41 protein-coding genes (1 of these 41 cut by a window edge) are annotated in these 50304 nt (G+C 65.6%); 22 read left to right on the forward strand and 19 right to left on the reverse strand.

The window, feature by feature from the left end; translation table 11 throughout:
• Positions 1–225, reverse strand: the 5' end (the start) of a protein-coding gene (locus ACIBG0_RS08850; RefSeq protein ID WP_397030688.1) for a crotonase/enoyl-CoA hydratase family protein. Its footprint begins 594 nt before the window's first position; 225 of the gene's 819 nt are visible here — the first part of the coding sequence; its start codon is at positions 223–225; the stop codon falls past the left edge of the window.
• Positions 222–1754, reverse strand: a complete 1533-nt coding sequence (locus ACIBG0_RS08855) for an acetyl-CoA acetyltransferase (protein ID WP_397030690.1) — start codon at positions 1752–1754, stop codon at positions 222–224. Before ACIBG0_RS08855 ends, ACIBG0_RS08850 begins: the two co-directional genes overlap by 4 nt.
• A gap of 111 nt (positions 1755–1865) precedes the next feature.
• Here ACIBG0_RS08855 and ACIBG0_RS08860 point away from each other — a divergent pair, with 111 nt between their 5' ends.
• The 4 genes from ACIBG0_RS08860 to ACIBG0_RS08875 all read left to right on the forward strand — a co-directional run bounded on the left by ACIBG0_RS08860 (position 1866) and on the right by ACIBG0_RS08875 (position 6197).
• The gene (locus ACIBG0_RS08860; RefSeq protein ID WP_397030692.1) at positions 1866–2615 is read left to right on the forward strand and encodes a crotonase/enoyl-CoA hydratase family protein; all 750 of its coding nucleotides are present in this window, start codon (positions 1866–1868) and stop codon (positions 2613–2615) included.
• A 177-nt stretch (positions 2616–2792) separates the two neighbouring features.
• The gene (locus tag ACIBG0_RS08865) at positions 2793–3902 is read left to right on the forward strand and encodes a DUF4185 domain-containing protein (protein WP_397031197.1); all 1110 of its coding nucleotides are present in this window, start codon (positions 2793–2795) and stop codon (positions 3900–3902) included.
• A gap of 122 nt (positions 3903–4024) precedes the next feature.
• Positions 4025–5272, forward strand: coding sequence for an erythromycin esterase family protein (locus tag ACIBG0_RS08870; RefSeq protein WP_397030694.1), 1248 nt, complete (start codon positions 4025–4027; stop codon positions 5270–5272).
• A 205-nt stretch (positions 5273–5477) separates the two neighbouring features.
• A complete protein-coding gene (locus tag ACIBG0_RS08875) occupies positions 5478–6197 on the forward strand; it encodes a class I SAM-dependent methyltransferase (RefSeq protein ID WP_397030696.1) in 720 nt (239 codons plus the stop codon).
• Between the two features lie 285 nt (positions 6198–6482).
• On the opposite strand, the gene ACIBG0_RS08880 is transcribed toward ACIBG0_RS08875, so the two are convergent.
• Entirely contained in the window at positions 6483–7148 is a 666-nt protein-coding gene (locus ACIBG0_RS08880) for an alpha/beta fold hydrolase (RefSeq protein ID WP_397030698.1), read from the reverse strand.
• A 175-nt stretch (positions 7149–7323) separates the two neighbouring features.
• Positions 7324–7920 (reverse strand): alpha/beta family hydrolase, encoded by a 597-nt coding sequence (locus ACIBG0_RS08885; RefSeq protein WP_397030700.1) that lies wholly within the window; start codon positions 7918–7920, stop codon positions 7324–7326.
• A 340-nt stretch (positions 7921–8260) separates the two neighbouring features.
• Between ACIBG0_RS08885 and ACIBG0_RS08890 the strand changes: the two genes are divergently transcribed.
• A complete protein-coding gene (locus tag ACIBG0_RS08890) occupies positions 8261–10096 on the forward strand; it encodes an acyl-CoA dehydrogenase (protein WP_397030701.1) in 1836 nt (611 codons plus the stop codon).
• Between the two features lie 50 nt (positions 10097–10146).
• Here ACIBG0_RS08890 and ACIBG0_RS08895 read toward each other — a convergent pair whose 3' ends face one another.
• Entirely contained in the window at positions 10147–11271 is a 1125-nt protein-coding gene (locus ACIBG0_RS08895) for a GGDEF domain-containing protein (RefSeq protein WP_397030702.1), read from the reverse strand.
• Positions 11272–11502: 231 nt separating this feature from the next.
• Between ACIBG0_RS08895 and ACIBG0_RS08900 the strand changes: the two genes are divergently transcribed.
• Positions 11503–12606, forward strand: a complete 1104-nt coding sequence (locus ACIBG0_RS08900; protein WP_397030703.1) for a DUF4185 domain-containing protein — start codon at positions 11503–11505, stop codon at positions 12604–12606.
• A 7-nt stretch (positions 12607–12613) separates the two neighbouring features.
• Here the strand turns inward: ACIBG0_RS08900 and ACIBG0_RS08905 are convergent, their stop codons facing one another.
• Positions 12614–14395, reverse strand: a complete 1782-nt coding sequence (locus ACIBG0_RS08905) for a VanW family protein (protein ID WP_397030705.1) — start codon at positions 14393–14395, stop codon at positions 12614–12616.
• A gap of 583 nt (positions 14396–14978) precedes the next feature.
• Here ACIBG0_RS08905 and gnd point away from each other — a divergent pair.
• Both gnd and prcB read left to right on the forward strand, forming a co-directional pair.
• Complete coding sequence (gene gnd / locus ACIBG0_RS08910; protein WP_397030707.1) at positions 14979–16010, forward strand: phosphogluconate dehydrogenase (NAD(+)-dependent, decarboxylating); 1032 nt, start codon at positions 14979–14981, stop codon at positions 16008–16010.
• A gap of 97 nt (positions 16011–16107) precedes the next feature.
• Entirely contained in the window at positions 16108–16908 is an 801-nt protein-coding gene (gene prcB / locus ACIBG0_RS08915) for a proteasome subunit beta (protein WP_397030709.1), read from the forward strand.
• Positions 16909–17132: 224 nt separating this feature from the next.
• Here the strand turns inward: prcB and ACIBG0_RS08920 are convergent, their stop codons facing one another.
• On the reverse strand, positions 17133–18449 hold the full coding sequence (locus tag ACIBG0_RS08920) for an acetyl-CoA C-acetyltransferase (RefSeq protein WP_397030710.1): 1317 nt from the start codon (positions 18447–18449) through the stop codon (positions 17133–17135).
• 237 nt (positions 18450–18686) lie between these two features.
• Between ACIBG0_RS08920 and ACIBG0_RS08925 the strand changes: the two genes are divergently transcribed.
• Positions 18687–20045, forward strand: coding sequence for a 3-oxoacyl-ACP reductase (locus tag ACIBG0_RS08925; protein ID WP_397030712.1), 1359 nt, complete (start codon positions 18687–18689; stop codon positions 20043–20045).
• On the forward strand, positions 20045–20911 hold the full coding sequence (locus ACIBG0_RS08930) for a MaoC/PaaZ C-terminal domain-containing protein (RefSeq protein WP_397030713.1): 867 nt from the start codon (positions 20045–20047) through the stop codon (positions 20909–20911). Before ACIBG0_RS08925 ends, ACIBG0_RS08930 begins: the two co-directional genes overlap by 1 nt.
• 127 nt (positions 20912–21038) lie before the next feature.
• Here the strand turns inward: ACIBG0_RS08930 and ACIBG0_RS08935 are convergent, their stop codons facing one another.
• From ACIBG0_RS08935 to ACIBG0_RS08950, 4 genes are all read right to left on the reverse strand, one after another.
• Complete coding sequence (locus tag ACIBG0_RS08935; protein ID WP_397031199.1) at positions 21039–22421, reverse strand: DUF5685 family protein; 1383 nt, start codon at positions 22419–22421, stop codon at positions 21039–21041.
• Positions 22422–23144: 723 nt separating this feature from the next.
• Positions 23145–23744 carry a TetR/AcrR family transcriptional regulator gene (locus ACIBG0_RS08940; protein ID WP_397030714.1) on the reverse strand — a complete coding sequence of 200 codons (600 nt, stop codon included), beginning with the start codon at positions 23742–23744 and terminating at the stop codon, positions 23145–23147.
• Positions 23745–23995: 251 nt separating this feature from the next.
• On the reverse strand, positions 23996–25156 hold the full coding sequence (locus tag ACIBG0_RS08945; RefSeq protein ID WP_397030716.1) for a glycoside hydrolase family 3 N-terminal domain-containing protein: 1161 nt from the start codon (positions 25154–25156) through the stop codon (positions 23996–23998).
• 39 nt (positions 25157–25195) lie between these two features.
• Positions 25196–26524 (reverse strand): ADP-ribosylglycohydrolase family protein, encoded by a 1329-nt coding sequence (locus ACIBG0_RS08950; protein ID WP_397030718.1) that lies wholly within the window; start codon positions 26522–26524, stop codon positions 25196–25198.
• 144 nt (positions 26525–26668) lie between these two features.
• Here ACIBG0_RS08950 and ACIBG0_RS08955 point away from each other — a divergent pair, with 144 nt between their 5' ends.
• The 4 genes from ACIBG0_RS08955 to ACIBG0_RS08970 all read left to right on the forward strand — a co-directional run bounded on the left by ACIBG0_RS08955 (position 26669) and on the right by ACIBG0_RS08970 (position 33058).
• Positions 26669–27148: a universal stress protein gene (locus tag ACIBG0_RS08955; RefSeq protein WP_397030720.1), complete on the forward strand. Its 480-nt coding sequence runs from the start codon at positions 26669–26671 to the stop codon at positions 27146–27148.
• Between the two features lie 57 nt (positions 27149–27205).
• The gene (locus ACIBG0_RS08960) at positions 27206–28297 is read left to right on the forward strand and encodes an isochorismate synthase MenF (protein ID WP_397030722.1); all 1092 of its coding nucleotides are present in this window, start codon (positions 27206–27208) and stop codon (positions 28295–28297) included.
• A 115-nt stretch (positions 28298–28412) separates the two neighbouring features.
• Entirely contained in the window at positions 28413–28580 is a 168-nt protein-coding gene (locus ACIBG0_RS08965; protein WP_364356109.1) for a DUF2613 domain-containing protein, read from the forward strand.
• Positions 28581–28702: 122 nt separating this feature from the next.
• Positions 28703–33058, forward strand: coding sequence for an alpha-(1->3)-arabinofuranosyltransferase family protein (locus ACIBG0_RS08970; protein ID WP_397031201.1), 4356 nt, complete (start codon positions 28703–28705; stop codon positions 33056–33058).
• A 3-nt stretch (positions 33059–33061) separates the two neighbouring features.
• Here the strand turns inward: ACIBG0_RS08970 and ACIBG0_RS08975 are convergent, their stop codons facing one another.
• The gene (locus tag ACIBG0_RS08975) at positions 33062–34240 is read right to left on the reverse strand and encodes an acyltransferase family protein (RefSeq protein ID WP_397030724.1); all 1179 of its coding nucleotides are present in this window, start codon (positions 34238–34240) and stop codon (positions 33062–33064) included.
• A gap of 238 nt (positions 34241–34478) precedes the next feature.
• On the opposite strand from ACIBG0_RS08975, the gene ACIBG0_RS08980 reads away from it, so the two are divergent.
• Positions 34479–35585 (forward strand): DUF3068 domain-containing protein, encoded by a 1107-nt coding sequence (locus ACIBG0_RS08980; RefSeq protein ID WP_397030726.1) that lies wholly within the window; start codon positions 34479–34481, stop codon positions 35583–35585.
• Positions 35586–35649: 64 nt separating this feature from the next.
• Here ACIBG0_RS08980 and ACIBG0_RS08985 read toward each other — a convergent pair whose 3' ends face one another.
• Together ACIBG0_RS08985 and ACIBG0_RS08990 are read right to left on the reverse strand one after the other, a co-directional pair.
• Complete coding sequence (locus tag ACIBG0_RS08985) at positions 35650–36015, reverse strand: VOC family protein (RefSeq protein ID WP_397030728.1); 366 nt, start codon at positions 36013–36015, stop codon at positions 35650–35652.
• 74 nt (positions 36016–36089) lie between these two features.
• Entirely contained in the window at positions 36090–37559 is a 1470-nt protein-coding gene (locus tag ACIBG0_RS08990) for a polysaccharide biosynthesis protein (protein ID WP_397031202.1), read from the reverse strand.
• Between the two features lie 165 nt (positions 37560–37724).
• Between ACIBG0_RS08990 and ACIBG0_RS08995 the strand changes: the two genes are divergently transcribed.
• The 3 genes from ACIBG0_RS08995 to ACIBG0_RS09005 all read left to right on the forward strand — a co-directional run bounded on the left by ACIBG0_RS08995 (position 37725) and on the right by ACIBG0_RS09005 (position 41049).
• Positions 37725–38456, forward strand: coding sequence for an alpha/beta fold hydrolase (locus ACIBG0_RS08995; RefSeq protein ID WP_397030730.1), 732 nt, complete (start codon positions 37725–37727; stop codon positions 38454–38456).
• Positions 38457–38541: 85 nt separating this feature from the next.
• Positions 38542–39009: a MarR family winged helix-turn-helix transcriptional regulator gene (locus ACIBG0_RS09000; RefSeq protein ID WP_397030732.1), complete on the forward strand. Its 468-nt coding sequence runs from the start codon at positions 38542–38544 to the stop codon at positions 39007–39009.
• Between the two features lie 93 nt (positions 39010–39102).
• On the forward strand, positions 39103–41049 hold the full coding sequence (locus tag ACIBG0_RS09005; RefSeq protein ID WP_397031204.1) for a hypothetical protein: 1947 nt from the start codon (positions 39103–39105) through the stop codon (positions 41047–41049).
• A gap of 331 nt (positions 41050–41380) precedes the next feature.
• Here ACIBG0_RS09005 and ACIBG0_RS09010 read toward each other — a convergent pair whose 3' ends face one another.
• Complete coding sequence (locus tag ACIBG0_RS09010; RefSeq protein ID WP_397031205.1) at positions 41381–42547, reverse strand: glycosyltransferase family 4 protein; 1167 nt, start codon at positions 42545–42547, stop codon at positions 41381–41383.
• Between the two features lie 215 nt (positions 42548–42762).
• On the opposite strand from ACIBG0_RS09010, the gene ACIBG0_RS09015 reads away from it, so the two are divergent.
• Entirely contained in the window at positions 42763–43512 is a 750-nt protein-coding gene (locus tag ACIBG0_RS09015; RefSeq protein ID WP_397031207.1) for a class I SAM-dependent methyltransferase, read from the forward strand.
• Positions 43513–43514: 2 nt separating this feature from the next.
• Here ACIBG0_RS09015 and ACIBG0_RS09020 read toward each other — a convergent pair whose 3' ends face one another.
• Positions 43515–43814, reverse strand: a complete 300-nt coding sequence (locus tag ACIBG0_RS09020) for a hypothetical protein (protein WP_397030733.1) — start codon at positions 43812–43814, stop codon at positions 43515–43517.
• 207 nt (positions 43815–44021) lie between these two features.
• On the opposite strand from ACIBG0_RS09020, the gene ACIBG0_RS09025 reads away from it, so the two are divergent.
• Complete coding sequence (locus tag ACIBG0_RS09025; RefSeq protein ID WP_397030735.1) at positions 44022–45464, forward strand: aldehyde dehydrogenase; 1443 nt, start codon at positions 44022–44024, stop codon at positions 45462–45464.
• Here ACIBG0_RS09025 and ACIBG0_RS09030 read toward each other — a convergent pair whose 3' ends face one another.
• The 3 genes from ACIBG0_RS09030 to ACIBG0_RS09040 all read right to left on the reverse strand — a co-directional run bounded on the left by ACIBG0_RS09030 (position 45465) and on the right by ACIBG0_RS09040 (position 47543).
• Positions 45465–45674: a hypothetical protein gene (locus tag ACIBG0_RS09030; RefSeq protein ID WP_397030737.1), complete on the reverse strand. Its 210-nt coding sequence runs from the start codon at positions 45672–45674 to the stop codon at positions 45465–45467. It abuts the gene before it with no gap.
• Positions 45675–45962: 288 nt separating this feature from the next.
• Positions 45963–46913 (reverse strand): GlxA family transcriptional regulator, encoded by a 951-nt coding sequence (locus tag ACIBG0_RS09035; RefSeq protein ID WP_397030739.1) that lies wholly within the window; start codon positions 46911–46913, stop codon positions 45963–45965.
• A gap of 219 nt (positions 46914–47132) precedes the next feature.
• On the reverse strand, positions 47133–47543 hold the full coding sequence (locus tag ACIBG0_RS09040; RefSeq protein ID WP_397030741.1) for a winged helix-turn-helix transcriptional regulator: 411 nt from the start codon (positions 47541–47543) through the stop codon (positions 47133–47135).
• 62 nt (positions 47544–47605) lie between these two features.
• On the opposite strand from ACIBG0_RS09040, the gene ACIBG0_RS09045 reads away from it, so the two are divergent.
• Both ACIBG0_RS09045 and ACIBG0_RS09050 read left to right on the forward strand, forming a co-directional pair.
• On the forward strand, positions 47606–48445 hold the full coding sequence (locus ACIBG0_RS09045; protein WP_397030743.1) for an SDR family oxidoreductase: 840 nt from the start codon (positions 47606–47608) through the stop codon (positions 48443–48445).
• A 760-nt stretch (positions 48446–49205) separates the two neighbouring features.
• Positions 49206–49940, forward strand: coding sequence for a phosphohydrolase (locus tag ACIBG0_RS09050; protein ID WP_397031209.1), 735 nt, complete (start codon positions 49206–49208; stop codon positions 49938–49940).
• Positions 49941–50304 lie beyond the last annotated feature (364 nt).

Genomic DNA, 50304 nt, shown 5'->3' on the forward strand with positions numbered 1-50304 from the left:
ACCCGCGCCGGTGAGCACGAGCACGCGCGCGTCAGCATCGGCCTCGAACTCGTCGATCGCCGCCTCGATGGCCTGCGCGGTGGCCAAATTGATGGCATTGCGGGCTTCCGGGCGATTGACGGTCAATAGCGTTATCGCATCGCGCTTTTCGACCAGGACCAAGTCATGCCGATCCGTCTCCCGGTCGCCACCACTCACGGACTCGCTGTGCGACGCTGCGTTCATTTGACAGTCCTCTCGGTGAGCAAAGTGAGCTTATCGGCGGCGATCACATCGGCCTGCGCGCCGATCGGGTCGCCGTCGGTGAACGCCGCGACGGTTTCTGAATCGGACGCCCGAACCAGTATGCGGGCACCGGTCGGAGTCAACGCGCTGATCACCACGGCCTCGGGTTCGTCGGCGTGTTCGGGCGCGGTGCCCTTGCGATAGGCGATCGTGTAGGCCTCGACGATGGCCGGCCCCGTGTAGCCGGGTGCCGTATCACGCCGTGCCACAGGCACTTCCGGGGCGGCGGCATGGAAGAGCCGCGCGGGTGGGCGCGCGGAGTAGACGCCGAGGGCGTGCTTGGTGATGTACCAGCCGAGTGCGCTCGCCAGGCCGTAGGCCGACGGATCATCGCGCAGCCGACCGGCCAGCGTCGCGATCGAATGAGTCGCGTAGTTGTTGCCCGGCCCGCCCGCGAAGGTGAGTCCGCCGGTGACCGACAGTGGCCGTGCCGGATCGTCGATCGGCAGCTCGAGCGCCTCGGCCGCGACCTGCACCGCGACCGGGAAGCACGAATACAGGTCGATATGCGCGACATCGTCGATGCCGATACCCGCGCCGGACAATGCCGCCCGACCAGCCGCCGCGATGGCCGGTGACCTGGACATATCCGCACGTTCGGAGACGAACCACCCGTCGGTGGCGCTGGCCCCGCCATGCGGAAAGACCCAGTGGTCCCTCGGCACGCCCGCCGCATCGGCCGCCGCCGCACTGCACAGGATCAGTCCCGCCCCCTGATCCACGGACAGGTTCGCGACGAGCAGCTTCGGATAAGGCGAGGAGACCATGCGATTCGCGCGCGTCGGCGTCACCAGATCTTCGATCGACTGTTCAGCGGGCTGCCATGCATACGGGTTCCGGGCCGCCACCGCCGAGAGCCGCGACCACAGTCCCCCGATCCGCTCACGATGCGCGGCCTCGCTCAGGCCCAGTCGTGCGCGCAGCGCGGTCTCCATCAACGCATAGAAATAGATCGGCCCCCACAGTCCCGCCGCCGTCTCCATTTCGGTGTTGGGGCCACGTTCGGTGCCGATGAGCTCGGTCGGTCGCACATCCTCGTCCTGCTCGGGCCAATCGAGTGCGCCGCCGGTGCGGGTGGCCGCATTCCAGGATGCGACCGACTCGGCACCGGTGATCAGCGCGATCTCGCAGCGCCCGTCGACGATGGCCTGCGCGACGGTATTGACCAGGCGCTGCGGCGCATCACCGCCGAATCGCGCGGATTGCCACGTTCGCTTCGGCGCGGCGCCCAGTCCTGCCGCGACCAACGCGCCGAGATCCGGATAGGGCCTGCTGACCGAGGCCGCGGCCGCGATCAGATCCGCCGAGCGCAATAGCCGATCCCCGGTACCGCTGTCGGCGCCCGCGCGGCGCAGCGATTCGGTGGCGAGTTCGACCGGTCCGGGCAGCCCGGGCTCGCCGGTGCGGTGCACAATCTGGCCGACGCCGACAAGTACCGGTGTGCGCGGATCCAATCCGGGTGGCAGCATGGTTCCTCCGCTCTTTACCGTCAGTGTTGACGGTAACTTGCGTTCGATTAGAACAAAGCACATGCACAAAGGGCAATGGCCCTCGAACTGACTCGCGGGTAATATCCGGGAATGGCCTCGAATATCGCGCTACGGTTTGTTGACGACCGCGCTTACGTCACCCTGGACCGGCCGGACAAGCACAATGGCCTGACCATCGAGATGCTGCGCGATCTCGTCACGACCGCGCATACCGTCGCCGAGCACAAGCAGGTCCGCGCGGTCATCCTGGCCGGCAACGGCCCGAGTTTCAGCAGCGGCCTCGACCTCGCGGGAGCCAGCCGCGATCCGCTCGCCGTCATCCGCGGCTTCATCCCGCTGCCCTGGCGCGGCACCAATACCTTTCAGGAGGCCTGCTGGGCCTGGCGTCGACTCTCGGTGCCGGTGATCGCAGCGGTACACGGCCACTGCTACGGCGGCGGGCTACAGCTCGCACTGGCCGCCGACGTCCGCTTCGCCAGCCCCGACGCGGAATTCTCGGTAATGGAAGCCAAGTACGGTCTGGTCCCGGATATGACCGGCGCGGCGACGCTGTCCCGGCTGATCGGCGTCGACAAGGCACTGCAGCTGACCATGACCGCCGATATCGTGGACGCCGCATACGCCGAGCGCATCGGCCTGGTCACCGAGGTGACCCCGGACCCGGTCGCGGCGGCGGAAAAGCTCGCCGATCGCATCGCGATCCGCTCTCCGCAGGCCGTCGCGGGAGCCAAACAACTCTTCGATCGCTCCTGGCATGCCTCGGCTCGGCGCACCTTCGCCATCGAGCGGGCCACCCAACTGCCATTGATTGTGCGGCAGGCCATATCCCGTAGCCGCTGATAACAATTCAGGTAGCGCAACGCTTACAAGTTTCCAGACGAATCACACAAGCCACCAATTTCCCGGTTTCGCTGTTAGCATCTTGAACGATTCGCCAGCCAGCCGAAATGTGACACGACACACGGTGTGGGGGCCTGCGTATCGTGCCACTTCGGCCATAACCGGAGGGCTTTGAGATTGCACAAAACCGCGTCCGCCTTGCTCTCGGCACTGGCAGGAGCTTCGGCATTGCTCCTCATAGCGACTACCCCAGCCACGGCAAACCCCAATGCGATCAACCCGATCCCGGTGCTGAACGGCACCAATGGATTACCGAATCTGGTCGGCCGAACCAGGGCGGTATTCCAGGTCACCGGGATGGCGAGCCCGAACAATACCCAGGCCTATAACGTGCTCGGCACCGATCTGGGCATCATGTGGGATAACGGCGACGGCGAGATGCTGACCGCATTCGGTGATACCGCCGGACTCGGCTTCCCGAATCTGCTCGCGGGCAGCACCTGGGCGTGGCGCAGCAATATTCTCGTACGCAGCCACACCCACGATCCGTCCAACGGCATCTACTTCGACAGCGTCGTGCGCGATATCTTCGGCCAGGCCCGCGATCTGATTCCGAGCCCGAAGATTCCATTCATCGAGATCAGCCGGATCCCCACCGCTGGCATTTCGGTCGGCGGCGCGCAGTACATGAGTCTGATGTCGGTGCAGAGCTGGGACGATGTCGGCCGGTGGACCACGAATTTCTCCGGACTCGCCGTCTCCGGCGATAACGGTGAGACCTGGGCCGAGCTACCCGAGACCCGGCGGCCGAATGAAGGCGGTAATGCCAACTTCCAGATGAACGCGTTCGTCAAGGACGGCGGTTACGTCTACGAATACGGCACCCAGTCCGGGCGCAACCGGGCGGCGTATGTCGCGCGGGTCAGGGAAGCCGATATCGCGAATCTAGGCGAGTACGAGTACTGGGACGGCGAGCACTGGAGCAAGAAGGGCGACGTCAATGCCGCGGCGCCGATCATGGGTGGCGTCGGCGAGATGTCGGTGATGTACAACGCGTATCTGGGGCAGTTCATCTCGCTCACCACCGATCCCTTCAACTCGGTGGTCATGCGGCGGGCCAGCTCACCCGTGGGTCCATGGAGCGATCCCGAGGTGCTGATCGACACCCGCGAGCTCCCGGCCGCGTACGCTCCGTCGATCTTTCCGTACCAAACCGGACGCGACCTGTACTTCGTCACCACGGTGCACACCCAGTACAACGTGGTCTTAATGCGCACTACCCTCTAGTCCCTTCCGCAACGGCACGTGGCCACGGTCATGTGCCGTTGCCAGTTTTCCGCCGACTTGACCTCAATGGGGCTTCAGGTATGAGGCTGGGTACGTTGCGTCGTCGAGCTTCGGGAGAGACCATGGGCAGCACCCTCGCATCCAGCGAATCGAATAGCGGCACTTCGGGTTTGCGCGAATGGTTGCGCGCGCGTGCACAGCCGATTTTCGATACGCATTCGAATAGCATCGGATCCGATATCGCGGCGTTAGCCGAGCGGCTGGGATCGGCCACCGTGGTCGGGTTGGGTGAGTCGACCCGATTCTCTCGACAGACCTTCGGACTGCGTGAGCGGGTATTCCGGGTGCTTGTCGAACAATACGGTTTCCGCACGCTCGCGGTGCAGGACAGTGCGCGTTCGGGTGAGCGACTCGATGCCTATGTGCGGACCGGCGTGGGTGATCCCGAATCGGCGCTCGCGGATGCGTGGCGGCCGACCCGAACCGCCGAAATGGCGGCGGCACTGGCGTGGATTCGCGAATTCAATCGGAAACACCCGAACGATCCCGTGCGAATTCTCGGCGTCGAGCCGCCGCGGGCGGAATCGTCGGATTACGACGTGGTGCTGGATTACGTTCGACAGTATGCACCGGATCGTTTGGCCGCCATCGAATCCCATCTCGTCCCGATACGCACCGCGCATCAGATCGATGAACATGTGCAGCGCCATCAAGGAATTCACCCCGGCCGCCCCTTCATCGAGGATGCACGCGATGCCTTGGCATTATTCGAAAAGCTCCCGGTGACAACAGAATCCGAGAATGCACTGGCGCATCTGCGGCTCATCGTCGATTTCCACGAGAAGAGCGTCGCCGGACAGGGTGGTTTCGCACGCGACGAGCGCCCCGCCGCACAGCGGGTCATCGAATGGCAGCGCGATACCGGCGCGAAAATCGCGTACTGGGACGGCATAGCCCACACCGCGGCCCTACCTCTCGGTGACGGCCCGGCGGAGAACTCCGAATTCCGCGGTACTGGTAGCTATTTGCGCGAACATTTCGGTGCGCGGTACGTCTCGGTGGCCATCGGATTCCATCACGGCGATCTCGGTATGGCGATGGCACCGGAACCGCTGTCGGACCTGGTCGACGCGACGCTCGGCATGGTGGACCTGCCCGCCTTCTATATCGACTTGCACAGCGACGCACCGAAATCGGCGCAACAGTGGCTGCACGAACCGGCAAAACTCCGCACGATCAGCGGCATCTACGATCCAGCCAAGGACGCGACCGCCCACACCACCGTGCGATCCCTCGTGGACGCTTACGACGTACTCGTCCACATCCGCGAGACCTCACCGGTGCACTGGTTGCCCCAAGCGAGTTCTTAGCGCCCGGCCGACCACCCACGATCATCCCGGCGGACACAGCGGATGGTTTCGCGACCGTCGCGGAGCACGGCGGTCGCGAGCACCCGGCCCTTGCGCGGTGCACGGCCATCGCGTAATGCACGGCAGCGCGTCCGCGGCGCACGGCCGTCGCAGGAGTACGGGCGCACGGCGCAAAGGCGCGGTATGGGCAAATACACTCGCGCGTATGGACGCGACCGAATGGGATATGCGGTATGCGCAGAGTGAGCTGGTCTGGGGTGCACCGCCGAATAGCACCGTCGTGGAGCATGTCTACGGGCTGGAGCGGGTCACGCCGTTAGTGCCGGATACTCCCGACGGCGAGCCGCCCGCACTGCCGCGTGCCCTCGATCTCGCCTGCGGTGAAGGTCGCAATGCGCTGTGGTTGGCCACGCACGGCTGGCAGGTGCACGCCGTCGACTATTCACAGGTGGGCATCGATAAGGGCCGTACCATCGCGAGTCGGCTTTCCCGCTCGGTCCGCCATCGGATCAATTGGCAGTGTGCCGATGTCACCGATCTGGATGCCGCGGGCATCACCGGCCCGTACGAACTCGTGCTGATGGTCTTCCTGCACCTGCCCGCCGAACAACGTCGCCCGCTGGTGCGCCGACTCGCCGATCTGCTCGTCCCCGAGGGCACCCTACTGATCCTGGGCCACGACACCACCAATCTCACCGAGGGCTTCGGTGGCCCGAAGGACCCCTCGGTTCTGTTCACCCCCGACGACATCATCGCCGACCTCGGCCCCGACCCCCACCGCATCCGCGTCCGCGTAGCCGACCGCATCTACCGCCCCACCGAGGAACGCGACGCCATCGACGCCCTGGTCATCGCCACCAAACCGCCGGCAGACCCGCCTGCCGTCGAGTCCGAAACCCCTATCGAGCAGCCACGCGAAACCTGACGACGCCCCGATAATTCGGCTCACCGACCTTTGGTCATCCGCAGGCCGCGGCCACCCCGCCAACCTGACCGGGATCGGCTCCGCGCAGCGAGAACCGATCTCAGCAACCTATTGCCCTCGGTTATGGCGATTGCCCTCGGTTATGGCGATCGCCGCGGCGGCGGTGCACAGAACCGCGGTCCAGGCGAGGGTCGAGGTGTGGTCGGCAAGCCAGGAGCCTGCGGGGCGAGCCCGAGCGCCGAGCTGTGCCGAGGGCGAGCCGCACCGCCTGCCGATCAGCCGTATTCACCGGTCCGCGAGCAGAATCGCCACCAACTCATCAGGGGCATCACGCATGAGGTTGTGCTTGCTGTCGACTGCATGCGTGCGCCACTGTGGATCATCGCGAAGCCGCTCATAGAAGCTGGTGAACGGAGATTCACCGTCCCAGCTAGCCGCGTATACGTATTCCCGGCGCCGGAATCGGGTGAGGTCGCCGGTGAGCTGAACCGACTGCAGCAGCGAGGCCAGCGGGTGTCCGGTGGCGCGCGGATCGAAGAAAGGCAGCGGCGGCACCGCATAACCGGTCTTCGCCACGTCCAGGTACCACTGCCGCTCCTGTTCGGAGACCAGCCGCCACATGGAGTCATCGTGGCGCGGCACCACGGCATCGAGGTAGACCAGCGAATCGATCCGCTCGGGTACCCGGTCGGCCGCCCCGGTGATCACCATCCCGCCATAGCTGTGACCGACCAGCACCGCGTCCTCGATATCCTCGGCCACCAATAGCCGCACCACATCCTGGACATGCGTCTCGAGGTTCACCGATGCGGTCAGCAGATGGCTGCGCTCGGCGAGTCCGGTGAGGGTCAGCGGGTAGACCCGATGACCAGGCCGGCGCAACTGGTCGGTGATCGATTCGTAGCACCAGCCACCGTGGCACATGCCTGGGATAAGAACGTAGGTTGCCAATTCACACTCCGGTTCCCTTCGCCGGGTCGATCGGTGGGCACGTGCGGCACCGGCATATCGACTCGAGCCTCTTCCAGCGAAGTCGACGCGCAATCAGAAGTCCAACAGATCGTTCTTCTCATAGCGAGAAGTTCTCGTTATATAGCGAGGTAACGAACGCGCGACCAGGAAGAGGCTATGCACTCCACCGCGCCAGCCAAGGTGTGACCGTCTCGGCGATGATGTCGAACCCGGAGCGGAAAGAGTGGGCCTGACCTGGGATAATCCGAACTTCGGCGGCATCGGCCGAATCGGGCACACCGAACGGGTCATTGGCACCGTTGATCACGACGACCTCGATCTCGCCCGGAGCCAACAGTTCCTCGCGACGCGTCTTCTCCGGCTTACCCGGAGGATGCAGCGGGAACGACAGCGCGAGCACACCGCGCGCATCGGCGGCAATGGCGGTGCGGCAGGCCACTCGCGCCCCATTGCTGCGCCCACCCGAAATGAGCGGGACCTTCTTCACCCGCTTGCGCAGGGCGGCGACGATCTCGAGCCAAGCCTCGTCCTGCTTCACCGCGGAGCCGGGTGCGCGTCGTCCGGCGACCCGATACGGCTGCACCACCCGCGCGACCGCGCCGCCCAGTTCGTAGGCGCGATCGCGCACGGTGAGCAGGTCTTTCGCGTCGACACCGCCGCCGGATCCGTGCGTGAGCAGCAGTAGGAACGCCGCCTTGCGCGGTTTGTCGAGCTCGATCTCCGCGGGGCCCGCGCTCGTCTCGATTCGCACATCTTCACGGTAGTCGGCGCCAGCTATCCAGAGACGCCCAGCCAGTCGGACGCTCAACACGCGTCGGCAAACCCGGCTCGGCCTTCTACTACGCGAGCCGTAGACGAACGGCAACGCATTCGAGTGTTTTTCACATCACATTTGCCCGCTCGAGCCTTTGCGGCCCCATTACCGACCGGTAATATGGCGAATAAGTTACCCGCGAGTAGCATGCGGCTGATCCTTCGAGCGACCTGCAAGCAGTCGCTACGGAGGCAGGCACGGCTACCCGATGGATGGACAACGGGCGGGAACGGCGAGCAACCGACCGCACCAACTCAATGGAGAGTGAGTAACAGAAATGGGCCACTACAAGAGCAACGTCCGCGACCTGGAGTTCAACCTCTTCGAGGTACTCGGCCTCGGCACCATCCTCGACAGCGACGCCTACGGCGATCTCGACACCCAGACCGTCAAGGAGATGCTCAACGAGGTGCGTCGCCTGGCCGAGGGTCCGCTGGCCGATTCGTTCGTCGACGGTGACCGCAACCCGCCGACCTTCGATCCCGAGACCCACACGGTCACTCTCCCCGAATCGTTCAAGAAGTCCTACCGCGCGCTGGAAGACGCGGGCTGGGCCAAGGTCGCCGTCCGCGAGGAGCTGGGTGGCCTCGGCGCCCCGAGCGCTGTCTCCTGGGCGCTGGGCGAGATGATCCTCGGCGCCAACCCGCCGGCTCAGATGTACGCCGCCGGTGCGGGTTTCGCACAGGTGTTCTACAACAACGGCACCGATGAGCAGAAGAAGTGGGCGCAGATCATCGCCGATCGCAACTGGGGCGCCACCATGGTGCTGACCGAGCCGGATGCCGGTTCCGATGTCGGCGCAGGCCGCACCAAGGCGATCAAGCAGGAGGACGGCTCCTGGCACATCGAGGGCGTCAAGCGATTCATCACCTCTGGCGACTCCGACGACCTGTTCGAGAACATCATGCACTTGGTGCTGGCCCGTCCCGAGGGTGCCGGTCCGGGCACCAAGGGTCTGTCGCTGTTCTACGTGCCGAAGTGGCACTTCGACTTCGAAACCCAGACCCTTGGCGACCGCAACGGTGTCTTCGTCACCAATGTCGAGCACAAGATGGGCATCAAGGTCTCGGCCACCTGTGAGGTCACCTTCGGTGGCCACGGCGTGCCCGCCAAGGGCTGGCTGGTCGGCGAGGTGCACAACGGCATCGCGCAGATGTTCGACGTGATCGAGAACGCGCGCATGATGGTCGGCACCAAGGCCATCGCGACGTTGTCGACCGGTTATCTGAACGCACTGGACTACGCCAAGCAGCGCGTCCAGGGTGCGGATCTGACCCAGATGACCGATAAGGCCGCCCCCCGCGTCACCATCACCCACCACCCGGACGTGCGCCGCAGCCTGGCCATGCAGAAGGCCTACGCCGAGGGTCTGCGCGCCATCTACCTCTACACCGCCGCACACCAGGACGCCGATATCGCCGAGCTGGTCTCCGGTGCCGATAAGGATGTGGCCTTCCGCGTCAACGATCTGCTGCTGCCGATCGTCAAGGGTGTCGGTTCCGAGCGGGCCTACCAGTACCTGACCGAATCGCTGCAGACCTTCGGTGGCTCCGGCTTCCTGCAGGACTACCCGATCGAGCAGTACATCCGCGACGCGAAGATCGACTCGCTCTACGAGGGCACCACCGCGATCCAGGCGCAGGACTTCTTCTTCCGCAAGATCGCCCGTGACCGCGGCGTCGCGCTGGCCCACGTGGCCGGCCAGGTGCAAAAGTTCATCGAGTCCGAGGCGGGCAACGGTCGGCTGAAGGCCGAGCGCAAGTTGCTCGCCACCGCGCTCGAGGATGTGCAGGCCATGGCCGCCACCCTGACCGGGCACCTGATGGGCGCCCAGGAGCAGCCGAGCGAGCTGTACAAGGTCGGTCTCGGTTCGGTGCGCTTCCTGCTCGCCGTCGGTGACCTGCTCATCGGTTGGCAGCTGCTGCGGCAGGCCGACGTCGCCATCAAGGCCCTCGACAACGGCGCGACCGGTACCGATGAGGCGTTCTACAAGGGCAAGGTCGGCGTCGCGCAGTTCTTCGCACGCAATGTGCTGCCGGAGCTGACCGCGACCCGCGCCATCCTGTCCAACCTGGACAACGACATCATGGAGCTGGACGAAGCGGCGTTCTGATCCAATAGATTTCGCACATGGCGGCCCCGGAATATCCGGGGCCGCTGTTGTTATTCGGTGCCGTGCGCCATCTCTCGGGCGGGCTCGGCGAGCTGTATCGTCGCATGTTGCGGATCTTCGGCCAGCACAACGGCATTGCCGCCCAGCCGTTTCGCCCGATACATCGCGTCGTCGGCGCACCGCAACAGCAATCGCGGCCGTCCGTCGTCGGTCCCGCCCTCCCATACCGCTACTCCCACACTGACCGTGACGGTGACGGGTATGCCGGACGCCTGTGCCACGGCAAGGCGCAACCGCTCGCCCAGATCCAGCGCGGCCGCGCGATCCAACTGATCGACCACCGCGAACTCCTCCCCGCCGGTGCGGGCGACCACGGCATCGGGATCGGCCACGGCGCGCAACCGCTCGGCCGTCGAGACCAACACCTCGTCACCGATGATGTGGCCGAAGGTGTCGTTGACCGACTTGAAATGGTCGAGGTCGAGAGTGATGACGCACAGTTGTTGCTGGTACCGGGAGCGGTGCAGGTAGTAGTCGAGTCCGCGGCGATTCAGCAGTGTGGTCAACGGGTCGGAGAGCACATCGATGCGCAGTACCCAATAGCAGAATTGCAGCGCGGGCAGCACGACCACAATGGCCGCGACCATGATCAGGACCATCGCACCGGCCAGCGCTAGATCACTGCTCTGCGCATCGACCACCAGCAATATGGCCAGCGCACTCACCGTGAGCAGCGACCATCCGGCGTGCACGGCGAGCGCCTTTGGACTGTGGAAGAACGTGATGTAGGCACCGGTGACCACGAGCAGCATCGCGCTCAGTGCGCCGTACACCCGATCGCTGTCCACCAGGCACGATGCCGTGATCGCGAGATCGGCCCAGATCAACATGGCCAGTGAGGTGATGGCACGTGGCCATGGGAAAAACCACCAGCGGATCGTCCAGACCGCGGCGGTCGCACCGGCCGCCGCGAAGATAGTTCGGCCCGCCGTGCCGCTCGGACCGGCGGGCGACATCCAGATCAGGATGTTGATCACGAGCATCAACGCACCACCCGCACCGATGATCGCCTGGATCAGGCGCAGCCCGGAATGGGATTCGAGAGTACGCACGAACCAGCGATAGTGCGCCGGATCGCGCCACCAACTACGAAGTATCGCGCGACTGTCACCCATGGAGCCACCGCCTAGCGTTCACGAAATCCTGCTGGATGTACCGAACAGCTTTGCCATTTCGAGCGGCTGTTAAGCCAGCGGTGACAGGTCAGTACCTGCCCGAGCCCCGTCTCCTGATCCTCCCAGTGTAGCGATCGTCACATGTCGCTCTCCAGCCCGCAGGACCCGGACAGAGATCACGAAACCGGGCACAATGACCGGGCAGACTGCGCGCTAGAAGGGATCGTCCGGATGAACCGATCGCTGTCCGCAATCACCAGAGCCGGTGTACTCGCCGCCGCACTCTCGGTCGCGCTGGCCGGACCGGCCGCCGCGGACTCGAATTTCGTGCTTCCCATCCCCGGCATCAACCCCATTCCCGGCCTCAACGGACAGCCACGCGGCCTGCCGCGCTTACCCGGATCGACCCAGGCGGTCTATCAGATGACCGGGATGGACAGCCCCAATCGCACCCAGAACGTCAATGTGCTCGGCACCGACCTCGGCGTCATGTGGGACGACGGCAACGGCCGGATGATCACCGCCTTCGGCGACAGCGCGGGCCTCGGCTTCCCCAATCTGCTCGTCGGCAGCGCCTTCGCATGGAGCAGCCAGGTGCTTTTCCATAGCTCGACCAAGGATCCCTCGCACGGGATCTCCTTCGAGAGCGCCGTGACCAATCCGCTGCCCAGCCCGAAGATTCCGGGCATCGAGATCAGTCTCATTCCGACAGCGGGCATTTCGGTCGGCGGGGTGCAGTACATGAGCCTGATGTCGGTACGCGAATGGGGTGAGCACGGCAAGTGGACGACCAACTTCTCCACTCTCGCCGCCTCCGGTGACGGCGGGCGGACCTGGGCACCGCTGACAACCACCCGGCGCGCGAATGTGGACGGACACCAGAACTTTCAGCAGAACGCCTTCTTGAAAGATGACGGTTACGTCTATCGCTACGGCACCCCGGCCGGTCGGCTGAATCCTGGATTCGTCTCGCGGGCAAAGGAATCCGATATAGCCGATCTCGATCGCTACGAATACTGGGACGGCACGGAGTGGAAACCCGAGGCCAAGGACGCCACACCGATCGTCGGTGATGTCAGTGAGCTGTCGGTCATGTGGAACGAACATCTCGGCAAATTCATCATGCTCACCACCGATTCCACGAATTCGGTGGTGCTGCGCACCGCATCGGCGCCGGAGGGACCGTGGAGCGAATCGGAGGTGCTCGTCGACGGCACCGCGCTGCCGAGCGCCTACGCGCCGATGATCTTCCCGTATCAGACCGGCAGTGATCTGTACTTCTTGCTGTCGGTGTGGAACCAGTACAACGTCGTGCTGATGCGAACCCCGCTGTAGGAGTCGACTACTCGCATTTCACGACAGGTACCGGGTCGTACTTCACCGTCCGCGTGGTGCGTGAGATCTGCCGACCGCTTTTGCGATCGGTGATGACTCGCGTATCGGAGATTGTGAACCCCGGTGCGCCTTCAGTGGCGATGCAGTCCTTGCCCTTGGGGAGTTTGACCTCGGTCGGCTCGGTCGGCTTGGTCTTCTCGCCGGTGATGGATTCGACATTGACGGTCTTGGTGCCCCAGAGGCGGACCGTGACTTCCGAGTCGGTGGTCGACGTTTCGATGTAGACACCGGATTGGCTGTTATTGCGGAATTTGAGGTCGATGACACCGTCGAAGACGGTGGCCTCGCGTGCCGCCGGATAGCGGGAAATGTAGTAGCTGTGCTCGGTGTGACCGGCATCCTCCATACCCGCGAAATAGGCGGCGTTGTAGAGGGTGGTCGCGAACTGGCTGATACCGCCGCCGACCGCGGTGCTCGGACGGCCGTGGTCGATGATGCCGGATTCGACGTAGCCCTCGGCAATGCCGCGTGGTCCGGTGAAGTCGTTGAGCGAGAAGGTTTCTCCCGGTTTGACGATGGCGCCGTTCACCTTCTTGGCGACCACGCGGATATTCACACCGGACGGTCCGCTGAAGCCGCTAGTGGTGAATTGGCCCATCACCTCGGTGACGCCGAGTGCATTGGCGGCCTCGGTGGTTAGCTTGGGATCGACCTTGTCGTAAACGGCCTGGGCGGTGCGCTCCTGCGGTGCGACGATGAGATTCGGCAACTGCTCGAATGTCTTGGCCCAATTGATCTTGTCGCCGATCACGGCCGGAACCACCGACGCGGTCGCCCCGGTCACGGCGAAGGTCGCATCCTTGGCCTCGACCTCGGACGGCGCGAGTTGCGGACCCAGCACCCCGAGAGCGACATCTTGTTTGAAGGTCGCGGCCAGACCACCCTGACCATCGGGGGCGAACGACAGTATGGACGCGATCTGCTCCGGCTCGAGCTTGCCGGTCGCATTGTTCTTGCCAGCGAACACAATCGGCGCACTCACCGCCGGCTCGGCGATGGTGTGCAAGGCCTGCTCGACCGCCTCCGCGCGCACGGCAACGGGCGCGGCCGTCTCCGGAAGATCGAGCAGCGCACCGAGATACCAGTTTTCGATGAGCGCGGTGCGCGCGGCTGGGACATCGAGGATGCGGCCGGGTACCGGTGGCACGGCGACCGGGCGGGCGCCGTCGAAGGCGATGGTGCCCTCGACCGTCGGGCGGTCGTGTACGCGCAGGGCGGTGAGCTGGGCGTCGAGTGCATTGTCGTCCACGGTGCTCGCGACCGGCACCGTATGCGTGACGAACAGCGAGGTCAGTCGGGTGATCGGATTGAGCGGTTGGCCGCCGATGCGGGCCATCGTGGCATCCCAATCCGCCCCAAGGCCAGCGGTTCGAGGAGTGATCCTTGTCTGCACGTCGCCGATCCGCAGCGGCAGTTCCTGGTCGATGCGCGGATCCACCGCGGTACGCAGCTGGGCGGCCGCGTCGGCGGTGTCCTTGCCGCCGATATCGATTCCGGCGACCACGACGCCGCGCGGTACGTGACCGGAGGAAAGTACAAGGTCGGCAACGTAAGCCAGTCCGCACACCGCGATCAGTGCGCCGATGCCGATACCGATGCGTTTGGCGATGGGCGATCTCAGCCCGCTCGGTCTGGATGGCTTTTCGGGTCCGCGACGCCGCTCGCCGGTGGGTGCGGGTGTCTCGGCTGGTTTCGGCCGTCGAGATGTCCGCAGCGGCTCGGTGGGCATGGAATCCCCGGCCCACTCAGATGACTGGTCTCCCGACGGAGTCGGAGTCTGCGCAGCCGCTTGCGGCTGTACTGCTGACTCATGCCGCACCGCCGCCTGGTAGCGCCTCGACTGCTCGGCCGTCCGAGGCCTTGGCGGCTGGGGCGGCTGATCCGCGCCCGGATCCTGCTCAGCAACAGTGCGCGGCCGCGGGGGCTGCTGCGGTGCGGCGGAGCGCGCCGAGTCGAGGAGCTGCCGTAGTCCGACCTGGCCGCCTTCGTGTCGACCTTGCCGCCCGGTACTCGATTCGCTCGTCACGAACCGTCCTCCCCGCTCGATTGTCAGGAGCCCGCACGGTGCGAGCCCCGCCAACGATAATCGTCTGCACCGACATCGTCAGAACAGCACGGTCGACCAGCGAATCCCGCGCAACGGACCGCGCCACACATGGAAGGGCCCCGCGTAGTTGCCGGGTCGGGGGTCTGGCAACTACGCGGAGCCATCCCGTTTATCGCTGCGTCGCACCGCGCGTTACACACGCGCGGGACAATCGGATGTGAACTCCTGCCACCGGGGCTCCACACGCGACGAGGAGATGGATGGAATGCAGCTGGGAATGATCGGCCTAGGTCGGATGGGCGGCAATATCGTGCGCCGGATCGTCAAGGACGGGCACACCGCCGTCGGCTACGAACGCAGACCCAAGACCATCGACACGCTTGTCGCCGAACTGGGCAGCGATGGTTTCCAGGGCTCCACCGATCTGAAGGACTTCGTGTCCAGACTGGCGACCCCGCGCGTGGTCTGGGTGATGATCCCGGCAGCGGTGACCGGTCAGGTGATCGACCAGGTCGCCGAGCTGCTCGAACCCGGCGATATCATCATCGACGGCGGCAACAGCCGCTACCACGACGACATCGCGCGCGCCGCGGTACTGCGGCCCAGGGGCATCCACTATGTGGATATCGGCACCTCGGGCGGGGTATTCGGACTCGACCGCGGCTTCTGTCTGATGATCGGCGGCGAGGCCGAGGCGGTCGCGCATCTGGACCCGCTGCTGAAGTCCATCGCCCCCGGGGTCGAGGCGGCAGAGCGGACGCCGGGCCGCACCGGCGAGCCGTCGCCCGCCGAACATGGCTATCTGCACTGCGGACCGGCCGGTGCGGGCCATTTCGTGAAGATGGTGCACAACGGCATCGAATACGGCGCGATGGCCGCCTACGCCGAGGGCCTGAATATCCTGCACAAGGCCAATATCGGCGCGACACACGATGCCGTGGCCTCCGCCGAGGAAACGCCGCTCGAACATCCGGAGTGGTACCGATACGACATCGACGTGCCCGAGGTGACCGAGGTGTGGCGGCGTGGTTCGGTGGTCGCCTCGTGGTTGCTGGACCTCACCGCGAGCGAGCTCTACGCCGATCCGACCCTGGCATCCTTCGACGGTCGGGTATCGGACTCCGGTGAGGGCCGCTGGACCCTCGACGCCGCGATCGATACCGGCGTCCCCGCGCCGGTGCTCGCGGCGGCACTATTCGCGCGGTTCTCCTCACGTGGCGAGGCGCTCTATGCGGACAAGATGCTCTCGGCCATGCGCAAGGCCTTCGGCGGTCACATCGAGCTGCCCCCGAAGTAGGACTATCCGCCCCCGCGACCAGCCTGATCGGATTCGCCGCCGCCCGTGGGAGTTCGGTGCGCTGACGCCCGGGGCGGAAGTCGTTACCGTGAGAGATATGGAGTACGCGACGTCTTCCTTCTCCGAGAACCTGCGCCGATATGCCCCGGAACTCCTGCCCGGCAGCGATTTCGGCAATGCGGCGGTGCGTGGGCACGACATTGCGCCGCATGGCACCACGATCGTGGCCGTCGCCTACCGCGGCGGGGTGCTGCTCGCCGGTGACCGGCGCGGCACCATGGGAAATCTGCTGGCCAGCCGGGATATGGAGAAGGTGTTCATCACCGATACCTACTCGGCTGCGGGCTTCGCGGGCACCGTCGGCATGGCCATCGAGATGATCAGGTTGTTCGCGGTCGAGCTCGAACACTACGAGAAGATCGAGGGCGTCGGGCTGACCTTCGAGGGCAAGGCCAACAAGCTGTCGAAGATGGTGCGCGACAATCTGCCTGCCGCACTGCAGGATATGGCGGTTGTCCCGGTACTGGTCGGCTACGACCTGAGCGCCACCGACCCGGAGAAGGTCGGGCGGATCTTCTCCTACGATGTCGTCGGCGGTCGCAGCGAGGAGCGCTTCGGCTACACCGCGGTTGGTTCCGGTTCGCTGTTCGCGAAGTCCTCGTTGAAGAAAACCTACAGCCGCGGCATCGACGAGGATCAGGCGCTGCGCATCACCGTCGAATCACTCTTCGATGCCGCCGAGGACGACACCGCCACCGGCGGCCCGGATCTCACCCGCGGCATCTATCCGACCGTGGTCGTCATCAATTCCGAAGGCGCAGTCGAGGTTCCGGAGGATCGGATCGCGCAGATCTCGCGCGAACTCCTCGAAGACCGCACCGCAGCGGCACGCGACTGAAGGCCAGCAGGGTGGTATTCGCTCGAGAAACGACCGAATACCACCACTGCCCAATCCAGAGATCAGCCTTCTCGAAGGCGACAACTGATCTCGTCAGCACATGGGTAACTCACCGGGTACGGGCTAACCCAGCCACCGTCTACCTGCCAGCCGCCAACGCTACCGTCGTGGCTGTTGAGCCAGGCGCCTGAATATTCGGGGAGGCGGGGGAGCGGCGGGGGAGCTCAGCGCTCCAGGATCGCGACGACGCCCTGACCGCCCGCGGCACAGATGGAGATCAGCGCGCGGCCGGATCCCTTCTCCGCCAACATCTTCGCCGTGGACGCCACGATGCGGCCACCGGTCGCGGCGAACGGGTGCCCCGCGGCGAGCGAGGACCCGTTGACGTTCAGCTTGCCGCGATCGATCGAACCGAGCGCGCCGTCCAGGCCCAGACGCTCCTTGCAGTACTGATCCGACTCCCACGCCTGCAGGGTGGCCAGCACCACCGAGGCGAAGGCCTCGTGGATCTCGTAGTAGTCGAAATCCTGCAGGGTCAGGCCGTTTCGGGCGAGCAGGCGCGGCACCGCGTAGGTCGGCGCCATCAGCAGGCCATCGGGACCATGGATGTAGTCGACCGCGGCGACCTCGGAATCGACCAGATGCGCGAGCACCGGCAGATTGTGCTCGGTGGCCCATTCCTCGCTGGACAGCAGCACCGCGGAGGCGCCGTCGGTGAGCGGGGTGGAATTACCCGCGGTCATGGTGGCATCGCCCAATGTGGTGCCGAAGACCGGCTTCAGGGTGGCCAGCTTCTCGATGGTCGAACCGGGACGCAAATTGTCGTCGCGGGTCAGGCCGAGGAAGGGGGTGATCAGATCGTCGAAGAAACCGCGGTCGTATGCGGCGGCCATATTCTTGTGCGACAGGTAGGCCAATTCGTCCTGGGCCTCGCGCGCGATACCGAATTCCTTGGCGGTAATGGCGGCGTGCTCACCCATGGACAGACCGGTGCGCGGTTCGGCATTGCGCGGGATTTCGATGCCGAGCATGGCCGGACGCAGCTGACCGACCAGCTTGAGGCGGTCCTTATTGCTCTTGGCGCGGTTGGCGTCGAGCATCCACTCGCGCATGGACTCGCTGACCCCGATCGGAGCATCGCTGGTGGTGTCGGTGCCACCGCCGACACCGGCATCGATGCGACCGGCGGCGATCGCGTCACCGACGGTGACGATCGCCTGCAGGCCGGTGCCGCAGGCCAATTGCAGGTCGTGGGCCGGGGTGTAGGGGCTGAGCTTGCTGCCGAGCACGCTCTCGCGGACCATGCCGTGCTCGCCGACGCGCTTGAGCACCGCACCGCCGACGACCATGCCGAGACGTTCGCCCTGCAGACCGAACCGACTCACCAGACCGTCCAGTGCGGCGGTGAACATGTCCTGGTTGGAGGCGTGGGCATAGGCCTTATCGGAGCGGGCGAACGGAATCCGGTTACCGCCCACGATCGCAACCGGGCGTGGGCCCTTCTTCGCCGTGCTCTTCGCTGAACGGGCTTTGGTTGTCACTCGAGTCTCCAAGGTCTCGTCGGGTGCCCGGTGGGCCGTTCGACACGGACGTGTCCGCGCAGATCGGCGCCCCGTCGCGGTTGGTTTACTTTAAACTTACTCTGGAGTAAGTTTGTTGTCGACACCGTACCCCGCAAGTGTGCGTAATTCGCGCCGGGGCATCTAGTACGCGAGCAGACCATTCGGCAACGCAGCGGGCCGAACCACGACATACGAGACACAGAAAAGGGAGAAACAGTGGCAGCAAGCAAGAGCAAGGGTGCTCCCAACCTCTACGGTTCGTTCGTACACTCCGCTCCCGGCCAGTTCCTGGCGAGCAAGCTGGGCCTGCCGCAGCCGGAACACCTGCGCCGTTACCAGGCCGGTGAGCCGCCGCTGCCCGGTCCAGTGCTACTCGGCGGAAAGGGCCGCGTCGTCGAACCGGTGCGCACCCTGCTTTCGGACTACACCTTCGCCGACGCGCCCGCCTCGGGCCAGAAGTACGGCGCGCTGGTATTCGACGCGACCGGTATCGGCACGGTCGAGGATCTGTCGCAGCTGTTCGAATTCTTCCAGCCCGCCATGCGCAGCGTCGCGGCATCCGGCCGCATCGTTGTCATCGGCACCACTCCCGAGCTGGCTTCGGGCGTGGACGAGCAGATCGCCCAGCGCGCGCTCGAGGGCTTCACCCGCAGCGTCGCCAAGGAGCTGTTGCGCGGCGCCACCGCCCAGCTGGTCTACCTGCACCCGCAGGCCTCCGCCACCGCGTCCGGTCTGGAATCCACACTGCGCTTCCTGCTTTCGGCCAAGTCGGCATTCGTCGACGGCCAGGTCATCCGGGTGGGTGCGGCCGACGCGGTGGCCCCGGCCGCCTGGGATAAGCCGCTCGACGGCAAGGTCGCCGTGGTCACCGGCGCCGCGCGCGGTATCGGCGCGACCATCGCCGAGGTTTTCGCCCGCGACGGCGCGACCGTGATCGTCGCCGATATCCCCGCGGCCGGTGAGGCCCTTTCGGCCACCGCCAACAAGGTCGGCGGCACCGCGCTCGCACTCGATGTGACCGCACCCGACGCCGCCGAGAAGTTGGCCGAATTCGCCACCGAGCGCTTCGGCGGCATCGATATCGTCGTGCACAATGCCGGTATCACCCGCGACAAGTTGCTCGCGAATATGGATGAGGGCCGTTGGAATTCGGTCATCAATGTGAATCTCGCCGCACCGCACCGCATTACCGAGGGCCTGGTGGCGCGTGGTGCGCTGAAGGAGGGCGGCCGGGTGATCGACGTGTCCTCCATCGCGGGCATCGCGGGTAACCGCGGCCAGACCAACTACGGCGCATCCAAGGCCGGTGTCATCGGCATGGTCGATGCCGAGGCGCCCAAGCTGGCCGAGAAGGGCATCACCATCAACGCCGTCGCGCCCGGTTTCATCGAAACCGCCATGACCGCGGCCATTCCGCTGGCCACCCGCGAGGCAGGTCGACTGATGAGCTCGCTGCTGCAGGGCGGCCAGACCATCGACGTCGCCGAGACCATCGCCTACTTCGCCAGCCCGGCGTCGAATGCGGTGACCGGCAATGTGGTTCGGGTCTGCGGTCAGAGCCTGATCGGAGCATGATGACCGAAACCATCACGCTCACCGAACCGCCCAAGAACAGCAGCCTTTTCGTCAAGGCCGCGCTCGGTGCGGTCCCGGTGCCGCTGGTCTCGGCGCGCAAATCGACACTGCCCGACCGCGTGGTACGGCTGGCGGGCCTGCGCGTGGATCCGGATCATCTGGCCGCGTACTGCCGGGCGACCGGACTGCGGTTCGGCGACTCACTGCCGCTGACCTACCCGTTCATCCTCAGCTTCCCGCTGGCGATGCAACTCGTTGTGGCACGTGACTTTCCGTTCGTCGCGGTGGGTGCGGTGCACGCGCAGAATCTGATCGAGCGCAGTCGCGAAATCTCGGTGAGCGAACCGCTGGACTTCACCACGCATATCGAGAACCTGCGCGAGCACCCGAAGGGGCTGCTGGTGGATGCGATCACCGAGGTGAACGTCGGCCGGGAGTTGGTGTGGCGTCAGGTCACCACATTCCTGCACCAGCAGCGCACCTCGCTCTCGGGTGAGCCGAAGGGTGAGCCGAAGCCGGAAGAGGTTCCGCCGCCGCCGATGCGCACCGTTCGGGTGGATCAGAAGACGATCACCCGCTATGCGGCCGCCTCCGGTGACCACAACCCGATCCACACCTCGGCATTGGGCGCCAAGGCATTCGGCTTCCCGAAGGCGATCGCGCACGGCATGTGGTCGGCCGCGAACATCCTCTCCAATGTCGAGGGGCGGATTCCCGAAAAGACCAGCTACGCGGTCAAATTCGGTAAGCCGATTCTGCTGCCGTCCACCGTGAATGTGTACGCCGACCAGGTCGACGGTGGTTGGGATCTGGCGCTATTGCACCCGAAGAAGGGGTATCCGCATCTGACGGCCACCCTGCGCTGATTTCCGTCGAAGCCGCACCCTCGACCGGGGTGCGGCTTCGCTGTTTCCGGACTGCGGCGCATGAGCCTGCCTCCCGCGCACGGAATCGCCGGGTCAATTCGTAGGCACCACGACAACACGGGCGGGCTCAGCAGTCGCAGCCGCAACCATCGCAGCAGCAGCCGTCACAATCGCAGCAGTTGCAGCAATCACCGCAGTCACAGCAGTCGCCGCAGTCGCAGTTCTTGATCCAGGCGTCCTTGCGCTTGCCGCTGCACGGGTTGGTGTGGTCGGCGCAGCAGGCGTAGCCGGTGCAGTAGACACCGAGGACCAATGCCAGGGCCTCGCCGATGCCGGGGCGACGCGGCGGCTTCTCGAATCCCGTTCCCGGCGGCATCGGGTACTGCATTGACGCGGTGTGCCGAGCTGTACTGCAGGCGTGGGCGGTCGCACCGACGCCGCGGCCGACTCTGCGCACAAGGGAGTGCAGCGGGTCGAGCAGCATCCAGCGGATGGTGGGGACCTGGTCCAGCTCCACCTGCGCGACCGCCTTGCGCAGGTGCGAATCCGATTGCCGCAGTATGTCGTAGGCCTGGGGCATGGTGGTTCCGGTGGCCGCGAGCGGGTTGAAGCGGCCGCGGGTTCGGTCGGCGTCGAAGTCCTCGACGGCGTCGGCGAGATGTGCGATCCGTCCGAAATGCCTGCCCGCTTCACGCAAAGCGGCGATGTTTTCCGGCCGGTCGGCCAGAACAGCGGTGTGCGCGAAGAATTCCGCCGCGCACATCTGAGTTGGTGCGGTCAGGTCATCGAGAGAGACTATGCCAGACGCATTTTCCGATGTTTTGCGCGTACTGCCGACCAATGCGCGCCCAGTCGATTCGGCCGATCCGGCGGGGTTCGCGTCGACACCGCCGAAGGCACGCGATGGGGTGGCGATCGATTCGGCACTCCCGAAATCGCTCGGTCGAGCGGGGGAAGCATCGACAGCACTTGGCTCGTGCAATCGGGCGGTCGATTCGGCGGCAGCTGAGGGTTGCGTGCTCGCCGAGGCGAGAGCTTCCAACCGGGCCTGCGAATTTATCGCGGCGACAAGCGGTTCCACATCGAAACCGATCAGGGCGGCCTGCGATCGTGCGCGGTCGGCCCAGCGGCTCGATACCTTCGTCATCGGACGCCGGGTGAGTACGGAACTGTCACCATCGTCGACGTGATCGCGAATCTTGGCCGATCCCAGCAATAGTGACGCGGTGGCGGCCAGCAGCACGCCCGGCGAATCCGCACTGGCCACCTCCGCGCGACGCATCCCCCGCAGCGCGCAGGGCCCCGCCGTGGTCCGCCCCACCGGGCCCGACATCTGCGCCTCGGTCAACACGCTCAAGACGATCGCATCGGTATTGGTCGCCGCCCGCGCCAATTGCCCGTGCCCATCCCGCAGCCCCAAACACAGCCCACACATATGTGTACGCCAGGTGTTCGCATCGATCCCGTACTTCTCGGCCCCATGCGAACACGGCCGCAACATCCCGAACAATTCCACCCCGTTCCCCGACCAATGTGCCGGTCCACTCTCTAGATCTCCCGCACTCTGGCACCCCGTCAACCCGCCCGCAAGCCAGACCTACCCCGCAGCACACTAGCTCGCCGCCACGCGACCGCCCGCCGCGTACGAATTCGCCCGCGACGCAGGAATTACCGCGCCAACACGCGCGCAACAGAACACTCGACGCGCGGCGCGAAGCTGACCACCACGAGCCGGACGCGGCGGCGGACATGAGTTCCTGCGGCACACTAATCACCGCGCGAACACCTGCACCATAGAACGCTCGACCCAGGACACCGAACTGACCACCGCAAGCCGGACCCATCAGCAGACCACGAGCTTGCCTGCGGCACAACCATCACCCGCACCACAAACTCTCGACGCGCGAGGCAAAGCCGACCACCCAAGCCAGTGCCGTCGGTGGACATGAGTTTGCCTGCGCCCCACGAATCACGGCGCAACACCCGCCACAAACACGCGCCGCACGACACCGAACTGACCACCGCAAGCCGGATGCGTCGGCGAACATGAGTTTGCCTGCGCCCCACGAATCACGGCGCAACACCCGCCACAAACACGCGCCGCACGACACCGAACTGACCACCGCAAGCCGGACGCGTCGGCGGACATGAGTTTGCCCGCGCACGAGTTGCGCGTGAACACGCACGGGAGGCCGTTTGATGCGCGGCATCGAGCCGACGGCCGCGGCGGGTGCTACTCCGCCTTCTTGCGGCCCGCCAGGCCGCGCCAGGCGAGATCGTCGAGGAGGTCGACTGCCTCGGAGACTTCGATGCGGCCGCTGGCTACACGGTCGGCAATGGCCTCGCCCGCGCCGATGACGGCTACCGCGACGACGTCGAAGTTGGTACCGGGGTCGGCATGCTTGGCGCTGGATTCGAGGAGTTTGGCGGTCAGTTCGATGACGCGTTCGCGAGCGTTTTCGATTTCCGAGGCGAAGGCCTGCTGGCCGATCGCCTGGCGGTAGAGCACCTGCCAGGAGTTGCGGTTGCGGTCGACGAATCCGAGGAAACCCTCGAGCGCCGTGCGGACCTGTTCGTGCGGGGACAGTTGCGGATTGCCCGCCGGAGCTACCGATTCGATGAAGCGCAGTCCCTCGCGCTGGATGCAGGCGCGGAACAATTCATCTTTGGAGCCGTAGTAGAGGTACAGCATGGGCTTGGAGATTTTCGCCTCGGCGGCGATGGCGTCCATCGAGGTGTCGTGGAACCCCTTACGCGAGAACACCTCGACCGCGGCGTCGAGCATCTGCTGCTCACGAACCGCCCGAGGAAGTCGCTTCGTTCCGCCCGCCATCACTCTCCTACCGCATGGTCGATCTCTTATATTACTCCAAGGTAAGTTCGGCGGGTTGGATTGCGTGTTCGTAAGTTCGGCGAACTATCGGCACTCGGCTCCCATCCTTCGGATCGCAATGTCCTTGGATTCGCGGGCGCAGCTGTTCAGCTGTCCAGCAGAGGAATACTACGGGTGTCCGGCGACAAGGCGGCTGTACAACATAAGACAGCCGCCAGCGACGGCTCGCAGGTCACTCGAAAAGCCAGCGGTCAGCAGGACGGCAGCGCACCCTTGAAGCGAGCCATCCGCAGCACCGATGCGTCGACCCGGTCGGCGGGCAGGCGTCCACTCGATACCGCCTGCTCGAGACGATCCAGCACCCGCGGCACCGCATCGGTGGTGATCCACAGGGCATTGTCGGCGCCTGCGACCAGTGCCGCCTCGACCGCGTCCTCGATACTCATCCGGCTGGTGATCGCGGCCATGCCGCCGAGGTCGTCGGTGAAGATCGGTCCCTGGAACGGGGACGCGCCGTAACCGGTGCCATCGCGCAGCAGCGCCATGGCCTGCGGGCTGATGCTGGCGGGCACATCGGAAGTGGTCAGGCCGGGTACGTCGAGGTGGCCGACCATCACGGCGGCGCCGGAGTCGACCAGATTGCGGAACGGCAGGAGGTCGACGCTCTGCAGCTGCGTCAGCGGCGGCGTGCGCACGGCACCGGTATGCGAATCGCCCGATCCGGAGCCGTGGCCCGGGAAGTGCTTCATCACCGTGCCGACGCCGATCTCGTTCATGGCACGGATATAGGCGTCGGCGAATTCGGTGACCACCGCGGGATCGTCGGAGAAGGACCGGTCACCGATAACGGAGTCATCGGGCTGGCTGCTCACATCGACATCCGGCGCGAAGTCCACCGTGACACCCAGATCCTTCAGCGCCCGACCGCGGGTCACGGTGGCGTCGTGGAACTGCTCGGCGGTCATGGTCTGGGCCGTTACCCGGGCCGACGGGGCCGGACCGATCAGATCCTTGACCCGGGAGACCCGGCCGCCTTCCTCATCGATGGTGACCATCAGCGGCACCTTGGCGACAGAGGCGACCTGTTTGATCAAGCCATCGGCCAGCAACGACTTATCGGTCCAGCCGCCGACGAAAATGCCGCCGACCTGCGAATTGCGCACCACATTCGTGGCGTCGTCGGCACCGGTGACCCCGACGGTCAGCAGTTGCCCCAGTTTCTCGCGCAGGGTGAGTTTCGCTAGGTAATCGGCCCCGCAGTCGCCTTTGACGGTGGTGGTGGCGGGAGCCGCGGAAACGGTCGTCGCGGCGGGAGTCGCGGCTTTCGACGGCGCGGGGCCGGAGTCACCGTTCGAGCACGCCGTCGCGACGGCGGCCAGGATTGCGAGCAGGACGAGAGGCGTCTTCCGCATGAGAGTCAACGGTAATCGCCGCGCCGCGACCGGTCCGACTCAGGTATGGCTAGTAGCCAGGCGCTGCGTCCGGCGGGCGAGCTCGGAGATTCTGCTGCCGTCGTGGCCGAAGACCGCGCTGTGCAGTTCGTCGTGGAACGGGTCGGTCCAGTGGGTCGGGATGCCACGGTCACCGACGCGGATTCCGGCCACCGACCCCGCGGTGGCGCCGTTGGAGTCGGTATCGCATCCGCCCTGCACGGTGAGCGCGATGGTGCTGGTGAAATCGCCTGCACCCCAGAGTAATCCGGCAGTGACGAGGCAGGCGTTCGGAATGGCGTGCACCCAGTTGTAGTGGTCGTGGCGGCGATGGATGGCTGCGAGGGCCTGCTCCCATGGCATCCCGCTGTCATGGTCGGTGATCACTTCGGCAACCGCGACGTGCAACCTCGAACGTTCCGGAACGCATTGCTGGGCAACCGAAAGCGCATCCGAAATATCGCCGGCGGTGAACGCCGCGGCCACCAGTGCTGCCGCCCACATCGCCGCATACACGCCGTTGCCGATATGGGAAAGCCCAGCATCGCGGGCGGCGAGTTCTGCGGCACGTACTGGATTACCCGGGTTGACGTACCCGTAGATATCCGCGCGAATCATCGCACCTATCCACTCACGGTACGGATTTCGATACCTGGCCACTTGTGGCGGTTTCCGACCAGCGATCAGATTCCGGTAGGCGACCCGCTCCGCGGTGTAGGTCTGCAAAAATGGCAGATGTGCCAACCAGGCATCCGCGACATCGGATTGTGTGAAATTCGTTCCGCACGTTTCCAATAGATGCAATCCCAGCACGGTGTAATCGACATCGTCATCGCGCGGAGCGCCGTCGATTCGGCCCTTCGCCGATACCGGCCAAGTCGGATTCAACGGATATTCCGGTGATGGTGGCGATAATGCGGGCACATAGTCGGTCAGCGGATAGGCACAGGCCTGCTCGAGATAGGCGCGGATTCGCGCGGGCGTCCAGACGAATCCATTTTCCAGCGGCTTACCGAGCGTGCAGCCGACACAGCGTCCGAGCCAGCCGCCGTGGATACGCTCGAACAGCTCGGGTATCCGCGCGACCGGCCGCATTGCCGACCGCGGTGCCGCGGTTTCGGATTCGTCGAAACTCCAGTCGGGGTCGCGTTCGGTACTTTCGAGTCGATCGAAAACCGCCCAACATTCCGCCGGTTCGGCATGATCGGCGGCAACCAACGCGCGCACCTCGGACTCGAACTCGGCTACCGGATAGCCCGATTCGAGCCGCTGCAGCCATTCATAGAACAGCAGCGTTCGCGGCTCGATCTCGTGCCTGCCGAAGAACACCAGTTCGTTCGCATCGGGCATATCCGCTCCTGGTCCGTGTCGCCAGTCGGTTTTCGCTGTTCAATTCTTCCCGCAGCAGAATATCCGCGCGCGGCAATACCTCGGAACGGGGTTGTCCGGAGTAATCTTGTGGCGTAGCCATATGACTCCCAACTGGAGGTCATCGTGCCGTGCGATCTCATGCTCATTGCCTATGACGGTTCCGAAAATGCCAAGCGGGCCATCGAATACGCCGGTCGGTTCCTCGCCGCCAACAGAGCGGTGGTGCTCACCGCCTGGGAACCGATGGTGCGCCAGGCCGCTCGGCTGTCCGGACTCTCCGGTGTGATGCAGCCGGAATGGGTGCCCGACGAGGAGATCGAGGACATCGCCTATGTCGACGCCCGCAATACCAATATCGAGGGCGTCCGCCTGGCCAAACTCGCCGGTCTGAACGCCGAGGCACGCACGGCGGAATGCACGTCGACGATCTGGAACGCCATTGTCGAAACCGCCGACGACCTGGACGTCGACATCATCGTGGCAGGTACGCGCGGCGCCACCGGTATTCGAGCGCTGATGCACAGCAGCGTCGCCGACGCCGTACTCAAGCATTGCCACCGTCCGGTGCTGATGGTGCCGCCGGGTAGGGAACCGCGTCGCTGAGATTTGGGTCGCTCGGGTGGCCCTGCTCCTGGTTTGCGGGGTTAGGGTCGAGGGATCATGAACGGTTTCTTGCTCGCTCAGCCCCGTGGGGTGATCCGCGCGTCGGGAACCCGGGTCGCCTTCGACGAGGCGGCGCGGGCGGTGGCGGCACTGCGCGACGGGACCGCCGAGCTGATCGTCGGGGCCCTGCCGTTCGATCCCCGGAATTCGGCCGCGCTGTGCGTTCCTGAGCAGGCGCAACGCACGGTCGGGCCGTGGCGGCCCGCAGCACTTCCTGACCTGCCCGCCGTTCGGGTCATTACCGAAATACCGAGTCCGGCAGAGCATGTCGCGCGGGTGACGAAATTGGTCGAGCAGCTGAACGATCCGGCGCAGCCGTTGCACAAGGTCGTGGCCGCTCGATCGGTGCTGGCCGAGGCCGAGGCCGCGCTGGAACCGGAGTTGGTGGCGGGACATCTGCTGACCAGACATCCGCATGCGAATGTTTTCGCGGTCGACCTGACGGCGGCGGGTCGACCGGGTGCGACACTGGTCGGCGCCACGCCGGAGGTACTTGTCGCACGGCACGGCACGACCGTCACGTTGCATCCGCTAGCGGGGACACTGCCGCGCCTCGCCGACCCGGACGCCGATGCCGCGCAGGCGCGAGAGTTATTGGCCAGCACCAAGAATCGCGATGAGCATGCGTTCGTCATCGACTGGATTCGAGAGGTGCTCGCGCCGCTCTGCGCGGAACTCACCATTCCGGACAGTCCGCAGCTGATCAATACCCATGAGGTCTGGCATCTGGCCACCCCGATCACCGGCCGTCTGCGCGATCCCGCGACGACCGCGCTCGATCTGGCGATCCGACTGCACCCGACCCCCGCGGTATGTGGCACACCGAACGATCTCGCGCTCGACACGATCGCGCACATAGAAGAGGAGCGCGGCTTCTACGGCGGCGCGGTCGGCTGGTGCGATGCGTACGGCGACGGCGAATGGGTCGTCGCGATTCGCAGCGCGGAAATCGCCGCCGACGGCCGCTCGATCCGCGCTTTCGCGGGCGGGGGCATTGTGGCGGCTTCGGATCCGCAGGCCGAGTTGGACGAGACCACCGCCAAGCTGCGCACCTTGCTCGGCAGTTTGCACTGCGCCATTCCGAGCTGACCAACCGCCGACCCGCCATTCGGTTCCGCTATCGGTGGCCTGAACGTAGGTTATCGAGCGCGGCCCTGCTAGGTTGGCCCAGAATGTGCCTGCATCGATGTATTGGAGTGCCGCGATGAAGTTTGCTGTCCCTGGTGTTGCGAGTGCGGTCGCCGGCGCCGTGTTGGGCGCGATCGCGGTGTTCGTCATCACGATGGCAGTGCAGCAGAACACGCGGCCCGATATCGAACGCAGCGACTCCACCTCTTCGCTACTCAACAACGTTGAGTACGGCAGCCGCTGATCGTCCGCGGCGCGAGCGACAGGCCCGTAGGCGCCAGCCTGCGTAACCACGGAGGGCCGGTGAGCGCCGCAGATTCCATACCGCCCTCCGGTTCATCCGCCGATTCGTTCGGTTCCTCCGGCGTGGTGCGTCCGCATGACAGCGCCCCGCTGGGGCGCGGCTGGTTCGTCGGGACCGTGCTCGCGGCGTTCCTGCTCACCTTTCTCCAAGCGCCCGGTCTGACGGTCGCGGACACCAAATACGACCTGGCACAGAATCCGCTGGGCTTCCTCGAACGCGCCGCCCATCTGTGGAGCAGTCAGGCCCCGATGGGGCAGGTGCAGAACCAAGCCTACGGATACTTCTTTCCGCACGGTGCCTTCTTCTCGGCGGGACATGTGCTCGGCCTGCCCGCGTGGGTGACGCAGCGAATCTGGTGGGCGTTGCTGCTGCTCGCCGGGTTCTGGGGCATTGTGCGGCTGTGCGAAACGGTCGGCATCGGCTCGCGCGGGTCGCGGATCGTGGCGGCGGCCGCATTCGCACTGTCACCTCGGGTGCTGACCACGCTCGGTTCGATCTCCTCGGAAACGCTGCCGATGGTGCTCGCACCGTGGGTGCTGATCGCGCCCGCCGCACTGGGCACCGCCTACCGAAAGCAGCGCAGTGGTGCGGCCTCGCCCGCAGGTAGTGCACTGGCATTGGCTTTGATGGGTGCGGTGAACGCGGTGGCGACGGTCGCCGCATTTCTGCCCGCCGCGCTGTGGTGGGCGTCGTATCGGCCGAACCGGCGGTGGTGGCGGTTCACCCTGGCCTGGATTCCGCTGCTGGTGCTGGCCACATTCTGGTGGGCGGTGCCGTTGCTGTTGCTCGGCAAGGTGAGTCCGCCGTTCCTGGACTACATCGAATCCTCGGGGGTGACCACGCAGTGGGCCTCCCTCGGTGAAGTGCTGCGCGGCACCGACAGTTGGACGCCGTTCGTCTCGCCCGAGCGGATCGCGGGCGCGGTGCTGGTGACCCAGCCCGCCGCGGTGCTGGCCACTGGACTGCTCGCGGCGGCGGGTATGGCCGGATTGGCAATGCGGTCCATGCCCTATCGCGGGCGGCTCGCACTGATCCTGCTGGTCGGACTGGTCGGGATCTGTGCCGGATTCGACGGCGAATTGAGCGGGCCGTTCGCGGATTCGGTCCGGGTGTTCCTGGATGCCGGGGGCGCGCCGCTACGCAACGTGCACAAACTGGAACCGCTGATCCGAATCCCTTTGGTACTCGGCATGGCCCATCTGTTGAGCAGGGTGCCCCTGCCCGGGTCCGTCCCCATGCCGGTGTGGCGCAATGCCTTCGCACATCCCGAACGCGATAAGTCGGTAGCCGTCGCCGCCTTGATCCTCACCGCGCTCGCGCTATCCACCTCATTGGCCTGGACCGGCAAGCTCGCACCGCGCGGCGCCTACGACGAGGTGCCCAGGTACTGGAAGCAGACGGCGCAATGGCTGTCCCACAATGCCGCTGACACCCGAGCGCTGGTTGTGCCCGGCGCGCCCTTCGGCAGTCAGGTGTGGGGGCTCACCCGCGACGAACCGCTGCAGGCGCTGGCGAATACGCCGTGGGCGATCCGGGATGCGGTGCCCCTGAATCCGCCGGGGACCATCCGGGCCATGGATTCGGTGCAGCGGTTGATCGCCGACGGTAGACCGTCGACCGGCTTGGCCGTGACGCTGGCGGAACAGGGCATCGGAATTCTGGTGTTGCGCAACGATCTCGATCCGGAGACGTCGCGTTCGACCCGCCCGATGCTGGCACATCAGGCGATCGAAGGGTCGCCCGGACTGCACAAGGTGGCCGAATTCGGCAACCCGATCGAGACTGTCAGACCCGATGGTCTGGTCGCCGACGGTGATCTGCGGCCCGTGTATCCGGCGGTCGAGATATATCGCGTCGAGGCGAGTCGCGTGGGCACTCCGATCGAAATTCACAGCGGCACAGGAGCGCCGACAGCATTTCCCGGTGCTTATACGATGCCCATGACCTCCGTCGGAACGGTTCAGGGCGGCCCCGAAGTGCTCGAACGGATGCGCCGTGATTCCATCACCGCGCCCTCACTTCTCGCATCCGATGCGGCGGCGGCTGGACTGCCGATCGGGCCGTTGACCGTGACGGATACGCCGATGGACCGCGAGGCCGACTTCGGTCGGGTGGACAATCACAATTCGGCACTGCGTGCGCCCGACGATGCGCGCCGCACGCACAACCTGGTGCCCGACTATCCGGTTCCCGGGGCGGAATTGGTGCGCGGTGAATGGTCGGGGGCGACGGTCACCGCATCGAGTTCGTCCGCCGATGCCACACAGTTGGGTGGATCCGCGCCCGGCAGTTCGACCGCGGCGGTTGTCGATGGCGATGCATCGACCGCGTGGATCAGCAATGGCGCCGAACACTCACTGGGACAATGGCTTCGGCTCGATCTAGACCATCCGATCAGTTCCGGGCTACTACAGTTGACCACCAGCGCGGCCGCGATCGGCGATCCGGTGAAATGGGTCGAGGTGCGGACCGCGAACGGGAGCGTGTCCGCGCGAATCCCAGAACCTGGTATGCCGGTATCGATTTCGCTGCCAGCGGGCAAGACGAACTGGCTCACCATCACCGCCATTCGCACCGAGGATGGCACGCGTGGTGGGCAATTCGGGATCAGCGAGCTGACTTTGGACGACTACACCGACCGCAGTGCGCCGGTGCGGGTCGATATCCGGCATCGGACCGTACTGCCGCCCACCCCGCCGGGCGCGCAGCTGCGGGCTTGGGATCTCGGGCAGGAATTTCCCGGTCGCAGTGCGTGTTTCGATGCACCCGATCGGGTGCGGTGCAGTAAGGGACTCGCGCTGGCACCCGAGGAACCCGGCACATTCGAACGCACGCTGTCGGTGCCGGAAGCGATGAGTGTGACGCCGCTTTTGACGGTGCGGACTCGGCAGGGGCCGGCGCTCGAGGCGCTGCTCACCGACCACACGCATCCCGTTGCCCGGGGTAAGGCCGATGTCGGTGACCTGCGCGGATCCGCCTTCGCGGCGACCGACGGGGATCCGCGGACGAGTTGGACCGCGCCGGAGGATTCGGTGCGAAATCTGGCGGGCGGCAAACCGACGCTAACGCTGGAATTGCCCGAGCCCGCGCTGGTGACGGGTCTGGACGTGACGCCGTCGCTCGGCGGGCTGCCCGCCGCACCCACATCGGTGGCGGTGAACCTCGGCAACGGCCCACAGGTCCGCGAAGTCGAACCCGACGAATCGACCCGAATCTCATTGCAGCCCACCGTGACCGACCGCATCGAACTGAGCATCCAGACCTGGAAGCCGGTACTCGACCGCACCGCTCTCGGTTTCGCCCAGGCACAGCCGCCCGGTATCGCCGAAGTTTCGGTGCTCGGCCCCGATTACCCCGCGCCCGCCCCAGGGGATCGACCGATCACCGTCCCGTGTGCGCAGGGGCCGACGATCGCGCTGGGTGGACGTTTCGTGCATACGTCCGTCACCGCGACCGCTGATGAACTACGCGCTGGTGCACCGGTTCCCGCACGCGTGTGCGCGGATTCGGAACTTCCTCCCGAGCTGGCCGACACCGGGAATTCCCGCCTCGGTACAGCCGAGCCCGCAGGCGCGACCGGCGCCATCGCTAATGGCGCAAGTGCGGCTGGCACACCGGATGCACCTGGCGCCCGCCTCGAATCCACCGACGCGATCGCGGTGGCAGCAGGGCGCGCGGACGTGACGGTCGCACCGACAGATCTGTTCTTCGTCGACCGACTTCGCTTGAACCGCACTGATTTCGCCCCCGCGGCTGCGCCCACGACGACATCGGGACAGCTGCTAGTCCTGCCGCTCAGCACCAATGTCGGCTGGCAGGCGCGCACCGCCGACGGCAAAGAACTCGAGCCGGTCGTGGTCAACGGCTGGCAGCAAGGCTGGCTGCTGCCGGACAACTACTCGGCCGGATCGAATCCCATCACCGTCTCATTCCCCATCGACCGCTGGTACCGCCTCGGCATCTTCGGCGGGCTCCTTCTCCTCATTCCCTTGGCCCTACTCGCCATCCCCCGCCCAGCCCGTGCCCGCCGAATTCCACTCATGCTCACGCGAAGCGGCGGTTTCGACGCCATCGCGCCGGTTGACGCGGCAGACTCACCCTCGACAACCTGGGGCATCCGCATTCTCGGCGCATTCGGAATCACCGCTGTCGCAACGGTTATCGCCGGACCGGTCGGCACCGCCCTCACGGTGGCCGCTCTCGCGGCGAACCGATTCGCCGCACGGGTGACATCGAAAGTCCTCGCGGCCATTGCAGGTCTCGGTACCGTGGCGGCCGCGGCCGCCCTGTCCACCGGACCATGGCGCGCCGCGAACGGATATATGGGCGGCTCGCTGTGGGTCCAACTACCCGCTCTGATCGCCGTGATCGCCGTTGGCGTTGCCGCGCTACCCCCGCGACGCCAGCCCGAGAGCTGACGCTCAGTTCACTTCGGCCCGCCGGGCGGTTTTGGCACGATCCCGGTCCCGCGCGAACCGGCGCGCCGGTTCCTCGATCAGGGCATAGCTGGCCGCGGCGATCGGCAGGGTGATCGCGATCGTCAGGATGAGCACCTTCCCGAAATTGCCGCCGAACGGCAGGATTCCGAAGATCGGGAATACCACCGAAAGCACCGCGAGATGCCAGAGGAAGATGCCGTAGGACCAGCGGCCGATCATCGCGGCGAGCCCGGATTCCAGCCAGCGATGCGGACGAGCGCCGGGCGGGCGCAACACCAGCGGGGCGAGCAACGCGAAACCGATGATCGCGCCGAAACCCATCTTGGCCGCGTACTGCCATGGCTCGGCCCGCGTCAGTCCGGCGGGGCCGCCCAGGTCGGTGGCGGACATCAGGAAGGCGACCAGCGCGATACCCCACATCACGGGCTGATTGGCGAGCATGCGAAGCCGCCGTGATAGCTGATCGCTATTTTCGACGAGCTCGGCGAGCAACATGCCGCCGGCGAACCATGGCAGATAGCCGGGCAGCCAATTGTCGGCATGAATGGCGTCGGGAGTCGGCACCGGAATGAAGTTCCAGGCCAGACTCACCACCGCGAGGGCGAGGATCGCCGGAATGCGCCAGCGGGCGGCATCGCCACGCAGCCGCACCGCCGCGAATGCCAGCAGGGGCAGCACAACGTAGAAGGCCACCTCGACGGACAGACTCCACATCTGGGTGAGTCCGTCGGTGAGCGTGAGCGGCACGAAGACCTGCGTCAACGCCAGATTCGATACCCATACCCGCAGGCCAGCGGTATCGGCCGCACTCGGTACCAGGATCAGCACCGCCGCCACCACGGCCCAATACGCGGGCAGAATGCGCGCCGCCCGATGCCGCAGGTAATAGCCGACCGACGGCGCGGCCCCGAGTCCGCGCGCCAACTGGGCGTGCGGACGCCACAGCAGGAAACCCGACAGCGCGAAGAACACCGCGACCGCCATATCGAACCGTTCCCAAATCCGCCCGAGCACAGGCGTGCTCGCTGCGCCGGTCTGGAATGCGACGTGGGTCAGCAGCACACCGAGTGCGGCCATGCCACGCATACCTTCCAAGGCGGGCACGAAACCGCGTGCGCGCGTGAGTACGACGGTGGCCGGCGCGGGTAGGGTGGCGGTCATCGAACTCCAGTCTGCAGGCCCTTTCGAGCGACCTGCAAGCACTCGCTACGGATATCTCCTACCAGCTGGTAACTCAACGTTTCAGATTTCGCGCTAGACTCGGGCGATTTCTGGGTCGAATCCGGCCTCGGCACCGCATGGTACGACATCGGGCTGTTAGTGTCGGGGCTCACGAGTGCCGCGGTGCGCCCGCAGTGCTCGCCGTACAGACCTGTGTTCTACGACGAGGAGAGTTTGCATGGCACTGAGTGCCGGAACCAGAAGGACGGTGGCCTGCCTGCTCGTGGGTCTGGGCGCGTTGTTGATCGTCGCCGCGGTGATGATCCCGACCTACACTGTCAGCAAACTGGCGAAAACTCCCCTCGATCTCGAGATCACTACGATCGCGACGAACCAGCCGGGCGAGGACAGCCTGGTCCTGGACTCCAAGTCGCTCACCGCACCGGAGGGCGCGGCCAAGATCGACACCAACGTGCCGCTGATCTCGCAGCGGTTCCTCACCGTCGAGGAGCCCTCCGACGCCACCGAGATGACCGTACAGGCCGGTCAGACCCTGCGTCGTATCGATAAGCAGGGCGACACCGGCCTGCTCACCGCGACCGTCGACCGGGTCACCATCGACCGCAAATCCGGCGAGCCGGTGGCCAAGGACCCCAACGGCTCCATTGCCGTCACGGTGAACAAGGACCTGCAGAGCATCGCCGACCCGGTCCAGCACATCGGTCTGCAGTACCGCTTCCCGATCGGCACCGAGAAGAAGACCTACCCCTACTTCGATATCAACGCGCGTAAGACTTACGACGCCACGTTCGTCGAAGAGTCCGAGATCAACGACATGAAGGTCTACCACTTCCAGATGTCGGTGCCGGTGACCAACTTGTGGGACGTGATCCAGTCGCCGTCCAACAAGCTGAGCCTGCCTGGTTCGAAGTGGGGCCTCGAGGGTGACGACCCGGTCACCATGACCCGCTTCTACACCAACACCCGCGACCTGTGGGTCGAGCCGAAGACCGGCACCGTGGTCAAGGGCGGGGAGCAACTCAACCTGTACTACGCGCGCAGCGGCGACCACCCGGACGTCACCGCGCTGAAGTCGCACCTCGTCTTCGACGAGAACACCATCGAATCGCAGATCTCGGTAGCCAAGGAGAACATCGACAAGCTGTCGCTGTACGGCCGGATCATGCCGATCGTCTTGGGCGTGCTCGGTATCGCCGCCGTGGTCGCCGGTGTGTTCCTGGGTATCCGTGGCGAGTCCGCTCCGGTCGGTGCGGGTCGGCGTGGGCCGGGTCGTCGTGGAGATGATGCTCCCACCGAGCAGATCAGGATCCAGAAGAATCTCTGATAGTTAGTCCGACGACTCGGCTCCCCGGCGTTATGTCGGGGAGCCGAGTTCGTTTCGGCCTAAGTTAAGGCGTGGCCGAATCGAGCGGGTACGCGACGGGGTGCGACGGCTGATACAGCAGCATTACTCCCGCGCCGGGAATCTCCATATCTATGCAGCGCCCGAAACTCCGCTCGGCGATCTCACCCACGAATCGCGCCCCGCGTCCGCCCAATTCCGCCATCGTCTGCTCGATGTCATCGCACATCAACGAAATCTCATGACGCGGTGGCCCATCCGCGGGATGCACGCCGAGCTCACTCGGCCCGGTCCCGAATATGAGCCAGCCCTCGTGGGCGTCGACATTCGGCCAGCGGAGAACGTCACGGAAGAAGGCGCGGGCAGCGTCTGGATCCTGCGCATAAACCAGCGTGTGCACAGCGGTGATCATGCTGGTGATGCTAGGTGAGCGGGCGGCTCAGCGACGGGAGTTCTGTCGGCACGCCGGAGTCGGTCGTGCCGTGATCAGCCGGATACGCCCGGCTCGGCGGTCCCGGAGCGGTCGGCGGTGCGCAATACGATCACCGCCACGAACATGGTAGTAGCGGCCGCGACACCGACAGCGGTGGTGATCATCGTCGGTACCGAGCGAGCGAAGCAGGTCATGAGGACCACCTCGATCGCCAGGCCGAGCCAGGTCACCGCGGCAAGGGCGGTGCGGTCCACCGCGATCGCCGAAAGCAGTGCACCCTGCAGAACCGCGAGTAGGGCTCCTTGCAGGGCGAACAACCACAGCAAGCCTTCGATCGGCGCGTAATCCTGTCCCGCGAACAATGGCGCGACCGGTGCCGCCAGGGCAGCGCCCACTACCGCGATGATTCCGATGCCCGACAGCACAGCCAGTGCATCCCGGATCGCGCGCGCCGAATGCGTCGGCTGTGCCATTCGCGGATACAGCACGACTCCCACGGCCTGCGGCAGCCAAAACGCGATCTTCGCCGCGATCGCCCCCAGCGCGTACCGGCTGGCATCGGCCTCGTCCAAAACTACTCGCGCAACGATCAAATCCGCCGACGACAATGCCATCAACGCCGCCTGCACCTGCGCCGCCCGCAACACCGGTAACACTCCGACCGAACGCACACTCTGTGCGGCCCGGCCCGATGTCCCGCGAGTTCGCCGTCCTGCCGCGCTCCCATCGGCCGCACCACCGAGCCACGGTTGCTCAGCCGCGGGCTCTGCCGCGTTTTCGCACCGAGATCGCGCGGCCTCGTCCTCGAAAACATCGCGTTCCTGAGCTGGCGGCCGCTCGCCGCTGGGCCGATCGTCATCTCGAGTTCCTGCTCCGCCCTCAGTTGCAGGCGTAGGTCCTTCCACCGTGAATCCGGGCATCGCTCCCGCGGCGGCCGCGCCACCTGGCGGGCCTTCGGGGGTAACGTCCGGCGACCGTTGCGTCGCGGGGGCGCGAACGCGTGATGCGGGTGAGCCTGCGGTGGAGCGGGCGAATGCGGCGGCGACCACGACTCCTATGGCGGCGGCCCACAATGCGGGAGCCGTCCCCCCACCCGCCGCGAGCACCACCAACGCCGGGACCACGCGCGCGACTCCGGCCGCGCCAAGGACTATGGCCAAAGCTCGGAAGCGTCTGCTGCCCTGCAGGATTCCCTGTTCACCGGATAGCAGGACCAGCGCGGGGGCCGCGCCGAGGGCGGCCGCACTGGCGAGTACACCCACGCTCAGTACTGCCGTCACCACCGGTACCAGCACCGCGGCGACTATCGCGACGATCACCGCACACCGCCACTGCAACCCGCGCAGCGCCGCGACATCCGCACCGCGCACCCGTTCCCTGGCCACCACATTCTGCAACGCCAGTGCGGGTACCGCGCACAACAGCTGCACCGCGAGCAGGCTCGCGAATTCGCTGTATCCGGTGACTCCCAGCCAACGGCTGGCCAGCATCTGCAGCAGATATCCCGCCACATTGGCCGTCATCGCCCCGGCCGTGACCAATGTCAGATCCGCCACGGCGGGGAGACGACGGAGGGCAGGCACGCGGCAATCGTCCCACCCCAGCACCCCACGCCCCACAAGCGCCCACTTTCGAGATCGGCGTCACTATTTAGATTACACGACATATATGTCGTGTAATCTAAATACATGACCGAACCAACTCTCGTCCTTGTTCCCTGCTTCTCCGGCGCCCCATGGAATATCGAGCAACTCACGCCACTGGCTGCCCACCCCATGCGCACGATGCGCCTCCCCGAAGCCGTCGTGGATATGGAGGCCTATGCCGATGCCGTGGCCGAAGTGGTCGCGGATCTGAAGGAGTTCGTGCTGATCGGCGATTCCTTCGGCGCGAATATCGCGTTGGCGCTGGCCGTCCGCCACCCGCGCGGGCTGAAAGGCCTGGTGCTGTCGGGCGGATTCGCGGCCAATCCGATCTCTTCACCAGTCCTCAAAACCGCGATGCGCGCCATGGGACGGATGCGCGGAGCGCTCTACCGTCAGGTGGCCCTGCGCGCTCACGCGCACAATCTGGCCTCGCCGCATGATCACGAGGGGCAGATTCCGTGGAGCAAGGCCGACAGCCGGAAGCTGTTCCTGGACAACACCCCCGCCCAATCCTTCGGGGCCCGGGCGATCGCGGCGCTGAACGCCGACTACACAGGCAAACTCGGGCAGGTGGCCGTGCCCACGCTCATCCTTACTCCTTCGCATGACATCTTGATCGGCGAAGCGGCAGCGACGGTGCTACGTGAGGGCATCCCCGACGCCAGGGAAGTCATCCTGGAGCGCACCGGCCACATGTTCCGCTTCTCCCACCCACACACCTACGCGAACGCCATCGCCCGGTTCCTCCGGGACAAGGAGCTCAGCAGCCAATGAACCGCGTCAGCCCGTTACACGACATCTAAAGTGGTAGTCATGACGTCCACCCGCTCGTTCGACGGCGCTCGACAGGTGCGAACACGTGCGGCCGGCTGAGGAACTGCGCTATCTCATCCTCGCCATTCAGCGGGAGGGAAACCGAAAACTGTCGTCGGAGTTACGTCCATTAGGACTGACTCCATCCCAAGCCGAGGTCCTGCGCGTACTTGCCGACCATCAGCCGCTGACTTTGGCCGGGCTCGGCGACCTGCTGGTTTGTGAGACCGGTGGCAGCCCGAGCCGACTCGTCGACCGACTCGTCGCTATGGACCTGATCAATAAGCAGACCGGCTCCACCGACCGACGCCAGATCACCCTGGGCCTCACACCCGCCGGACGCCACCTCGCCGCGGAGGTGGCGCGGATAGAGGAGCGCTTGTACGGCGCGATCGACACGGCGACCACGGGGCAATCCGTCGACGCGACGCTGCAACTGTTGCGCGGCTTCGGCGCCGACTTTCCCGCAGTGCGGGCGGTCGAACGTCGTGCGGCTCTGCGAGAGCGGCATTGAGGTCAGGGTGATGTCCGGTAGCAGGCGCTCGGTACCGGAAGGTGGTGGTTTGCTCGTCGGTACGTAAGGTGCACAGGCGTGAGTGGCAGCGGCCTGACTCGACGCAACCGGTGGGCAAGCTTCGTCCCCGCCGGTTATAGCGGATCGCTGGCGGTGCTGATCGCTGGGCCATTGTTGGCGCCGGGCTACCTGCTTTTGCGAGATGCGGTGAGCACACCCCGGTCGTATATGACGGACTCCGCGCTCGGACTCGGCGACGCCGCTCCGCGAGCGGTTCCACAGGATGCGATGCTGGCCACGCTGTCGCCGATCGTCGACGGTGGGCTGATCGTCAAAACGATTCTGCTCGTGGCGCTGTGGGCTGCCGGGTATGGAGCGGCGGTGCTGGCCAGGGAACTGCTTCAAGTATCGACCGGGCCGCAATTGGTCGCCGTTACCGTCGCGCTCTGGAACCCATACGTGGCCGAACGCGTGCTCCAAGGGCATTGGAGCCTGCTGACCGGATACGCGGCACTGCCGTGGACCGCACTGGCCGCCTATCGAATTCGCATCCGGGGGCGATGGGTAAGCGGCTCCGACGCGGGGGCACGCGGGGGCGCGGTCGGTGCCTGGGGTGCCCTGGCCGGGTGTTTTGCGGCGGCGGGGCTGACGCCGACCGGCGCTCTGCTGGCGGGCGGCACCGCGGTGGTGCTGGTCGGGCGTCGGAGTGTGCTCGGGACGCTGGTTCTACTATCGGCGGCGTCCGCTCCCTGGTTGGCGGCGGCCGCTTTGTCGGGTGCCGGGACCGCGTCCTCGGACCCCGCCGGAATCGCCGCCTTCGCAGCCCGCGCCGAACCCGCCCTCGGCACACTCGGCTCCCTGGTCGGACTGGGAGGAATCTGGAACGCCGACTCGGTTCCCGCCTCCCGCACCACCCCACTCGCCCTGATCGCCACCGCCCTACTCCTGATCGTTGTAGTCATTGGTCTCCGCACCACCGCCGGGATCAAGACGAGCACCAACGGCCATGCCAACGCTCAGTCCACACCCCCGACCAGCACCGCACGCGTCGATGAGTCCGACACCGGCACCGCGACAAACCCGTCGAAGCATCCCGAGATCGGAAAAATCACGGTCGCGACCAGCGGAGACAAGGCGGCACGCGCTGGCGACCGCATCGATCGTGAGAGCTTGCGAGTTCGTCGCGGGCTGCTGATACTGGCGGCTTTCGCCGTCGTGCTGCCTGCACTGGGGGCGACGTCGTGGGGTATGAGCGGTTTGGAGTGGCTTGTTGCTCATGTGCCGGGGGCGGGGTTGTTGCGGGATACGCAAAAGTATGTGGCGCTTGCCATGCCCGCGTATGCGCTGTGCGCCGCTGCTGGGTGTCGAGCGGTCGCCATGCGCTTCGCGGCGAATAGCGCCGCGACGAAGAAGCCTGCCCGCTCGCCCGGGATGGCATTGACCGCAATGGTATTCATCGCACTGCTGGTGCTGCCGCTGTTCGATATGGCTTGGGGCGTCGATGGGGCGCTGAAACCGGTGCATTATCCGGTCGGCTGGCAGCGGGTTGCTGAGCGGATCGACGGGCCTGGGGATGTCGCGGTGTTGCCCGGCGGGATGTTTCGGAAGTTTCCGTACAGCGGCAAGGTGGCGGTGTTGGATCCGGCGCCGCGGATGCTGCCGCGCGATGTGCTGCAAACCGGTGAGCTCCCGGTGCACGGGCGCACCGTTGCCGGTGAGGGCGCCAGGGCGCGGGAGGTCGAAACCGCACTGTTGCACGGTGATTCGGCGCGACGGTTGGCTCAGCTCGGAGTCGGCTGGGTGCTCGTCGAACGCACCACTCCCGGACCGCTCGGCGAGTCGAAAACAACACTCGCCCAACTGGACTCGGTCTACACCGACGACCAACTGGCGTTGTATCGAGTCCCCGAAACAACAGATAAAGGTGCACACTCCGCGTACCGTGCGATCGCCTACGTCGCCCATATCCTTTGGGCCGCCCTTTTAGTCGGCGGCCTGCTACTAGCAGCCATATTGCGCCCACCACGTGAAAACGGTTGATGGTGTTCATACCTGAGCTTCACCACGCAAATCCAAACGCTATCTCACACAAGCCACAGGGCCTGTTACGCGATACTCCCCGCGCATGCGACTGTCGGACCGGATCCGACACGTACCACGCGCCGACTCCCCACCGGTCACGACAGCGCAACAGCACGTAAGGATCACCGATAAATCAGTCACCGGACCGCGGCCGGGCTAGAGCTGACCGCACCACGCCGCCTCCCAGAGCGGATGCACAGGCCTCGACATCGCAACGCTGCACCGCCACCGACGAATTCGTCGCCCGATAGCAGGCCTCAACCGTCGCCCGATAGCAGGCCTCAACCGATCAGGGCCCAGGCGGGATCAGCCCCGAAGTGTGCTCACCACGAGCCGCTGCTTCGAGCACCGCGTACACACCGTTCCCGGTCTGCTCCCAAGAGAATTCACGCGCACGGGCACGGGCCTTCTCACCCATGACAGCGCGCGCTTCGGTGTCATCGATGAGCTCACCGACGGACTCGCAGAGCTGGCTCACATCGTCGACGAGTACCCCGGTCACACCGTCGACAATGGAATCGGTGAGGCCGCGCGAACTGCGGTAACCGATCGTCGGTACCCCGTGTTGCGCCGCCTCGATCACCGCCAGGCCCCAGCCCTCCTTGCGCGACGGCAGCACGTGCACCCAAGCGCGCGCAAGCAATTCGTGTTTGCGCCGCTCGTCGACGTGGCCGTGGAAGGTGACCGCATCGGCGATGCCGAGGGCGCGGGCGTCGGCCTTCAGGTTGTCCGCCCACCAGCCGTCACCGACCACATCGAGCCGCAAGCCGGGAATCCGACTCCGTAGTCGGGCGACAACGGCCAATGCGTCTTCGATCTGCTTGTGCGGCACCAGTCGCGAGAGCACCACGATGCGCGGCTCTTCGGTGCGTGTCTCGGCGCAGCCGGTCGGTGCGTCCGCAGGAACGGGTTCAGCGCCATTGCGGACCACCGCGATACGGGAACCGTCCACGCCCAGCGTGGCCAGTTCCTCCGCCGATGGCAGCGAAACGGTCAGATATTGGTTGTGCCGATGCACCCGGGGCGAGAGTCGCGATTCGATCCACCAGCCGATCCGCCCGACGAACCGTCCGGCGACCGGCCACTGTTCCCGATGCCCGTGGTGTACCAGCACCACCGACGGCGCCTTCGTCGCCGCACCCGCGAAGAACGGGATCCCGTTCTGCGTATCGATCACCGCATCGGGCCGCACACTCCGCAACGGACCGAGGCCGAGCCGTCCGAGTGCGATCGCGGCCAGCGCCCGCGGATAGACAGAGAAGCGCCCGCCCGCCCGGCTGATATCGATGCCGTCGATACGCTCCCGCTTCGCCGCGCCCGGATAGCGCGCGGTGCGCAGGGTGACCTTGACACCCCGCGCGGCGAGCTGCGCACCGACCTGTTCCAGGTACCGTTCGCTGCCGCCGCCCTGCGGGTGCCCGGTGTCACGCCAGCACAGCAGGAGGACTTCGCGCACGGTGGAGCTTCTCTCGGTCAGCAGGGTCACGGATATCGCCGTACACCCTAACCCGCACCACCAACCGGCCCGTCCGCACCGCGCGGGAATTCCCACCCCAGGCGGGCGGGACCGCGGCGCATTGCCCGCACTATGCGAGACTCTGCGCCGTGCCGACTGCTGAAACCGAGCCAGCCGAGGCCGTGGCGGCGCGGGCCGCACGGCGCGGAGGAGCCATGTTCCGGTTCGCGCGGCGGGCGACCTTGCGCCGGTCGCTGCGGCTGCTCGGCAGTTTCCGGTTCGAGCAGACCGATCCCGCATTGTTCTACGGCGGTCTGGCCGCCGACAGTGCGACGATGATCGGCGATTTCTACACAGATGTCACCGGACACGGCCTCGATGGCGCGACCATCCTGGATGTCGGCGGCGGCCCCGGCTACTTCGCGGACGAATTCGTCAAGACCGGTGCACGCTACATTCCCGTCGAGCCCGACCCATCGGAGATGCATGCCGCCGGACTCTCGGTGACCGGTGCGGTCCGCGGGTCCGGTATGGCACTGCCGTTCCGTGACAATGCGGTCGACATCTGCTTCTCCTCGAATGTTGCCGAGCACGTGCCGCAGCCGTGGGTCATGGCCGACGAAATGGTGCGCGTGACCCGTCCGGGTGGCTTGATCGTGCTGTCGTACACGGTGTGGCACGGCCCCTTCGGTGGCCACGAAACGGGACCGTGGCACTACCTCGGCGGCGAGTACGCCGCGCGCCGATACCGTCGCAAGACCGGCCGGGAACCGAAGAACCGCTTCGGCAAATCACTGTTCGCGGTCGGCGCCGCCGACGGATTGAGTTGGGCGGCAAGCACTTCCGCGGATGTGCGCATCGTTTTCCCCCGCTACCACCCACGCTGGGCTTGGTGGGTGGTTCGCGTACCCGTATTGCGAGAGTTACTGGTGAGCAATCTGGTGGTAGTGGCCACCAAGCCGTAGCGCTACTTCTCCAGCCAGCCCCGGCGCCAGCTCCTGCGCCCGCATGCGTTGAGCGTGGCCGCCCATGGCGATTCCTGAATGGCCAGACCAACCGTCTCGAGGGTGGTTAGGCCGACCTGATCAGCCAGCATCCCGACCATGGCGACCGCCTCGGCGGCCTGCATCGCCGCCGTAGCCTGCTCGATGGTCAGCGTCCGGCCCGGTAGGAAGGAAACCACCCACCCACCTGCGCCGACGCTTTTAGCTTGATGCTCGGTCTGGTCGCTGGTCATCAACGACCGGCCGATCACTTGCACCGCCATGGCTCTGACTCCCAATTGCGTAATCGGTTCATGAATCGAGCGAGCTGATCAGTAGCTACAGCATGACCGGTGCAGCAAGAGAACGCAATAGTGCGTTCTCTGAAAAGCGAACCGACAGGTCGGAATTCGCGCTGTTCGGAAGGGTGGCGGTGCGAAAAACTGGAACACGTTACAGACAATCGGGCCACAAAACTGTAACGTGTTCTCATGCATTACGACAGCCTGTTCATCGGCGGCCGCTGGACCGCGCCCGCCGCCACCGAGCGCCTCCAGGTCATCTCGCCCGCGACGGTCGAGCCGGTGGGCAGTGTCCCGGTGGTCGGTCGCGCCGATGTCGACGCCGCCGTCGCCGCCGCCCGGCACGCCTTCGACAACGGTCCATGGCCATCCACACCGCCCGCGGAGCGCGCCCAGGTATTGACGCGCGCCGCCCGTCTGATCGAGGAGCGTTCGGCCGATCTGCTGGCCACGCTCACCGCCGAAATGGGCGCACCGCAGATGATCGCCATGACGCTCAACCAGATTCCGGCGGTGGCCGCGCTCGACGCGTACGCCGGACTGGGCGAATCCTTCCCCTGGAACGAGACCCGCACCGGCTTGTTCGGCACCGCGCGGGTCTCGCGGGAGCCGCGCGGGGTGGTCGCGGCCGTCACGGCATGGAATGTCCCGCTGTTCCTCGCGGCCAATAAGCTCGCGCCCGCATTGCTCGCCGGATGCACGGTGGTGCTCAAGCCCGCACCGCTGACTCCGTTGACCGCCAATAAGATCGGGGAAATCTTCACCGAGGCGGGCCTGCCCGAGGGCGTGCTGTCGATTCTGCCCGCCGAGGCGGATGCGGCGGAGTATCTGGTCTCGCATCCGGGCGTCGACAAGGTCACCTTCACCGGCAGCACCGCGGTCGGCCGCAAGATCGGCGCGATCGCGACCGGACAGCTCAAGAGCGTGTCGCTCGAGCTCGGCGGCAAATCGGCGGCAATCCTGTTGCCGGATATGGATATCGCCAACATTCCGGTGCTCGCGTTCTCCGGCCTGATGAATAGCGGACAGGGTTGCGTCGCGCAGACCCGCATTCTCGCGCCGCGCAGCCGCTACGACGAGATACTGGACGCGCTGGTCGAGCACGTGAAGACGCTGAAGACCGGTGATCCCACCGATCCGGCGACGACCTTCGGCCCCCTGATCTCCGAACGTCAGCGCGACCGTGTCGAGGGCTATATCGCCAAGGGCGAGGAAGAGGGCGCGCGGCTGGTGCTCGGCGGCGGTCGCCCGGCGGATCTGGACCGCGGCTGGTTCGTCGAGCCGACCATCTTCGCCGATGTCGACAACAAGTCGACGATCGCGCAGGAGGAGATCTTCGGCCCGGTCCTGTCGGTCATCCCATACGAGACCGAGGACGAAGCGGTGGCCATCGCGAATGATTCGGTATACGGCCTGGCCGGGTCGGTCTGGACCGCGGATATCGAGCACGGCGCGGAAATCGCGGCCCGGGTGCGCACCGGAACCTACGCGATCAATTGGTATGCGTTCGACCCGAGTTCGCCGTTCGGCGGGTACAAGAACTCCGGCCTCGGCCGAGAGAACGGACCGGAGGGTCTGGACGCATTCTGCGAGCAGAAGTCCCTGCTCATGCCGATGGGGTGGACAGGGTAGTCAAGCCCCCGACATAACCACCCGGACTACCGGCTGACGGTCCGGTGCGTCGACGATGCTCGGCGCACCGGCGTCGACGATTTCGACTTGCCAACCAGATGGCAGCGCCTCTTGCAAACGTCCGGCAGCGCGCCGCAGCGGGGTGCTCGCGGTCACCGGGTCGGTACCGGTGACCTGTGACGCCAACCGGCCGATTTCCAGATCGGTCATGCTCCAACCACCTCTCATGCGTCGATCTCATTGCTGGCCGCTGGTACGCGGATTCGCCGGTCGAAGGGAAGTAGTTCAGTCGATCCAAGTCATACAGTTAATAGTTGGCGATCGAAACGTTCGGTCATGGGGACGGAGAACACATAAGCCCCCGTGGGGCATGTCATGCCGCAATACGAACCATGTCCGGGCAAATCAACGGTAGCGCACCGGCAGCTGCGGATCCGGCAATCCGAGAACATCCGCCGATCAATACCGCACGGTACGCTCAGGCGCCGACAAGATCCGCTAGCGGCGCAGCGACCGGCGATAACCCGCGGGCGTCGTCCCGGTAGCGGCGCGCAAATGCACCCGCAGCGCGGTGACGCTGCCGAATCCGGACTGTGCCGCAACAACTTCGACGGGCAGTTCGGTGGTTTCCAGCAACTCTCTGGCACGCATCGTGCGCTGTGCCTCCAACCAGCGCCGCGGCGTCGTGCCCACCTCGGCTTTGAATCGACGGATGAAGGTGCGCTCGCTCATCAGCGCATGTCCAGCAAGCGCTGAAACATCCGGTGCCGCGGCCGGATTCGCCGCCGCCCAGGCCATGGTCGCGGCTAAGACCCCAGGGAAGTCATTGCCGCCAAGAGCATCCGGAATGTATTGCGCCTGACCACCCTCCCGGTGCGGTGGTGTCACATTCCAGCGGGCCAGCTCGGCCGCCACACCCGCGCCCAGTTCACGACGCACGATATGCAGACACAGATCCATTCCCGCGGACAATCCCGCCGAGGTGAGCACATCGCCGTCGTCCACATATAGTGCGGCGGGATCGAGCTTGACCGATGGGAACAGCGCAGCGAATTCATCGCAATACGCCCAATGGGTGGTGGCGGGCCGCCCGTCCAGGAGTCCGGCCCGCGCCAGGACGAATGCGCCGACGCAAATGCTCACCATGGTCGCGCCCCGCGCCGATGCGGACCGGAGCGCGTCGAGTACCTCGTAAGCCGGCGGCAATGTGGGCAGGGCGATGCCCGGAACCACCACTATGTCGGCGCTCGTCAGTGCCTCTAGCCCCTCATCGACCCGGAGGTCGAAACCATTCGGCGTCCACACCGACCCCGGCCGCATACCGCAGGTCCGCATCTCGAACCCCACCGGCTCCCCGGTCTTGCCCGGACCGTGGCGAAATGCCTGCACCGCACAAGCCAGGTCATAGGTCATGACGCCGTCCAGCGCCAGCGCGACTACCTGCTTCACACCTGCGAGTCTGGCACGTATCCGAGCATCACCGGAATCCCTGCCACCCAACTGAGCATGCTGATCAGATGCCCGCCCCTTGGCCTGAACCACAGTCTCGGGCTAGCGCGCACCCTGTGTCGGTAGCCGAAGGCTATACGACGCCTTTGCTGGGACAGCACTGGCGAGCTTCCTCCCGGATTCATCGCGGCATAGGTGGAGCGTTTCAATGGGGCGGCTCTATGTTGTGGGGCCGATCCGCTGGCGGTCGTGGCGGCGCTGGGCGGACATGACTTCGGCTGTGTGCTCACGGATCCAACCGAGGAACTGATGCAGCGACTCGGTAAGCCCTCGGCCGAGTTCGGTGAGTTCGTAGCTGACCCGCGGCGGCGTGGTGGGTTCGACGGTGCGAGTGATCAACCCGTCGCGCCCGAGTGTGCGCAATGTCTGCGACAGCATCTTCTCGCTGATGCCACCGATTTTGGTGTGCAGCTGCGAGAACCGTTGTGGCCCATCGGTCAACGCGGTGAGGATCAGCATGCCCCAGCGGCTCGTGATGTGGTCGAGCACCTCGCGCGCCGGACACTCGCTGTTGAATGCGTCACTCATGCCCTGCCAGGTAGTGGGCTGGACCTGCGAACCTACCGCCATTTCTGGAGCTTACCTGAAGGTATGTCCTTACCACTGGTAAGCCTTCGGCCTACGCTGCCGCCATGGTCACAGTCGTTTTCGGAGCTAGCGGCAATGTCGGTCGCCATGTGGTGGCGGGTCTGATTTCGAGAGGGGAACAAGTTCGCTCCACGAGCCGCGAACCCAGCACCGCGGGTTTCCCGCCGGGGACGGAGGTCGTCGCGGCCGATCTAGAGCAGCCCGAAACGCTGCCCGCCGCACTCGAAGGCGCGCAGCACGTATTCCTCTACGCCAAGCCCGAGGGAATCGACGGTTTCGTGGCGGCTGCCGAGGCCGCCGGGGTACGGCACGTGGTGTTCCTGTCGTCGGGCGCCGTGCTGCAGAGCAATGCGTCGGACAATCCAATTGCCTTGATGCACAGCGTCATCGAGGCCGCCATCGAGAAATCCGGTCTGGCATGGACCTTCATCCGCCCCGGGATGTTCGCCACGAACGCATTGTGGTGGTGGCAGCATTCCATCCGTGACGAGGGTGTCGTCCGGCTGCCGTATCCCGATGCCCGCACCGCACCCATCCATGAGAAGGATTTGGCGGCACTCGCGGTCACCGCGCTGACCGAACCCGGTCATGAAGGCCGGGCCTACACCGTTTGGGGCCCCGAGTCACTGACGCTGCGCGAGCAAGTACAGCAGATCGGCGCAGCCATCGATCGCGAAATCGCCTTCGAGCTCATTTCCGAGGAGCAGGCCCGCGTTGAGTTGGGCAAGAGCATGCCCGAGATCGGCGTGGAGGCCGTCCTCGCCGGATGGAAGGCGGGAGTAACCAACCCACCCCAGGTATCCACCATCATCGAAGACATCACCCACCGCCCCGCCCACACCTTCACCCAGTGGGCACAAGATCACGCCCCCGACTTCCGCTGACCGATCAAGATCAGATGGAAATGGTGGCGGAGGCTTCTAGCTTGGGCTCGAGGGGTGATCGGCTGCGGCTTGGGTGGCTGCTGGTCTGGCCTGCCCATCGCTCTGCGGCCTGCTCGCCGACCTCCCTGACCTGGTGTAGGGGAGTGCTGTCGCAGATCCAATGACTATCGCGCAGAAGGTATATGTTCTGCGCGATGGTCGCTGCTTGTGCGCGAGGCTCATAGGGTGTGCGAGACGGCCGGGCGGGTTACTTGGTGCGCCCTGGCGTCCGCGGCTCCAGCGTGCGCTCACTGGTCTGGTCTGGGTGCGGCGCCTGTCTGGTCCGGTCCGCCTTGGCTCGCTGTAGTTGTTTGCGCCGCGCTTGTTTTCGCACGCCCGCGCATGGATTGCTCGGCGAATTGGTGCGCGGCGCGCCAAAGCGTGCGTGACACCGAATCAGCGGGGTCCGCTGGTGTGGCCTGGGTGTTGGTTGTCTGCTGCAACAGCACCGTCGGGTGATCGAAGGGGTTGTTGGCTGGAGTCGTCGGGTCCGAACCGGGTGGTGGTGCGCCGGTTCTGGGAATTGGTCGGCGCGGAGTATGGACCGCCGTTTCCACGTGATCACCTGTCCATTGCGAACTTTTGGCTGGGTGGGAGCCAGATTGGCGGGAATCCGAGGGTTAGTGGCATTTGTGTCACTGGTTAGTAGGAAGCTGGGGGGCTTCACTGAGAGCGAGACGTGTTCGAGGAGAAGGAGATCGGCGTGGGTGCGCCTGTGGGGATGGATTGGGAATGGGCGAGGCGTACCGGTGGGGCGCTTTCCAGTAGTCAGCGGAGGCAGCTGACTGCCAAGCTCGTTGCGGGCGTGCCCCGGCTCGTTGCCGGGCAGGCCGCGTTGGCACTGGGGAGAAGCGGGAGCGGGCGACTGGATTTCGCGGAACTCCGACTGCCCGATTCGAAGCTGGCCGAGGCCGCCGAAGAGGAAGCACGGGAATGCCTTTCGGTGCACGTGTTGGAGCACTCGTATCGGAGCTATTTCTTCGGGCGCGCGCTCGCTGAATTCGACGGCACGAAATACGACGACGAGTTGGCCTACGTCTCCTGCCTGCTACACGATTTGCAGCTCGAACATCCCACGCCCGGAAGGTGTTTCGCGGTTGCCGGGGCGGAGCGCGCCGTCGGATTCGTCCTCGGCGCAGGTGCGACACCGGAGCAGGCGGAGACGGTCGGCGCCGCGATCGCCGCGCATCTCACCATCGGGGTCGCCGATACGGTCGACGATCTCGGCTTGGTATCCGCCGGTGCGGCCGTGGACGTGTTCGGAGCTCGAATGTCCGATCTCGATCCGAGCTGGGTCGAGGAACTGCTGCGCCGCCATCCGCGACACAACTTCAAAAAGCACATGACGGAAGCGCTGACGAACGAGGCGTCCGCGGTGCCGGACGGACGCACTCGATGGCTCATGCGCACCGCGGGCTTCCGTCAACTGATCGGCCGCGCCCCCTTCGCCGAATAGACCTCCGCCACAAACGAAACCGCCCGCACCATCGTGAAAGATGGTGCGAGCGGTGCCACGAGTTCGCCACTACTCGGCCCCCACGGACCGAGTCCCACGAGCGACCGTTCGCCGCAGAGCGACCAAAGCGCATGTGCCGAAGTCCGCGAGTTTCACCACAACTCGGCCACTACGCAGCCGGACTTACCAGCGACCCGCTCACAGCCCGACTCACGGCCGAACCGCCGAAGCGCACACGACGAAGCCCACAAGTTTCACCACAACTCAGCCACTACGCAGCCGGACTTACCAGCGACCCGCTCACAGCCCGACTCACGGCCGAACCGCCGAAGCGCACACGACGAAGCCCACAAGTTTCACCACA

This window comes from Nocardia sp. NPDC050630 (assembly GCF_044457245.1).
Taxonomy (GTDB): Bacteria; Actinomycetota; Actinomycetes; order Mycobacteriales; family Mycobacteriaceae; genus Nocardia.

Bases quoted from the DNA above. Each gene is read 5' to 3' on its own strand.
- ACIBG0_RS08855 (WP_397030690.1), bottom strand. From the start codon at position 1,754: ATGCTGCCACCCGGATTGGATCCGCGCACACCGGTACTTGTCGGCGTC.
- ACIBG0_RS08860 (WP_397030692.1), top strand. From the start codon at position 1,866: ATGGCCTCGAATATCGCGCTACGGTTTGTTGACGACCGCGCTTACGTC.
- ACIBG0_RS08870 (WP_397030694.1), top strand. From the start codon at position 4,025: ATGGGCAGCACCCTCGCATCCAGCGAATCGAATAGCGGCACTTCGGGT.
- ACIBG0_RS08875 (WP_397030696.1), top strand. From the start codon at position 5,478: ATGGACGCGACCGAATGGGATATGCGGTATGCGCAGAGTGAGCTGGTC.
- ACIBG0_RS08890 (WP_397030701.1), top strand. From the start codon at position 8,261: ATGGGCCACTACAAGAGCAACGTCCGCGACCTGGAGTTCAACCTCTTC.
- ACIBG0_RS08895 (WP_397030702.1), bottom strand. From the start codon at position 11,271: ATGGGTGACAGTCGCGCGATACTTCGTAGTTGGTGGCGCGATCCGGCG.
- ACIBG0_RS08900 (WP_397030703.1), top strand. From the start codon at position 11,503: ATGAACCGATCGCTGTCCGCAATCACCAGAGCCGGTGTACTCGCCGCC.
- ACIBG0_RS08905 (WP_397030705.1), bottom strand. From the start codon at position 14,395: ATGCCCACCGAGCCGCTGCGGACATCTCGACGGCCGAAACCAGCCGAG.
- gnd (WP_397030707.1), top strand. From the start codon at position 14,979: ATGCAGCTGGGAATGATCGGCCTAGGTCGGATGGGCGGCAATATCGTG.
- prcB (WP_397030709.1), top strand. From the start codon at position 16,108: ATGGAGTACGCGACGTCTTCCTTCTCCGAGAACCTGCGCCGATATGCC.
- ACIBG0_RS08930 (WP_397030713.1), top strand. From the start codon at position 20,045: ATGACCGAAACCATCACGCTCACCGAACCGCCCAAGAACAGCAGCCTT.
- ACIBG0_RS08940 (WP_397030714.1), bottom strand. From the start codon at position 23,744: ATGGCGGGCGGAACGAAGCGACTTCCTCGGGCGGTTCGTGAGCAGCAG.
- ACIBG0_RS08945 (WP_397030716.1), bottom strand. From the start codon at position 25,156: ATGCGGAAGACGCCTCTCGTCCTGCTCGCAATCCTGGCCGCCGTCGCG.
- ACIBG0_RS08950 (WP_397030718.1), bottom strand. From the start codon at position 26,524: ATGCCCGATGCGAACGAACTGGTGTTCTTCGGCAGGCACGAGATCGAG.
- ACIBG0_RS08960 (WP_397030722.1), top strand. From the start codon at position 27,206: ATGAACGGTTTCTTGCTCGCTCAGCCCCGTGGGGTGATCCGCGCGTCG.
- ACIBG0_RS08965 (WP_364356109.1), top strand. From the start codon at position 28,413: ATGAAGTTTGCTGTCCCTGGTGTTGCGAGTGCGGTCGCCGGCGCCGTG.
- ACIBG0_RS08975 (WP_397030724.1), bottom strand. From the start codon at position 34,240: ATGACCGCCACCCTACCCGCGCCGGCCACCGTCGTACTCACGCGCGCA.
- ACIBG0_RS08980 (WP_397030726.1), top strand. From the start codon at position 34,479: ATGGCACTGAGTGCCGGAACCAGAAGGACGGTGGCCTGCCTGCTCGTG.
- ACIBG0_RS08985 (WP_397030728.1), bottom strand. From the start codon at position 36,015: ATGATCACCGCTGTGCACACGCTGGTTTATGCGCAGGATCCAGACGCT.
- ACIBG0_RS08990 (WP_397031202.1), bottom strand. From the start codon at position 37,559: ATGACGGCCAATGTGGCGGGATATCTGCTGCAGATGCTGGCCAGCCGT.
- ACIBG0_RS08995 (WP_397030730.1), top strand. From the start codon at position 37,725: ATGACCGAACCAACTCTCGTCCTTGTTCCCTGCTTCTCCGGCGCCCCA.
- ACIBG0_RS09015 (WP_397031207.1), top strand. From the start codon at position 42,763: ATGTTCCGGTTCGCGCGGCGGGCGACCTTGCGCCGGTCGCTGCGGCTG.
- ACIBG0_RS09020 (WP_397030733.1), bottom strand. From the start codon at position 43,814: ATGGCGGTGCAAGTGATCGGCCGGTCGTTGATGACCAGCGACCAGACC.
- ACIBG0_RS09025 (WP_397030735.1), top strand. From the start codon at position 44,022: ATGCATTACGACAGCCTGTTCATCGGCGGCCGCTGGACCGCGCCCGCC.
- ACIBG0_RS09030 (WP_397030737.1), bottom strand. From the start codon at position 45,674: ATGACCGATCTGGAAATCGGCCGGTTGGCGTCACAGGTCACCGGTACC.
- ACIBG0_RS09040 (WP_397030741.1), bottom strand. From the start codon at position 47,543: ATGGCGGTAGGTTCGCAGGTCCAGCCCACTACCTGGCAGGGCATGAGT.
- ACIBG0_RS09045 (WP_397030743.1), top strand. From the start codon at position 47,606: ATGGTCACAGTCGTTTTCGGAGCTAGCGGCAATGTCGGTCGCCATGTG.
- ACIBG0_RS09050 (WP_397031209.1), top strand. From the start codon at position 49,206: ATGGATTGGGAATGGGCGAGGCGTACCGGTGGGGCGCTTTCCAGTAGT.